Below are 55,787 nucleotides of genomic sequence, written 5' to 3' on the forward strand. Positions count from 1 at the left end.
AGCGGTTCTCGAACTTGCCGTTGAACGTGTCCGTCGCGCCGGCCACCGGATAGGTTTCCGGATTGGTCCCCGGCCTCAGGAAAACCGTCGTGCCGACCTTCGTCCGGCCATAGGCGAGCACCAGCTTGGGATCCCACCAGCCCTCGGGCGTCGTGTCCGTATAGGTGAAGACCGTGTTGGTGCGGTTGAGCTCGTAGTCGCGCACCAGCGGCTCCCAGGGCTTCGCCCCGGTCGTCGTGCCCATATTGGCGCGGAACGGGCGCGGCGCCTCGTCCTTGATCGCCTCGTGGCTGAGCTCGACGCGGTCGCCGCTTTCGAATTCATAGGCGATTTTGCCGATGCCGCTCTGGAAATGCGTGCGCGTGCCGAGCACCTCGTCGCCGTTGCCGGCGGAAAACTCCTGGCCGCGGCCGATGTTGAAATAGCCGAGATATTCGAAACCGTCCTGCTTGCCGAAGGTCGAAAGGCCCGTGGTGAAGATGTTGCCGTTGGTGTTGAAGCCGGAGTGGACGAAGCCGCCGTAACCGTTGCCCTGGAGGAAATCGCCGACATCCTTGGTCTCGTAGACGATGGAGCCCGCGAGCGCGCCCGGGCCGGCATCGGCCGGCGCAACGCCCTCGTCGACGCTGACGGCCTTCAGCAGCGTCGGGTCGATCAGCGTCGTCGCATTGTGGTGGAAGACCTTGTTGTTCTGGCGGCTGCCGTCGATGGAGATCGCAAGGTTGGTTTCCTCTATGCCGTTTACATAGACCTTCTGCGACATGGGCAGCGAGGAGCCGACCTTGACGCTCGGCTCCTCGCGGAAGACGTCCTGGATGGTGGCGGGGTTCTTGCGTTCGAGGTCCCTGGCGGAAATGTTCAGCTCGCTGACGTCGCCCTCGCCGACCTTTTCGCCCTCCACCGTGATCCGGTCGAGCGTCGTCGATCCGTCTTCCACGGAACCGGTGACGAGCGGGGAGAGATGCGCGGCGGTGACGATCGCCGTGCCGTCGGTGGTGACCGAATGGCGCGTGTCTGTGCCTTCGAGAAGCCGGGCAAGCGCCTCCTGCGGCGTGAACGCGCCCTTGACCGGCCGGGATGTCAGCCCGCGCGAGGTGGCGGCGGCAAGCGAGACCTGCAGGCCGGATTGCCGGCCGAAAGCGTTGAGCGCGCCCGCCAGCGGCTGGGCGGGAATATCGAATGCCATGGTGCCGACGCGGGCGGATTTCGCCTGGGCGGCCGCCGGCTGCAGGACCGCCAGCGGCAGGCTGAAGACGAGCGCGGCGGCGGTGGAGACCATCAGCCTGGCCATGAAGACGGTGCGCGTGCGCGCCCCGGCGCGCGACGTGGTCGATCGATCGATATGCAAACGCATTTTACCCCCGGTATATCCTCGGGATGCGCCGCCCCTGAAGCGCGCATTCCCGGTGCAGAGACGATCGCCTCGGGAATCTTTTTCACGCTTCCGGCAAATTTCCTGAATTTTTCGGAAAACTTTCCGAAAGGCTCAGTAGCGGGAGACGATCCGGGTATAGGGGGAGATGGAACGCACCTTGCCGCCATGGGGTTTTACCAGCGCCTTCAGCGCCCGGTCTGGATCGCGGAGGTCGTAGAGGCCGGTGACGCGCTGGCGGCCGAGCGTGCGGTCCGGCACGCTGATCCAGGCGGAATGGTAGCGTTGCAGGCGCGCGACGACGCTGTCGATGGTAACGTCGTCGACGAAGAGCAGGCCGCTCCGCCAGGCGCCGATCTCCTCCAGCGGAACCGTCGCGCGGGTGATCGCGCCGGTCGCGCCATCGACCGTCGCCATGTCGCCCGGCGCCATCTCGGCAACGGCATGCGTTTCGCCCTCGCCGGAAATGCCGACCACGCCGCGGGCAAGCTGCACCGTGGTCGCGGCGTCGTCGAGCGCCACGTCGAAGGCCGTACCGAGCACGACGACCCGGGCATTGCCGGCCTCCACGGTGAAGGGGCGCCTGCCGTCATGCGCCACGTCGAAGAAGGCCTGACCGGCAAGGAGGCGCACATGGCGACCCTCCGGCGTCAGCTCGACGTCGATGGCGCTGTCGGCGGACAGGTTCACGGCGCTGCCGTCGGCGAGCGTCACCATCCGGCTTTCGCCGGTGCCGGTGCGGAAATCGGCCTGCAGCCAGATCATCAGGGCAGGGGCGGCGAGCACGAAGAGGAGCGCGGCGGCAAGGGCGAGGGCGATGCCCGCCGCAAGGGGCTTGCGGCTGCGGCGGGGCAGGGTCGCGACCGGGCGGGCCGGCCACAGGTCGACATGGCGCGGCCGCACCTCGCCGAGGGCGTCCCATGCCTTCAGCGCGTCGCGCCAGGCGGCACGGTTGATCTCCGCGCGCGCGAGCCAGTCCTCCACGTCCCGGGCGGCCTGCGGACAATCGGGATCGGCCTTCAGCCGCAGCAGCCAGTCCATGGCCTCTTCGATCGCGCGCCGCTTTTCGCTGTCGTCCTGAATCAAGTTCTTACCCGTGCCCCGGCTCCCCATGCCGCGCATGGCGTTCTAGCCGAATATCAGATTGCTGCGTAGGGACGATTTGCGCGCGGATTTTTTTCACGGGGCGTCATTGCCGAGCCGAAGCGCGATCTCCACCAGCGCGGCGCGGACATGGCGGTGGGCGGTGGCGACGGAGATGCCGAGGTGGGCGGCGACTTCCTCCAGCGTATAGCCACCGAAACGGTGCATCTCGAGCGCCACGCGCACATCCAGCGGAAACCGGTCGAGCACCTCGGCGATCGCCCGCACCTCGTCGGAGACGAGCACGGTCTCCTCCGGTGTCTCGACGGCGCGGGGCATGGACCAGAACGGCGGCTCGCTGTCCTGTTCCCTCATCTCGATCCTGCGCCGCTTGATGAGGTCGAGGCAGAGATTGCGCACGATGCGGTAGAGATAGGCGAGCGTCTGGCCGGCGGAGGCGCCATAGGTGTTGGCCGGCGAAAAGCGCAGGAAGGCATCCTGCACGATATCCTCCGCCGCCTCGCGCGAGCCGAGGATCCGCGTCGCATAACGGACGAGGGCAGGGCGGTGGGCGGCGTAGAGCAGCGAGGTGGCATCTCCCTCCTTCACGGCGCGGCCTCTTCGATGCGGCTCCAGCGGGAGGCCGCGGGCGGAACGCCGCCCCGGCGCGTCACGCTGCACGCCAGAACCTCTCCCGTCCGCCTTCCGGCATCGCCGCGCGTCGCCGCCATTGCCAACCCTTCAGAATCGCCGCGCCCCGGGCGGCGGCCGTGTGTCCATGAGACATAGCTTAACTTGATTTATCAGGTCAAGTTTATCGCCGGCAAGCGGCCGCCCGTCACGCCCGCCGATGCTTCGGCGTCACGCCATAGGCCTTCTTGAAGGCCGTGGTGAAGCTGGAAGGGTTGCGATAGCCGGCAAGGTAGGCGGCCTGCGAGATCGGAATGCCGTCCCGCTCCAGCGCGGCGCGTGCCGTTTCCAGCCGCTCCTGGCGGATGAAGTCCGACACGGTCGTGCCGAAATGCTCCTTGAAATGGCGCTGGATGGAGGAGGTGCTGATGCCGACCTCCCGCGCGATGCGGTCGAGCGTCAGGTCCTCGCAGACATGGGCGAGGATATAGTCGCGCACCTTCTCGCCCTGCCGGCGACTGAGCGCCGTCGGCTGGTGCGGTTCTGTCGCATCGGCCTCGACGAGAACCGAGCAGGCCTGGCACATGATGTCGAAGGCGTGCGAATTGCGGTAGAGCGTCAGGAGTTCGCCCGCCATCGTGCCCGGCGGCTTGAGGATGTGCTCGGCGATCTGGATGAGGTGGCGGTTCGGGGCGAAGCTGAACTCGGCGAGATGCCGAGCGAAGAACGCGCGCAGCTTCGGCATGCTCGTCGGCTGCGAGCGTATCAGCCGGTCGACCCACGGCAGCGGCGCGGAGATCATCACCTTGCGCAGCGGCGTCGTGCTTTCATTGACGAACTGCAGCTTGCAGTCCCGCCCGACATTCAGCATGAAGACGGTCGGCTCCGGGTTTGCCGCATCGCCCGCATCGATGCGGAAATGTTCCCCGTCCATCACGAAATGCTGCCGGCCCTGCAGGAGGACCATGATCAGGAATTTCGGCCAGACGTCGTAGAGATTGTCGTCCGGCGTGCAGCTTGCCGGGCCATCCATGGCGCCGACGAACAGGTGCTGGGGAACTTCCGGTTTGATCCTGATGTTCAAGACGCCGCCCTCTTGCATCGCCTTTTCCGCGCGAACTGACCCCGGCTGCCGCTTCCGCAAAGTTTTCTGCGGTCTCCGCGAAAGTCTTTGCGGTCGACAGCCGATCCAAGCTACTGGCATAGTTGACTTCGTTAATCAAGTTTAATCGCCGGCCGTCGCGCCGGCCTTGTCGTATGTGGGTTCAGGAAATGTGGGGCACTCTTTCGCCGTCGATCGGACAACGTCGTATCATGCTGCTTGCCGCGGCCAGCGTCCTGGCGCTGAACGCGGCCGTCGCGCAGGAACAAGGGACCGGCCAGCCGACAGGCCAGGGCAACACGGTGCTGGAGGCGGTGGTCATCGAGGGCGGCGCCGGCGAGCGGGGCGACGGGCCGGTTGACGGCTACGTCGCGAAGAAGAGCCTTGCCGGCACCAAGACGAATACGCCCGTTTCCCGGACGCCGCAGACCGTCAGCGTCGTCTCCAGGGAACAGATCGAGGACCAGAGCGCCCAGTCCGTCGCCGAGGCGCTGCGCTATACGCCGGGCGTCCTCACCGAGTACCGCGGCGCCTCCAACCTGCGCGACGAGCTTTTCGTGCGCGGCTTCTACTACGTGCCGAAATATCTCGACGGCCTGTTCCTCGGCGGCGACCTCTCCTATGCGAAGATCGATCCCTATCTCCTGGAGCGCGTGGAGCTGATCTCGGGCCCCGCCTCGGTCCTTTATGGCCAGGCCAATCCCGGCGGCATCGTCAACATGGTCAGCAAGAAGCCGACCGATACGCCGCTGCGCGCGGTGGAGCTTTCGGTCGGCACGGACAAGTACCTCTCCGCCGGCTTCGACATCTCCGACACGTTCGACGACGTCTTCGGCTACCGCATCGCGGCGAAGGGCCTCCGGCGCGACCTGCAGGAGGACCATGCGAAGAACCGCTCCTTCGCCGTCGCGCCGTCCTTCACCTGGTCGCCGGACGAGGGCACCTCGCTGACCATCCTCGGCGGCTACCAGAACGAACCGGATGCAGGCTACCGCAACTTCCTCGATGCGGCCGGCACCGTCACGCCGATCCCGGGCTTCGGCTTCGTGCCGCGTGACTTCTTCGTGTCCGATCCGGATTTCGAGCGTTCGGAACGGAAGCAGGCCTGGATCGGCTACGAGTTCAGGCACGAATTCAACGACAATCTCACCTTCCGCCAGAATGCCCGCTACCACCATGTCGACTGGCTGCACCATACGCTGGTCTATGGCAGCGCCAGCCCCGATCCGGTGACCGGGAACAACACGATCGTCAGCCGCTCGGCGAGCGGCGGCACGGACACCTGGAACCAGTTCACCATCGACAACCAGATCGAGGCGACATTCTCGACGGGCGCGGCCGAGCACACGCTGCTCGGCGGCGTGGACTACCAGTACCGCACGCGTGATTACAAATGGGGCCGCGCCGCCGGGCCGAGCATCGACCTTGCCGACCCGCGCTACGGCGACTTCGACTTCTCGTCGCTGGTGCTGGCAACCACCGACCTTCAGGACCTGACGGCCCGTCAGGTGGGTGTCTACCTGCAGGACCAGGTGGAGATCGGCGCCTTGAACCTTCTCGCCGGTATCCGCTACGACCGGGCCAAGACCGAGATCGACGACCGGCTGGGCACCAACGACCAGTCCTATGACGACGGCGCCTTCACCTGGCGCGCCGGGGCGCTCTACGCCTTCGACAACGGCCTGTCGCCCTATGTCAGCTATGCGACCTCCTTCGAGCCGGCGCTCTACCTGCCGCCGGCCGGCAGCTCGGCCTTCTCGCCCACGACGGCCGGACAGTTCGAGGTCGGCGTCAAATATGCCCCGGAAGGCTCCGGCCTGCTGCTGACGGCCGCCTATTACGACCTGAGGCAGAAGGACGTGGTGGCCGGCGCCTGGGACCCGGACCTCGGCCAGGTGGTCTATTCGCAGGTCGGCAAGATCCACAACCGCGGCATCGAGCTTTCCGCCCGGGCGGAGGTGACGAACAACCTCTCGCTGATCGCCGGCTACAGCTATATCGACTCGATCGTCAAGGAATCCGTCAATACGAGCGAAGTCGGCAAGATGCCGGCCCGCATTCCGCAGCATCAGGCCTCGCTCTGGGCGACCTACACGGCCGATGAGGGCGCGCTGGAGGGGCTGACCGTCGGCGGGGGCCTGCGTTATATCGGCACAAGCTGGGGCGATGGCGGCAATTCGTTCAAGGTCGGCGCCGTCACGCTGTTCGACGCCATGGCCTCCTACGATTTCGGCGCGAAGAGCCCGGAGCTGAAGGGCCTGTCCCTGCAGCTCAACGTCAAGAATATCGGCGACGAGCGCTACGTCGCCTCCTGCGCCAGCGCCTATGCCTGCTTCTATGGCGAAGGCCGCAGCATCGTCGCGACGCTGAAGAAGGAATGGTGATGCGCAGGATGATCGGATCGGGCGTCATGGCCTTGATCCTCTCGATGACGCCGGCGCCTGCGGCGGAGACGACGCAAGCCGTGCCGCTCGCCGCCGGCACGGCGGTGGCGGGGAAGGCTGCGACGGCCGGGGCAAGGGAGGCCTTCGATCCCCGGACGGCCGTCGGCGACTACTTCAAGGGGGCGCTTCGCGTCGAGGCCGGCACCTTCGATCTCGATCTCGTGGACAGCGAGGGCCGGCACCTGCGCCGGCTCGCCGAAGGGGCGGGGGGCGTCGCGGAGTTCCAGTTCGTTGCCGAAGGCTCCGGCGAGCGGCTGGTCGTCACGGCCGCACGCGAGGGCGCCTATGTGCTCGGCATCGAGCGCAAGGTCGGCCTTGCCGAGCAGCGGCCGGCGCCGACCGCCTATCTGAGCCCCGCCATCGCCGGGATCGCCGCCGCAGTCGCGGCGGGCGGAACGACGGAGGCCTTCTGGGCGATGGTCGCGGACCGCGGCGCGCCGCTCGTCGAGGACGGGCCGGAGGGGCACAGGATCGTCACCTTCCTGGGGCGTGGCGCGAAGCGCAACATCCGCCTGTTCGGCGCACCGAGCGGCGACCACGAGGAATTGCAGCGTCTCGGCGATTCGGACATCTGGTTCAGGAGCTTCGAGGTGCCGGAAAGCACGCGGCTGTCCTATCAGCTGGCCTTCGACGTGCCCGACGTGCCCGGCACCGCGCGCGACCGGCGCGTCGCCATCCTTTCGACGGCCAGGGCCGATCCGCTCAACCGGCACCGCTGGCCGATGGAGGCGGTGGACGCTTACAATCAGGAGTCCGTGCTGGAACTGGCCGGTGCGCCGCCGCAGCCGTTTCTGGCGGAGAAAGGCAATCCCCAGGGCCGGTTGAGCCGGCTGTCGGTCGAAAGCCGCCTGCTCGGCAACCGCCGTGACGTCACGCTCTACTACCCGCCCGGTTTCGACCCGGCGCGCAAGGACACGGTCCTGCTCTTCGTCTTCGACGCCGACCAGTATCTCGACCGCGTGCCGATGCCACGCATCCTCGACAACATGATCGCCGCCGGCGCGGTGCCGCCGGTAGTCGCCGTCTTCGTCGCCAATCCCGACCGGGCGGCGCGGGCGCGCGAACTTCCGGCCAATCCGGCCTTCGCGGATTTCATGGCCACGGAGCTTTATCCGCTTGTCGCAAGGGAAACGGGGCTGGCGATCCCGGCCACGCGCACGGTGCTGGCCGGCTCCAGCTATGGCGGCCTCGCCTCGGCCACCGTCGCCATGCGGCATCCGGAGGTCTTCGGCAACGTGCTCTCCATGTCCGGCTCCTTCTGGTGGAGCCCGCCGGGCACGCCGGAGGACCGGCAGGAGCATGTGGCGGGGCTGATTGCCGCAGGCCCGGCGCTGCCGCTGCGCTTCTTCCTCTCGGCCGGCCTCTTCGAAACGGGCGCGCAGGGCACGGCCGGCATCCTCGAAACCAGCCGGCATTTGCGGGACGTGCTGCAGGCCAAGGGCATTCCCGTCACCTATCGCGACTATGCCGGCGGCCACGACTATCTCGTCTGGCAGGGCGTCATCTCGGACGGGCTGATCGCGCTGTTCGGTGGAGATCGGCCCTGACGGCCGGCTTCCCTTGTCGGGAAAACATGAGTAAGGACGTTATGTTTTCGGCGCTGCCGGCAGGCAAGCCGGCCGCCGGACAAGGATGAAAGGGAAGGCCATGCTCGAATCCGTCGCCTATCTGGAGACCGCCCACGGCCGGAAATACCTGGCGCAGCTGTGCAAGCATTTCGCGCACAAGATCGAGGTCACCGCTTCGGAGAACCACGGCGAATGTCACTTCGCCTGCGGCCTCGGCATTCTCGATGCCGATGACTATGGCCTGCGCATGACCGCCCGGGCCGAAAACGGCGAGGACCTTGCCCAGACCCAGTCGGTGATCGAGTCGCATCTCGCGCGCTTCGCCTTCCGTGAGGAGCTTCAGCCGCTCGACTGGCAGTGGCAGAACAAGGCCGGCTGAGCGTTCGCATCCATCCAGAATGACAGGTAGACCATGAAACAGTTCCGCCCGCTCGCGGCCTTCGCCGCCCTTGCCCTTTCCATCCTGCCCGCCGGCGCCATGGACGTGCCGACGGCGCGGGGAACGGTCGCGGTCGACGGCGTGCCGAAAACCATCGCCGTCTACGACATGGCCGCGCTCGACACGCTCGACCGCCTCGGCATCCGCCCGGCGGGCGTGCCGGACAAGCTCTACGTTCCCGCGCTGGAGCCGATCAAGGCCGGCGCGACGGCGGTCGGCACGCTGTTCGAGCCCGACCTCGAGGCGCTGAGCGCGCTCGGCCCCGATCTCGTCATCGTCGGCAGCCGGTCCGCCGCCAAGGCGGAGGTCACGGCCAAGGTCGCGCCGACCATCGACATGACGATCGATGGCGACGATCTCTTCGGGCAGGCCAAGCTGCGTCTCGAGACCTATGGCGAGCTGTTCGGCAAGGCGGCGGAGGCAAAGGCCATTGCCGGTGAGCTGGACGCGAAGCTCGCGGCCGCGAGGGCCGCCGTTGCCGGCAAGGGCAAGGCGCTGATCGTCATGACCAACGGGCCGAAGGTCTCCACCTATGGCCCCGGCTCGCGCTTCGGCTGGGTGCATGCGGCGCTCGACCTGCCGCCGGCGATCGCCGAGATCGAGACGGCGACGCATGGCGAGGCGGTGTCCTTCGAGTTCATCCGCGAGGCGAACCCCGACTGGCTTCTGGTGCTCGACCGCGCCGCTGCCGTCGGCTCCAACGAGCAGGCCGCCAGGGTGACGCTCGACAACGAGCTCGTGGCGGAAACGACGGCGTGGAAGAAGGGCCAGGTCGTCTACCTGCCGGCGCCGGATTTCTACATCGCCGCCGGCGGCGTGCAGTCGCTCGAACGCGTGCTGGCGACGATCACGGAGGCCTTCGCCGCCGCGAAATGAGCGCCCGCGCCCTGCAACCCTCCTTGCGGACCGGAACGATCGCGGGCCTCGGGCTCGCGGTCCTTTTCGTGCTGAGCCTTGCCGTCGGCGTCAGCCCGATGCCGCTCGGCCGGCTGCTGAGCGATCCCGAGGCGCTCCAGCTCCTCCTCGTCAGCCGCCTGCCGCGCACGCTCGCCGCGATCCTCAGCGGCGCGGGGCTGGCGATCGCCGGGCTCATCATGCAGACGCTGGCGCGCAACCGCTTCGTCGAGCCCGCGACCGCCGGCACGGCGCAGAGCGCCGAACTCGGCATCCTCCTCGTCACGCTGCTCTTTCCCGCCGCCGCCCTGCCGGTGAAGACGCTCGTCGCCGGCGGCGCGGCCCTGCTCGGCACGTCGATCTTCCTGGCGACCGCCCATCGCCTGCCGCCCGCCCAGCCCTTCCTCGTGCCGCTCTTCGGCATCGTCTATGGCGGGGTCATCGGCGCGGCGGCGACCTATGCGGCCTGGCAGGCGGATCTCCTGCAATTCCTCGCCGTCTGGACCAACGGCGACTTCTCCGGCGTGCTGCGCGGGCGCTACGAACTCCTGTGGGTCGCCGCCGTGATGGTCGCCATCGCCTGGTTCGTCGCCGACCGGCTGACCATCATGGCGCTGGGGCGCGAGGCGAGCATCGGGCTCGGCATCGACTACGCCCGCATGATGCAGATCGGCCTCGTCCTCGTCTCCGTCATCACGGCGCTGGCCGTCGCCGTCGTCGGCATGATCCCCTTCGTCGGCCTTGCCGTGCCCAACATCGTCTCGCGCCTGATGGGCGACAATGTGCGCGGCACGCTGGGCTGGGTCGCCGCCGGCGGGGCGGGGCTGGTGCTCGCCTGCGACATCGTCGGGCGCCTTATCCGCTATCCTTACGAGATCCCCGTCGGCACGGTGATGGGCGTGGTCGGCGGCGCGATCTTCCTCTGGCTGCTCTTCCGGCGTGGCGCCCATGCCTGACCGTCGTCTTCTCGGCCTTGCCGCCGCGGCCCTTGCCGCCGCCGTCGCGTTCCTGGCGATCGGCCTCAAGGGCAACATCGCCTTCGTGCTGGAACTGCGCCTCGTGAAGCTTGCGGCGCTGGTGCAGGTGGGCGTGGCGATCGCCATTTCCACCGTGATCTTCCAGACCGTCACCGGCAACCGCATCCTGACGCCGTCGATCATGGGGCTGGATGCGCTCTATCTCTTCGGCCAGATGCTGATGGTCTTCCTGCTCGGCGGGGTGGGCTACGTGGCGCTCGATCCGCAGCTGAAGTTCGGCCTGGAGGTGCTAGTGCTGATGGCGCTCGCCTCGGCGCTGCTGCTGCCCATGCTGAGGAGCCGCCTCGACATGGGCCTGATGCTGCTGGCCGGCGTGGTCTTCGGCGTCCTGTTCCGCAGCCTGCATTCGCTGCTTGCCCGCCTCATCGACCCCAACGAGTTCTCCGTCGTGCAATCGGCGAGCTTCGCCAATTTCAATGCCGTGCGCACCGACCTCCTGGTCTTCGCCGCCATCGTCACGGTCATCGCCGCCGTGATCGCCTGGCGGGCGCGCCACGTGCTCGATGTCATCTCGCTCGGGCCGGATACGGCAACGGGCCTCGGCGTCGGCTGGGCGGGCACGGTGACGGGCCTGCTGCTGCTCGTCTCAGCGCTGGTCGCCGTCTCCACGGCGCTCGTCGGGCCGGTCGCCTTCTTCGGGCTTCTCGTGGCGGCGCTCGCCGAGCGCATCGTCGATACCCGCCGCCACGCCGTGCTGCTGCCGGCGGCCGCCCTTGCCGGCATCGTCGTGCTCGTCGGCGGGCAGACGCTGTTCCAGCATGCGCTCGGCAACGCGACGGCGCTCGGCGTCGTCATCGAATTCGTCGGCGGGCTCGTATTCCTCTTGCTGCTGGTCCTCGGGAGCCGCACATGATCCGGATAGAAAACGTCTCCTTCAAGCACCGGACGACGCCGATCCTCACGGATGTCAGCCTGACGATCCCGAAGGGCGGCGTCGTGGCGCTGATCGGGCCGAACGGCGCGGGAAAGTCCTCGCTGCTCTCGCTCGTCGCCCGCCTGCAACCGCTCCAGGCAGGCACGATCGAGATCGACGGCCTGCCGGTGGATAGCACGCCCGGCCGGGAGCTTGCCCGCGTCATCGCCATCCTGCGGCAGGACACGACGGTGGCAAGCCGCCTCAAGGTGCGCGAACTCGTCGGCTTCGGCCGATTTCCCCACGGTCGCGGACGCCTCACCGCGGCCGACCACGCCATCATCGATGCGGCCATCGCCCGGTTCGACCTCGCTGACCTTGCCGACCGTTTCATCGAGACGCTCTCCGGCGGCCAGCGCCAGCGCGCGCTTGTCGCCATGGCCTTCGCGCAGGGCACGGATTACCTCTTGCTCGACGAGCCGCTGAACAATCTCGACATGTATTACGCCCGCGAACTGATGCGCTCGCTGCGCAGCATCGCCGACGGCAAGGGCAAGACGGTCGTCATCGTGCTGCACGACATCAACCAGGCAAGCGCCCACGCCGACCGCATCGTCGCGATGAAGAACGGCCGTATCGTCGCGGACGGCACGCCGGCGGAAATCCTGACGCCGGAAACGCTGGAGGCCGTTTTCGGCTTTAACATGCGGGTGGAGACGATCGAGGGCAAGCCCTTCGTGCTGCATCAGCTCTAGGGCCGATTGACGAACGGGGAGCGGATGCGCATCAGTCCACCCATCGCATGCCGAGGGGGAGCAGCATGGCCTATCCGGATACCTATTACCGCCGCACCATGACGGACCGGGCGGTGCGCCCCGCGCTCGCCGGCACCGTCGACTGCGACGCGGTGATCATCGGCGGCGGCCTTGCCGGCCTCTCGACGGCCCTTCAGCTCGCGCGGGCTGGCCGGAACGTGGCGGTGCTGGAAGCAGAGAGCATCGGCTTCGGCGCCTCCGGGCGCAATGGCGGCTTCGTCAGCGCCGGTTATGCGACGGGGGAGGGCAATATCGCCCGCATGGCCGGCCCGGCGTCGGCGCACGAGTTGCATCTCCTGTCGATGGAGGGCGTCGAATTCGTCCGCGACAACATCCGGACCCTTGGCCTGCAGGATGCAAAACTCCGACCGGGCCTGATGAGCGTGCTGCGCTACGATGACGGCGCGCGCCTCAAGGCCGACGTGGAGAACGCGCGCCGGCGCTATGGCGAAGACGCCAGCTACATGGACCGCGATGCGGTGCGCGCGGTGCTGAAATCGGACCGCTACCATCAGGCGGTGCGCCACGGGGATGCCTTCCACATGCACCCCTTGAATTATCTGCGCGGCATCGCCCGGGAAATCGAGCGCCTCGGCGGGCGCATCTTCGAGCAGTCCGCGGCAACGGGGACGGATCTGGAGGGCGCGGAGAAGCGGGTGAAGACGGCAGGCGGCACGGTGACGGCGCGGGACGTCGTCTTCGCCACCGGCGGGTACACCGGGGCGCTGAATGCGCGGCTCCGGCGCGCCTTCCTGCCGATCGCCACCTATGTGATGGTCAGCGAGGAGGCGCCTGACCTTCTCGCCGCGGCGATTGCCACCGGCGACGCCATCGGCGACAACCGCCGGGCGGGCGATTATTACCGCCTCGTCGATGATGGCCGGAGGCTGCTCTGGGGCGGGCGCATCACCACCCGCGCCGCCTCGGCCGAGGGGCTGGTGCGCGAACTGCGCGCCGAGATGGTCGGCACCTACCCGCAGCTTGCCGGCCTCGGGACGGAGCTCGCCTGGTCGGGCCTGATGTCCTATGCCCGCCACCTGATGCCCCAGATCGGACGCATGGCCCCCGGCGTCTGGCACTGCACCGCCTTCGGCGGCCACGGCCTCAACACGACGGCGATCGGCGGCAAGGTCGTCGCCGAGGGCATCCTGGGGGAAAGCGAGCGCTACAGGCTCTTTGCGCCCTTCGGCCTGGTCTGGGCCGGCGGCCTCGCGGGGCTGGCGGTGGCGCAATTGACCTACTGGAAGCTGCAGGCACAGGACCGGTGGCGCGAGCGCGCCGCCTGAGACGGCCGGCCGCCACTGAGCGGTGGGTTGCCCGAATTGCGGTGTTGACTATCGCCGTCGCGCCCCTTCCTTTTCGGGAAAGGACATCGCATCGAGGCAGGGGAAACCATGACCGACCAGACCCGAGTAGCGCTCATTGCCGGCGGGGCCGGCGGCATGGGGACGGCGATCGCCGCGCGGCTTTCCGCCGATGGCTATGCCGTCGTCCTTGCCGACCTTGAATCCGAGCGCCTGACGACGGCGGTGGAGGCGGTACAAGCCGGGGGCGGTGCGGCGCTTGCGGTGCCGCTCGACATGCGCAAGGTCGCCTCCTGCACTTCCGCCGTTGAGACGGCGCTCGCCTGGCATGGACGCCTCGACGCCGTTGTCAATGCCGCCGGCGTCTGGCGCGAGGGCGCGGTCGGGACGATGACGGAAGAGGACTGGGACATCGTCCTCGACGTCAACCTCAAGGGGGCGTTCTTCCTCATCCAAGCGGCGATCCCGCATCTTGGGAACGGCGCCTCCATTGTCAACATCGCCTCGGATGCCGGTCTCGTCGGCAACAACGGCGCTTCGATCTACTGCGCCTCGAAGGGCGGGCTGGTGCTGCTGACCAAGGCGCTGGCGCTGGAACTCGCGCCGCGCCGGATCCGCGTCAATGCCGTCTGCCCGGGTGACGTCGCGACGCCGATGATCGAGTTCCAGGCGGAACGCTATGGCGGCGGCGACCCGGACGGCTACAAGGCGAAGCTCCTGTCCAACTACCCCCAGCAGACGGCGGCGCGCTTCATCCAGCCGGAGGAGATCGCCCGCATGGTCGCCTATCTCTGCGAGCCGGACGCCGCGCCCATCACCGGGGCGGCGCTCTCCATCGATTTCGGCGTGACGGCCGGGTACTGAGGAGGGGCGGATGCAGCGCAAGAGGGCGATCATCACCGGGGCAGGGGCGGAGGACGGCATCGGCTTCGCCTGTGCGCGGAGCCTGGCGGAGGAGGGCTATGCCGTCCACCTCGTGGCGACCAGCGCGCGGATCTTGACCCGCGCCGAGGAATTGCGGCGCGACGGGTTTTCCGCGACCGGCCATGTCTGCGACCTCACCGTCAGGGCCGAGGTCGAAACGCTGCGGCGGGCGACGGGACCGGCCGCGGTGCTCGTCAACAATGCCGGCATGGGCAGCCTCTCGCAGCCGACGCTGCAGCGGGATTTCGCCATGCTGGAGGAGGCGGACTGGGACCGCGGCATCTCCGTCACCCTCAAGACGACGTTCCTTTCGACCCGCCTCTACCTGCCGGACATGCTGGCGGACGGTTACGGCCGCATCGTCAACGTGGCGTCGGTGACGGGACCCTATGTCGCCAATCCCGGCGAGACGGCCTATTCCGCCGCCAAGGCCGGCATGGTGGGCCTGACGCATGCGCTCGCCCTCGAGGCGGGCCCGCACGGCGTGACGATCAATGCCGTGGCGCCCGGCTGGATCGACACGGGGGCCTCAACGGAGGAGGAGCGCCGCGCCGCCATGGCGACGCCCTGCGGCCGCGCGGGCCGGCCGGACGAGGTGGCCGCCGCCGTCGCCTTCCTCGCCTCTCCGAAAGCGAGCTATATCAACGGCGCCGTGCTGGTGGTCGATGGCGGCAACATCCTCCAGGAGCGCAAGGCCTGAATCCCGCCCAAGACGGGGGCGAGGATTTCTGTTTCGTCCCGAAGCCATTCATACCATAGTGACCGCAACCCAACGGGCGCCGCGGGCGCCAAGACCGGAAGGCTTTCCATGACCTATCCCTGGCCCGACGCCGGCACGCCGCTCGAAGACGTCCCCACCCCCATGCCCGTCGTCGACGAGGACCGGCTGGCGGCGAACATCGCCCGCGCGCAAGCCTATTTCGACGGGCACGGCAAGGCTTTCCGCCCGCACATCAAGACCCACAAGATCATCGCGGTCGCCGAGGCGCAGCGGGCGGCCGGCGCCGTCGGGCTCAACTGCCAGAAGATCAGCGAGGCCGAGGTTTTCGCCGATGCCGGCTTTGAGGACATCCTGATCACCTACAACATTCTCGGCGCGGCGAAGCTCAGGCGCCTGCGCGCGCTGCACGATCGGGTGCCGCGCCTTGCGGTGGTCGCCGACAGCGCCGCGACCGTGGACGGCCTTGCCGGCGCCTTCGATGCCGCCCGTCCGCTGACCGTGCTCGTGGAATGCGATACGGGCGGGCGCCGGTGCGGCGTGCAGACGCCGGAGGCGGCGACGGACCTCGCGGTCCGGATCGCCGCGGCGCCCGCCCTCCGCTTCGGCGGCATCCTCACCTATCCGGCGACCGGCGGGGCGAGCGCGGTGGAGGCTTTCATCGCCGGAACCATGACCTTGCTTGCGGCCCGCGGCCTCGATTGCCCGGTGCGCTCCAGCGGCGGTTCGCCGGACCTTTGGAAGGCCCATCTCGTGCCCTCCGCCACGGAACACCGCGCGGGAACCTATATCTACAACGACCGCAGCATGGTGCGCGCCGGCCATTGCAAGCGGCAGGACCTTGCCATGCACATCCTTGCGACCGTCGTCTCGCGCCCGGCGGAGGACCGCGCGGTGCTGGATGCCGGTTCCAAGGCGCTCACCTCCGACCTGCTCGGCTTTGCCGACTACGGCGAGATCGAAGGCCACGAGGGCGCCCGCATCGTCTCCCTCTCGGAGGAGCATGCGGTCGTCGATCTCAAGGATTGCCGGGGCGCGTTTCCCGCCATCGGCAGCGTGGTGCACATCGTGCCGAACCACACCTGCGTCGTCAGCAACCTGTTCGACCGCATGGTCTTCCATCGCGGCGGCGTCGTCACCAGGGTTGAAGAGGTCGCCGCGCGCGGCACGGTCTGGTGAGCCCGGATTTCGGTTGACGGCACGCGGCAAAGCCGCTCGTGCTGACCGGCAAACGCATTCAAGGAGAATCGGCCATGGCTGAAAACGACGCCCCCTTCTTCATCGAGGATACCGACGAGACGGAGATCTCGTCCGACACCGCCGGCCTCGGCAACCTCCTCGTCACCACGCATATCCAGCTGCGCGCCGACGGATCGCTGGAGACCGGCGATATCACGACGCAGAGCGTGGCGACGCTGGAAAGCCTGAAGGCCTCGCTGGAAAAGGCCGGCAGCAGCCTTGCCGACGTGATCCATTTGACGATCTACCTCACCGACATCACCGAGCGCCCGGCCTTCAACGAGGTCTACTGCGCCTATTTCAAGAAGCCCTATCCGGTGCGCTGCGCCGTGGGCGTCGCCGCGCTCGCCGATCCCGGCATGCGTGTCGAGGTGACGGCGATGGCGGCGCGGCGCGGGCGCGCCTGAGGTCGTGCCGAACCCTGGGTCCTGGCGCGTTCGGCCCATCTTTTCCCCGGCGGCAAACGCTCCCGCAGGCGTCGGGTAGTCGAATTCATATTTTCTATAAAAATAGTGAAATAAGAAATGGCGTGCCTGCTGCCCCAGGCTTCCGCTTGTTATCCCTATCACCATCAGGGGTCTCAAGCGGAGCGGGAACGATGAACGCCCATGTCGAAAACACACGTTTCAACATTCGCGGCACCACGGCGATCGAGCAGCCGGCCGACGCCGACGCGTTGAAGGCGGCGCTGCGCACGCTCGGCGGCGGTGTCAGCATCATCACGGCCGGCGAGGGCGAGGCCCGCACCGGCGCGACCGTCACCTCGGCGACGGCACTTTCCGTCGAGCCGGCACGCATGCTGGTCTCCCTCAACCGCTCCTCCTCCACCTGGCCCCTCGTCGAGCGCTACGGCCATCTCGGCATCAACATCGTCGGCAGCACTCACGAGGTCCTTGCCAACCAGTTCGCCGGCCGCGGCGGCCTGCGCGGCGCCGATCGCTATCGCGGGGCGGACTGGACCACCGCCGTCAGCGGCGCGCCGCTGCTGGTCGATGCCGTGGCCGCGATCGACTGCGTCGTCGAGGAAGCCATCGAACGGCACAGCCACGTCATCGTCATCGGCAAGGTTCTGGCGATCCGCCTCGGCGCCGGCCATTCGCTGCTCTACCAGGACGGCCGCTACCATGCCCTGTCCTGAAACCCGCTGAGCGGCGCCGCCGCACCGACATCCCCATCCATGCACTGCCATACCCCGCCGCGGGCGGGATCGAGACCCCGTGGCCGACGCGGCCCTTTCCAGACGATACGAAAGGAAACACGATGACACGCAAGATCAGGCTTGGCGCCTTCCTTCCCGGCGGTGGCCAGCACGTCGCTTCCTGGCGCCACCCGGACCAGCCGGCGGACGGCGCCACCAGCTTCGAATTCCACAAGCAGCTTGCCCAGACCGCCGAGCGCGGCCTGTTCGACGCCTACTTCCTGGCGGATAACCTCGCCATCGGTTTCGGTGGTGCGCGGGAAGGGGGCAATGCCCGCGTTGCCGGCTTCGAGCCGGTGACGCTGTTTTCGGCGCTCGCGCCCTTCACGAAGAACCTCGGCTTCATCGCCACCGCCTCGACGACCTACGAGGAACCCTACAACACGGCGCGCAAGTTCGCCTCGCTCGACCTTATTTCCGGCGGCCGCGCCGGCTGGAACGTCGTCACCACGACGGGCGATCCGACCGCGCAGAACTTCAACCGCGAGACCCAGCTGCCCCACGCCGCGCGCTACCGCCGTGCCGCCGAGCATGTCGAGGTGGTCAAGAAGCTCTGGGACAGTTTCGAGGACGACGCCTTCCTGCGCGACAAGGAGCGCGGCGTCTTCTACGATCCGGAAAAGCTGCATGAGAGCGACCACCGCGGCGAGCATTTCCAGGTGCGCGGACCGCTCAACGTCTCCCGTTCGCCGCAGGGCCATCCCGTCATCGTGCAGGCCGGCCAGTCGGATGACGGCCGCGGGCTTGCCGCCGCCACCGCGGAAGTGATCTTCACCGCCCACCAGCACATCGGGACGGCACAGGAATTCTACCGCGACATCAAGGCGCGCGCCCGCGGCCTCGGCCGCAATCCGGACCATATCCTCGTCATGCCCGGCGTCTCGCCCTTCGTTGGCCGCACGCTGGAGGAGGCGCGGGAGAAATACGATCGCCTGACCGCGCTGATCGTCGAAGAGGACGGCGTCGGTCTCCTCAACGGGCTCACCGGAGGCACGCTGGACCTCAGGGGCTACGACCTCGACGGCCCGCTGCCGCCCGCCCCGCCGACCGAGGGCATGAAGAGCCGCCAGGCGCTGATCCGCCAGATCGCCGACGAGAACAATTTCACGATCCGCCAGCTCTACCAGTGGATCGCCTCCGCCCGCGGCCACTACACCATCGTCGGCACGCCCGAGACGATCGTCGACACCCTGCAGGAATGGTTCGAGAACGAAGCCGCCGACGGCTTCAACATCCTGCCGCCGTGGCTGCCCACCGCGCTCGACGATTTTGTCGACCTGGTCATCCCCGAGCTCCAGCGCCGCGGCCTGTTCCGCACCGAATACGAAGGCACGACGCTGCGCGAAAACCTCGGCCTGCCTTTCCCCGTCAACCGCTGGGCCGGCGCGCGCGCCGCCGTCCAGGCCGCCGAATAGGAGACGACCATGTCCTATGAGAACGTCAACTCCACCCTCGGCGCGGATTTTCGCCTGGCCAGCCGCCCACCGGCGACACCCAGGGTAACGGCGCGGCTGAATGCGCTTTTGCCGTCGTTCCTCGCCCGCTACGGCCTGGTGCTGGCCTTCCTGGCGCTCTGGCAGATTTCGAGCACGCAGGGCTGGGTCAATCCCGCCGTCTTCCCGCCGCTCCACATCATCGTCGCGGCCCTCTGGGACAGCCTTGCCAGCGGCGCGCTCATCGACGACATCGCCATCAGTCTCCAGCGCTCCGGCATCGCTTTTGCCGCCGCCGTTGCGATCGGCATCCCGCTCGGCCTCGTCATGGGACAGGCGAAGATCGTCGAGCAGGCGCTCGATCCGCTGCTGCAGTTCTTCCGCCAGACCTCGGCGCTCGCGCTCTATCCCGTCTTCATCCTGCTGCTCGGGCTCGGCGAAACCTCGAAGGTCTTCGTCATCTTCTGGGCGACGCTCTTCCCGATCCTGCTCGCCACGATCGGCGGCGTGAAGGAGGTCGACGGCAAGCTTGTCGAGATGGCGCGGACCTATGGCGCAGGGCGCCTGACGATCTTCCGCCGCGTCATCCTGCCGGCCTCGGTTCCCGCGATCTTCGTGGGCCTGCGCCTCTCGGCCACCACGGCGCTGCTACTGCTCATCGCCGCCGAGATGATCGGCGCCAACAAGGGCATCGGCTTTCAGGTGATGAACGCCCAGTACAATTTCCAGATCCCGCTGATGTTCGCCGCCATCCTGCTTCTCGCCCTGCTCGGCCTCATCGCCAATGCGGTGCTGGTCCTCCTCCAGAAGAAGCTTTGCCGCTGGTCGCAGCCGAACGCCTGAACTCCTCATCCTCTTTGTCAAAGGACACCGTCATGACCTTCCATTCGAAGAAGCTTCTCCTCTCCGCCGCCTTCGCGCTCGGCCTTGCCGGCACGGCTTCCGCGGAAGACGTCAACCTGCGTTACCTCGCCAGCCAGGGCGGCCTGACCGCCCATGAGCTTGCCGCCGAACTCGGCTATTTCGAGGGAACCGGCATCACCATCGAGAATGTCGGCTATGCCGCCGGCGGCCCGGCCTCGCTGATCGCGCTCGCCTCCGGCGACGTGGAGCTCGGCAGCGCGGCCACCTCCGCCGTGCTGAACTCGATCATCAGCGGCAACGACTTCGTCGCCGCCTATCCCTCGAATGGCATCAATGCCGAGGTCCAGTCGATCTTCTACGTGCTGGAGGACAGCCCGATCAGGGAGATCAAGGACATTGCCGGCAAGAGCATCGCCGTCAACACGCTCGGCGCCCATCTCGACTACACGATCCGCGAGGCGCTGCATTCGGCCGGCCTGCCGACGGATGCGGCCAACCAGGTCGTCGTGCCCGGCCCGCAGCTCGAGCAGGTGCTGCGCTCCGGCCAGGTCGACATCTCGGCCTTCGGCTACTGGCAGACGACCTTCGAGGGCGCGGCCAGCAAGAACGGCGGCCTGCGCGCGATCTTCGGCGACACGGACGTGCTCGGCGAGATCGCCGGCGGCTTCGTGGTGCTGCGCCGCGATTTCGTCAAGGCGCATCCCGAGGCGGCGAAGACCTTCGTGGAACAGTCCGCCCGTGCGCTCGACTATGCCCGCGAACATCCCGAGGAAACCCGCAAGATCCTCGCAAAGGCCTTGCAGGAACGCGGCGAGAACCCTGACATCGCACAGTATTTCCGCGGTTACGGCGTTCGTGCCGGCGGCCTTCCGGTCGAGCGGGACGTACAGTTCTGGATCGACGTGCTGGTGCGCGAGGGCAAGCTGAAGGAAGGCCAGCTCGCGGCCAAGGACGTGCTCTATTCGCCCGACGCGGCGACGAACTGAGGCCCGCCATGAGCCTTGCCCCCGCAGCGATCCGTGGAGAGGTGACGATCCGTCACCTCTCGAAATCCTACACCCTCGATGGCCGGCCGCTGCCGGTTCTCGACAACATCAACCTGAAGATCCGCTCGGGCGAGAGCCTCGCCATCGTCGGGGCCAGCGGCTCCGGCAAGACGACGCTGCTGCGCATCCTCGCCGGGCTGGAGGATGCCGACGGCGGCGAGGTGCTGATCGACGGCAAGGCCGTCTCGGGCGTCGGCGCGGAACGGGCGGTCATCTTCCAGGAGCCGCGCCTGCTGCCCTGGCTGACGGTGCTCGAAAACGTCGCCTTCGGCCTCGATACGCGCGGTGTTTCCCGCGAGGAGGCGAAAGCCCGCGCGCGGCGCTATGTCCAGCTCGTCGGCCTGCAATCCTTCGAGAACGCCTATCCGCGCCAGCTTTCCGGCGGCATGGCGCAGCGCGTCGGCATTGCCCGGGCGCTTGCCGTCCAGCCGGAGATCCTGCTGCTCGACGAACCGCTCGGCGCGCTCGATGCCATGACGAAGATCGGCATGCAGCAGGAGCTGACGCGCATCTGGCGCGACGAAGACGTGACGACCATCCTCGTGACGCACGACCTGGAGGAGGCGATCTACCTTGCCGACCGCATCCTCATCCTGCCGCGCGAGAAGAATGCCGCGCCGCGGCTGATCGAGATCGACCTGCCGCGCCCGCGTGACCGCAGCGCGCCGGAATTCGTGCGCCATCGCGAGGAACTGCTGACCCTCTTCGGCCTGCACTGACCGCGACCGCGTACGATTGCCTTTGACCCCGCCTGCTCCGGCCGATAGACGAACGTCATCCGGCCGGGCAGGCGGGCTTTTGCGTCAGGCCGCCGGATTGACAGGACCGTTTAAGACCGGAGGACGCCATGACCGATCTTTTCGACGCCGCACCGCGCACCGGCGCCATGCCGCTTGCTGCGGAGCTGCGGCCGGCGAGCCTGGACGACGTGATCGGCCAGGAGAAGATCATCGGCGAGGGCACCATGCTGCGCCGGCGCATCGCGGCCGGAAGGCTCGGCAGCATCGTGCTCTACGGCCCGCCCGGCCTCGGCAAGACGTCGATCGCGCGCGCCATCGGCAACATGCTCGGCAAGAACTTCCGTCCGCTGCACGCCGCGCACAACAACGTGGCCGACATCCGCAAGATCGCCGACGAGGCGCGCATGCGGCCGACCCTGCTCTTCGCGGACGAGGTGCATCGCTTCAGCGCGACGCAGCAGGACCATCTCCTTGCGCTCTGCGAGGAGGGCGTCGCCGACTTCATCGGCGCGACGACCGGCAATCCCTACCATACGCTGACGCCCGCGCTGATCTCCCGCTCCACCATATTGAAGCTGGAGCCGCTGATGCTGGAGGAGATGGAGGAAGTGGTGCGGCGGGGGCTTCGCCACCTTGCGGCGCGGGGCATCGCGGTGGAGCTGGAACCCGACCAACTGCGCCGCATCGCCGGCCGCTCCGGCGGCGATGCGCGTCGCGCGCTGACGGTTCTTGAAAGTCTTGCCGTCGGGCACGCGCCGGGAAAACCCGTCGTCATCACCGAGGCGATGGTCGATGAGGCCTATGCCGCCGCGCCCGTCAACCACGACCGGTCGGGCGATGCGCATTACGACGTGGTCTCGGCCTTCGTGAAATCGATGCGCGGCTCCGATCCCGATGCGACGCTCTACTGGCTTGCCCGGCTGATCCATGGCGGCGAGGACCCGCGCTACATCGCGCGCCGCATCATGATCCACGCGTCCGAGGATGTCGGCCTTGCCGACAACACGGCACTGCAGACGGCGGTGGCCGCGCTGCATGCGGTGGAGAAGATCGGTTACCCCGAGGCGCAGATCATCCTCGCCCATGCCGCCCTGCACGTCGCCCGGGCGCCGAAGTCGAACTCCGCCTGCCGCGGCATTTCGCTTGCGCTCGCCCATGTGGCGAAAGAGGCGCCCTCGGCGGTGCCGATGCATCTGCGCGATGCGCATTACAAGGGCGCGGCGGCGCTCGGCCATGTCGGTTATGCCTTCCCGCATGACGACGGACGGGGCTGGAGCGAGCAGGTCTACGCGCCGGACGTTCCGCGCGGCGCCTTCTACCAGAGCGACGCCCGCGAGGCGGGGACCTTCGAGCGGCGGGCCGACGAGCACTGGGACCAGATCACCGGCCGGCCGACGCCGCGCCGCTTCGGCGAGAAACGCTGAAGGCTAAGGTCCGGTGAGGCCGGCCCGGACGCGGTTGACCAACGTCCAGGCGAGCAGCACGCAGGCCATCGGCTGGATGTGCCACGTCCAGGCTGGCAACGTGCCGAAACCGGCGACGAGCGCGCCGAGCGCACCGAAGAGGAGGGCCCGGTCGCTCTTGCCCATCGGCCCCTCGTAGCTGCGGCCGTTGCCATGGGCGACGCCGAGCACGCCGGCGAACTCCGTCAGCGCCGAAAGGAAGACGATGGCCGTGAACCAGGGCAGGGAAAACGGCGCCACCAGCGCGAAGGGCAGGTAGAGCGCGGCATCGGAGACGACATCGGCGATCTCGTTGAGATAGCCGCCGAGCGGGCTCTTCTGGCCGTGTTCGCGGGCGAGCATGCCGTCGATGGCGTTGAGCCCCATGCGCAGCAGCATCCAGACGGGAACGAGCGCGAAAAGGGCGGGCGTCGGATTGACGAGGAGCAGCGCGCCGATCCCCACCGAGACGAGTGCGGCGATCAGCGTCACCTGGTTGGCCGTGACACCCATGGCCGCAAGCCGTCCCACCAGGGGACGAAGCAGGTTCTGGAAGGATGATTTCAGTTTATAGATCGACATGTCAGCTCGAATCCGCTCGATTGCGTGCAACAAAAGAGGATGCAAACGGCATGAAATCAACTGCAAACATGCGTCCTCATCCGTATAGGTGCTGAGGTTTCCGCAGGAGAGATGACAGCATGATCGAATCCGCCTTTGCGAGCCATGACGGCGTGGAGCTTTTCTACCGTGCCTGGCCCGCCCGTTCCGGCGCGGCGAAAGGCGCGGTCGTTCTGCTGCACCGCGGCCATGAGCACAGCGGCCGGGTGGCGCACATCGTTGATGAACTCGGGCTCGACGACTTCGCCTTCTACGCCTGGGATGCACGCGGCCATGGCCGGTCGCCCGGCGAGCGCGGCCATTCGCCGTCCTTCGCCCATTCGGTGCGCGATCTCGACTGCTTCGTCCGCCATGTCTGCGAGAGCGGCGGCTTTGCGATGGAAGACATCGCCGTCGTCGCCCAGAGTGTCGGCGCCGTGCTGGCCTCCACCTGGGTGCATGACTATGCGCCTAATATCCGTGCGCTGGTGCTGGCCTCGCCGGCCTTCGACGTGAAGCTCTACGTACCCTTCGCCAAGGAAGGCATCGCGCTCTGGCAGAAGCTCAAGGGCACGTTCTTCGTCAATTCCTACGTCAAGGCCCGCTTCCTGACGCATGATCCGCAGCGCATCGCCTCCTTCGAGGCCGATCCGCTGATCACCCGCCCCATCGCCTCCAACATCCTCCTGGAACTCTACGAGGCGGCGGACCGGGTGGTCGCCGATGCGCGCGCCATCACGGTGCCGACGCAGCTTCTCGTCTCCGGCAGCGATTTCGTCGTGCGCCATGCGCCGCAGCACCGTTTCTTCGAAAATCTCGGCAGCACGATCAAGGAGCGCCATGTGCTGCCCGGCTTCTACCACGACACGCTCGGCGAGCGGGACCGGGCGAAGGCGCTCGAAAAGGTGCGGACCTTCCTCCTCCAGCGTTTCGCCGAACCGCCCGTTGTGGCCGACCTGCGGCGTGCGCATCTTTCCGGCTACACCCGCGACGAGGCCGACCGGCTGGCGACGCCGCTCTCGCTGTTTTCCCCGCGCGGGCTCTACTGGGCGCTGACGCGCGCCTCGATCCGCCTCGGCGGCCTCTTCTCCAGGGGCATCGAGACGGGTTTGCGCACCGGCTTCGATTCCGGCTCCACGCTCGACTATGTCTATGAGGACGAGGCCCGGGGCCTCGGCCCCGGCGGGCGACTGATCGACCGGCAGTTCCTCGATGCGATCGGCTGGCGCGGCATCCGCCAGCGCAAGGTCCATCTGGAGGCGCTGATCGGCAAGGCGCTGGCGCGCCTGAAGGCCGAGGGGCGGCCTCTGCGCGTGCTCGACATCGCCGCGGGCCACGGGCGCTACGTGCTCGATGCGGTCGCGGTGTCCGAGGTGAAGCCGGAGAGCATCCGCCTGCAGGACTATTCGCCGATCAACGTGGAGAAGGGCACGGCGCTGATCACTGATCGCGGCCTCTCGGACGTGGCGGAGTTCCACCGGGCGGACGCCTTCGATACGGAAGGGCTTGCCGCGATCGCCCCGCGGCCGACGCTTGCGATCGTTTCCGGCCTCTACGAGCTCTTCCCGGACAATGCCCTGATCGAAGCCTCGCTGGCCGGCCTCGCGCGGGCGACGGAGCCGGGGGCGCTGCTCCTCTATACCGGCCAGCCCTGGCATCCGCAGCTTGAGATGATCGCCCGGGCGCTGACCTCGCATCGCGGCGGCGAGGCCTGGATCATGCGCCGGCGCACCCAGCAGGAGATGGACCAGCTCGTGGCGGCCGCCGGCTTCCGCAAGGTCGAGCAGCGTATCGACAAATGGGGCATCTTCACCGTCTCGCTGGCCGAGCGCATCTGAGGCGGCCATGGGGGAGGGCGTCGCATCTGTCCTTGCCGTCGATCGCCGCGCGGTTTTTCGCGCGGCAGCGCTCTGGCTCGCCGTCCTGGCGCCGTTCTTCTACCTGACCTACGGCTTTTCCAACTGGCTGGCTGCGCAGCGGGCGGACGTGCCGAATCTCGCGTTCGGCTGGGAGCGGCACATCCCCTTCCTCGCCTGGACGATCCTGCCCTACTGGTCGATCAACGCCTTCTATGCGCTCTCGCTCTTCGTCAACGAGACGCCGGCGGAGGTCGGCCGGCTGGCGCGGCGCTACCTCACGGCACAGGTTGTCGCCGTCCTCTGCTTCATCGCCTTTCCGCTGCAGGCGATCTTCGTGCGGCCGGAGACGCAGGGGCTGCCGGGCTTCCTGTTCGACGTGCTCGGCGGTTTCGACAAGCCGTTCAACCAGGCGCCCTCGCTGCATGTCGCCCTGCTGGTGATCATCTGGGATCACTGGCGCATGCGGCTGCGGGGAAAGACGCTGGCGGTCTGGCATGCCTGGAGCTTTCTGATCGGCGTCTCCGTCCTCACCACCTGGCAGCACCACAGCATCGATATCCCGACCGGCGCGCTGCTCGGCCTCTTCGCCCTCTGGCTGTTTCCGGCCGGCCGGCCGTCGCCGCTGGCAGGGTTTCGCCTGACGGTCGATCCGAAGGCGCGGCGGCTCGCCGTCTATTATGGCGCCGGTGCGCTGGTCTTCCTGTTCCTTGCGGTGTGGACGACGTTCGGCTCCGGGGCGGGGTTGCTGCTGCTCTGGCCGGCGCTTGCCCTCGCCATCGTCGCGCTCGCCTATGCCAGTGCCGGGCCGGATGTGTTCCAGAAGGAGGGCGATGGCCGCATCAGTCTCGCAAGCCGCTGGCTGCTGATACCCTACAGGCTCGGGGTGCGGGTGAATGCCTGGTGGTGGACGCGGCGCCTGCCGGACGCCGTCGAGATCGCCGACGGCGTCTTCCTCGGCCGGGTGCCGACGCGGCGCGCCCTTTCAACCTATGCCGCCGTGATCGACATGACGGCGGAGCTGCCGGGCCTTGCCGTTCCCGGCCTTTCCTGGCGCGCCTTCCCGGCGCTCGATCTGCTGTCCCTCTCCGCCGCTCGCATCCGCGAGGCGGCGCTCGCCGCCGAGGAAGCGGGGCGGCATGGGCCGGTCCTCGTCTGCTGCGCGCTCGGCTTCCAGCGCAGCGCGCTCGTCGCCGCCTGCGTCCTGATGCGGACGGGGCTTGCCACCAGCGCCGCCGCGGCCGTCGCCCAGATCAAGGCGAAGGGGCGGCCGGTGCATCTTGCGTTGGAAACCTATGCCGCGATCGAGGAGGCGGCGCGATGACGGACTGGCGGGCGATCGTCGCAGATTCCATCCGGCGCCTCCGGCGCAACGGCCTTGCCGGCGGGGCGGCGGCGCTGCTGATCCTCGCCGCGGCGCCGCCGACGGCCGGCGCCCATGGTTTCACCGGGCCGCTCGCCTGGGGGCTGCTGCTCGCCTCCTGCCTCGTGCCGCTGGCGTTTTCGGTGCATCTCCTGTTCGATGCCGCGCTGTTCCGGCTCGCCGCCTCCCACGACGGGGAAGTGGCGGGGCTTGCGGCCATCGACGACGTTCTGGCGCGCATGGGGCTCCGCGCCCGGGAAAGCGTGTCGGCAACGCTGCCGGAGCGCCTCCGGGGATGCCGGCGGCTCCTCTGGCTGCAGCGGATCGCATTGGCGGTCGCCGCCGCGCTCTACCTCATCCTGCTCCTCGACGGGATGGAGGGAGGCGGGGCATGAGCGCGAACGGCGCATCCCTGTTGCAGACGGTATCCGGCGCGGTGCTCGCCGGCCTTTCGCGCGCTGTCACCGGCGTGCGGCCGATCTGGGCCGGCTCGGCGCCCTACGGCCGGCAACGCATCTATTTCGCCAACCATGCGAGCCATGGCGATTTCATCCTGGTCTCCACCTGCCTGCCCTTTGCCGAACGCCGCCGCACGGCCGCCGTCGCCGGGGCGGACTACTGGAATGCCGGCCCGATCCGCCGCTTCATTTCCGGCAGGATGCTGCGCACGGTGCTTGTCGAGCGCAACTGGGTGGAGCGCACCGCCGATCCGATGCAGGTGATGCTTGCCGCGCTCGATGCGGGCCAGTCCCTGATCTTCTTTCCCGAGGGCACGCGCAACATGACGGAGGAACCGCTTTTGCGCTTCCGCTCCGGCCTCTACAATCTCGCGGCGCTTCGCCCGGATGTCGAACTGGTGCCCTGCTGGATCGAGAACATGTCGCGCGTCCTGCCGAAGGGTGCGCTCCTGCCGGTCCCGCTGCTCTGCCGCGTCGTCTTCGGCGCCCCGCTGGTGCTTCAGGCGGGGGAGGAGCGGAAGGCCTTCCTCGAGCGCGCCCGCGCAGCGCTTCTTGCCCTTGCGCCCCGAAAGGATGGAACCCGCTGATGAGCGACGACACGCGTCTTTTCCTCGGCCTCGTCTCGGTGCTCGTCATCGCGAGCCTCTTTGCCGGCGTGCTTTCCTGGCGCAGCGAGAAACCGCTGCCGGCGACGCTCGAAAACCTCAATGCCCGCATCAAGGCCTGGTGGATCATGGTGGCGGGCATCAGTGTCGCCTTCCTGTTCGGCACGGGCGGCGTGATCCTGCTTTTCGCCTTCGTCTCCTTCGCGGCGCTGCGCGAATACGTCACCCTCACCAACACGCGCCATGCCGACCGCTGGACGCTGCTCGGCATGTTCCTGATCATCGTGCCGGCGCAGTACTACCTGATCTGGATCGACTGGTACGGGCTCTATTCGATCTTCATCCCCGTCTACTGCTTCCTCGCCATGCCGGCGCTGACGGCCATGCGCGGCGACACGTCCCGCTTCCTCGAACGGGTCAGCGAGCAGCAATGGGGCATCATGCTGTCGGTCTATTGCATCAGCCATGTGCCGGCGCTGGTCACGCTGCCCATTCCCGGCAACGAGGGGCGGGGCCTGCTGCTCATCGCCTTCCTCATCGCCACCGTGCAGGGCAGCGACGTGCTGCAGTACATTTTCGGAAAGCTCTTCGGCAGGCACAAGGTCGCGCCGAGCATCTCGCCGTCGAAGACCTGGGAAGGGCTGGTCGGCGGCATTGCCAGCGCCTCGCTGCTCGGTGCCGGGCTCTACTGGCTGACGCCGTTCTCGCCGCTCGAAGCCGGCGGGCTCGCGGCGCTCGCCTGCATCATGGGCTTCTTCGGCGGCCTCGTCGCCTCCGCCATCAAGCGCGACCGCGGGGTGAAGGACTGGGGCCACATGATCGAGGGCCATGGCGGCATGCTCGACCGCGCCGACAGCCTCGTCTTCGCCGCCCCCGTCTTCTTTCACATCGTGCGTTACGCCTGGACGTAACCAGCGGCGTCTGCCCATCGGCGGGAGCCTGCCGAGACGGGCCGAGGCGCCGAGGCCGCGGGAAAACGTCGCGCTCAGCCGGTACGCGCAGCCTTCACCGGTATTCATGCGCCGGCGGCCACCGACATGTCCGGCGGCATCGGTGGCAGCACGGCGCGCCAGCCCTGGCCGGCAGTGGAAATGGCGGCGCTCGGCGGCAAGTTGCGCTCGCCCGGCGTTTCGGGCATTGATGCCGCGCTGCCATCGCCGATCGGCGCGGAACGCGCCGGTTTCATCCTCTCGGCTTTCGGCAAAACCAATCTGTGATCAACACCATGGGAGATTTTTCATGATCCAGCGTATCAAGCCCGGCAAGCGCTTCTGCCAAGCCGTCGTCGTCAACGGCGTCGTCACCACGGCCGGCGTCACTGGCAGCGGTGCCGACACGACCGCCCAGACCCGCGACATCCTGGCCACGATCGACGGCCTTCTGGCCGAGGCCGGTACTTCCAAGGCCAAGCTGATCAGCGCCAACATCTGGCTGCGCGACATCGCCCATTTCGCCCAGATGAACGACGTCTGGGACCAGTGGGTCGACCCGGACAACCTGCCGGTCCGCGCAACGGTCGAGGCCCGCCTCGCCGCGCCGGAATTGCTGGTCGAAATCCAGGTCACCGCGCTCGTCTGAACCGCGCGGCGACCCGTCCGCGGGTGAAGACGCGGGGCCGCGCGCATGCGGCCCTTGCAACTTCGATGATGCTCTTCAAGCCGGGGTCTGGCAACGGGCTGGCCCGAAGGCGCGGCTGGGCATCATCGCCCCGGCGGTGGACAACCCACGCTACGCCTTACCGGCGCCAGGCCCGCCATCGACCTCAACCGCCCGCTGCTCTCCAGCAGGCGGCCCGGTCTACGGGTGCGAACCCCAAGCATGCCACGAAAGCCCGCCACGTTCGCACGACCCCTTTGGCGTTGAAATTTCACGCTCTTCCGCTCCATGCTCCACGCACGCCCGGACAATCCCGCCCCGGTATCAGCCTTCCCGCACATCCAGGACTTCCAGCTCAGACAAATCCGTGGTTTACAAAAGGCCCGGTCACCTCCGTGCGGAGGTGTGGATTGAAACCATGCAGGCCTACAAGCTGGATGAGATCGAAGAGAGGTCACCTCCGTGCGGAGGTGTGGATTGAAACACCGTGAAGGACGCTTCCCAGGGCACCGCCTACTGGTCACCTCCGTGCGGAGGTGTGGATTGAAACGACGAAGGCCACGCGATAGCGAACGCCGCCGGGGGCACCTCCTTGCGGAGGTGTGGATTGAAACTGGGTGACGTCGAGATAGGCCTCGTCGAGCGACGGATCGCCTCATTGTGGGGGCGGGGATTGAAACGTCTCGAGGAAGCGGGATTTGGCGTAGAGGTTCCTGCCGTCTCTGTATTGGAGCGGTCCGAAAACGACGGAGCCGGAAATGTGCGCCGATGAAGGCGCCGGAGCGGGCGGATGCGCGCTCCGGCGTGTCGGCCGTCAGGCCGGCTTCAGCACGTCGGCAAGCGCGTCCACCAGCATGTCGGCGTTCTCGCGGGAGAAGACGAGGGGCGGGCGGATTTTCAGGATGTTGGCGTTGGGGCCGGAGGCGCTGATCAGGACGCGGCGGGCGCGCAGGCCGTTGACGATGCGGGTCGTCAGGGTGGCGTCGGGCTGTTTCGTCGCGGGGTCGGCGACGATCTCGACGCCGATGAAGAGGCCGGAGCCGCGGATGTCGCCGAGGGCCGGGTGGAGGCGGGCAAGGCCTTTCAGGCCGTCCATCAGGTACTGGCCGACCTCCAGGGCGTTCTGCTGCAGGCCTTCCGTCCGGATCGTGTCGAGCACGGCCTTGCCGGCGGCGGCGGCGACCGGATTGCCGCCGAAGGTGTTGAAGTAGCGGGCGCGGGGGCCGAACTCGGCGACCACATCCGGGCGTAGCACGATGCCGGCCATCGGGTAGCCGTTGCCCATCGGCTTGCCGATCGTCACCATGTCGGGGGAGACGCCGTGGCGCTCGAAGCCCCACATGGCCTCGCCGGTCCGGCCGAAGCCGGGCTGCACCTCGTCGGCGACGAAGAGGCCGCCCGCGGCATGGATCGCATCCACCGCCGGCTTCAGGAAGCCTTTCGGACCGGCGAAGATGCCGTCGCTGGAAAAGATCGTGTCGGTGATCAGCATGGCCGGCTTGATGCCGTGGCGCTTCAGGTCGGCGATGGCGGCGCTGACGTCGCGGCCGAATTTCTCCATCATCTCTTCCGGCGAATGGCGGTAGCTGTCCGGCGCCGGCACGGTGCGCACATGGGCCCCGAGCGTCACGGCCTCGCCGAGCGAGGGGGAGAATTCGGCGACCGCGCTCGTCAGGCCGTGATAGGCAAGCTCCGTCGCGATGATGCCGGTGCCGCCGGTGACGAAGCGGGCGATGCGCACGGCAAGGTCGTTGGCCTCGCTGCCGGTGCAGGTGAACATGGCCTGGCTGAGGTCGCCGGGGAAGGTGGCGGTCAGCGCCTCGGCATAGTCGACGATGCCTTCGTGCAGGTAGCGCGTATGGGTGTTGAGCACGGCGGTCTGGCGGGTGATCGCCTCCACGACGCGCGGATGGCAATGGCCGACCGAGGCGACATTGTTGTAGGCGTCGAGGTATCTTTCGCCCGCAGCGTCATAGAGGAACACGCCTTCGCCGCGCACGAGGTGCAGCGGCTTTTCGTAGAACAGACGATAGGCGGGGCCGAGCACTTTTTCCCGGCGGGCGATCAGCGCCCGTTCGGCCTCGCTGAGCCGTTCGAAATCCTCGCGCGAAAATGCATTCACCATCGACATGATCAGGCCTCGGAAAGGTTGGGCACGAGCCTCTTCAGCCCGGCAGGGGTGAGATCGCTTATGTTCTGCAGGCCGCGCCAGGCGGTGGCGTGGTTGCGCATGATGTAGTCCCGGTTTTCCGGGAAGCGGGCGGAGCGCCATTCGGCGATGATGACCGACATGGCCAGCCGGCAGCGCGTCAGGAGCGGCAGCAGCTCGATTTCGCCGGGCTCCAGCGCGCGCGCCGACAGGAAGCCGGCGAGGAAGGCGCCGGTGCGCGCTACCCAGTTGTCCGTCGCGAGATGATAGGAGAGGGCGACGGCGAGGTCGTTGATCAGCGGCGCATGCACCATGTCGCCGAAATCGATGATGCCGACCACCCGCGTCGGCTCCGCCGGATCGAGCAGGATGTTGTGCGGGTTGAAGTCGTTGTGGATGATCTGCCGCCGCGTGAGGCCGGTGATGGCGGGAAGGGCGCGCTCGAATTCGGCGAGCACGGTTTCCACCTGCGCCCGCCGCTCGGGCGTGACATGGTCGACGACCGCGCAAAGGTCGAGCGTGTGGGAAATGTCCCACATCAGCTTTCCGGCCGGCGGGCGGCCGTCGTAGTTCGCAAGGCCCAGGCCGAGTTCGGCGAGCGCGCGGCCGACATTGTGGCTCTGCGCCTCGGAGACGGGCGTGCGGTACTGCAATTCGCCGTCGAGGAAGGTGAGGAGGCGCATGATGCGCGGGCCGTCGGCGGTGGCAAGCGCATGGCTCGGCCCGCCCGCCTTCGTCGGAACGAGCCGCGGCACGGGCACGGCCGGGGCGGCGGCTGCAAGGTGCAGCAGCGCGCCGTCCTGGAATTCCAGCGCCGCGGGGTCCTCCGCCGGGTTGGCGATCTTCAGGACGAAATCGGTGCCGTCCGACCTTGTGAAGAGGAACGTCTCGTCCCGTTCGCTGGAAAGCCGTTTCACTGCGCCGGAGAGGCCATAAACCGCGGCGACGGCGGCCACGGCATCGGGGAGCGCCGTTATGCTCCAGGTCGCCGACATCGAATCCGTCTTCTTGGTTGCCGGCGCTAGCTGCGTCATGCTTGCTCCCTGGAGCATTTCCGCCTTTCTTCGAATCGCGAAAACGCTCTGTTTGTTTACGCAATTCCAGCCGCAAAACCGCTTCGCACTTTTGCTGGAATTGCTCCAGGCGCGGTTTCCCGCTGGTTTTGCCGCCCCTTCCGCGTCGCGTGGCCGATGGCGGCACCGGTGACATTGCCTCCATACGGCGTTTGGCGGATGATGCACGCGGCAGGTGATACTTGAAACACGTCAAAAAAGATGCATCAAGTATCTTGTTACTCGATTTTGCGGATCAGTGCCATGGCTGAATTCACGACACTGGAACACGAAAACCTCAACAGCGTCGTCTATGGCGCGCTGTGCGACGCGCTGATGCAGGGCCGGTTCCAGCCCGGCGACCGGCTGAAGATCCGGGACCTCGCCGAGCAGTTCGGCACCAGCGTCACGCCGATCCGCGACGCCATCCTGCGGCTGGCCAATGACGAGGCGATCACCTTCCGCTCGCCGCGCGACATCCGCATTCCGGGCCTCAGCGAAAGCCGCTACCGGGAAATCCGGGCGATCCGCATCCGGCTGGAGGGGCTGGCGGCGGAAACCGCCGCGCAGGTGGCGACCAGCGCGGATATCCAGGCGCTGGAGCAGATCCTGCGGGAAAACGAGCAGGCAATCGCGGCCGGGGACCGGTTGAAGGGCACACAGCTCAACCAGGCCTTTCACTTCCTGCTGCCGCAGATCGCCGGGCTTCCGGTGCTGACGACCATCCTGCGGCGGCTCTGGCTGCAGATGGGGCCGCACATTTCGGACGCCTATATCGCCGGCGGCCGGGCGATGATCGATCATCACTATCCGGTCGTGGAAGCGCTGAAGCGCCACGATCCGGCAGCGGCCTCGATGGCGATCGTCGACGATATCCTGCTCGGCGGCAAGCCGATCCTGGAGCGCATCGAAGGGGTCGGGGCGCGGGAGGCGCGCCGGGCATAGCCTTTCACGCGGGAGGGCTTGCAATTCGGAAATGGCCTATTACGATGTATCAAGCATCAATGGAGATCGCTTATGACCGAAGAACGCCGCTACATGCTGCTGACGGGAGCGAGCCGCGGCATCGGCCATGCGACGGTCAAGCTTTTCCAGTCGAAGGGCTGGCGTATCCTGACCGTCTCCCGCCAGCCCTTTTCCGAGGAATGCGCCTGGCCGTCCGCCCGTGAAAGCCATATCCAGGCGGACCTTGCCGACCTTTCGCAGATCGACCGGCTGGCCGCCACGGTGCGCGAGCGGCTGCCGAACGGCCGGCTGCATGCGCTCGTCAACAATGCCGGCATTTCGCCGAAGGGGCCGGGCAGGAGCCGCCTCGGCGTGCTCGATACGGATGCCGACGTCTGGACGCAGGTGCTCAATGTCAACCTCGTCTCGACGGCGCTGATCGCCCGCGCGCTGATGCCGGAGCTGGAAGCGGCGAAGGGCTCGATCGTCAACGTCACGTCGATCGCGGGTTCCCGCGTGCATCCCTTCGCGGGCGTCGCCTATGCGGCCTCCAAGGCGGCGCTGGCCTCGCTTACGCGCGAGATGGCGCATGAATTCGGCCGCCGCGGCGTGCGGGCCAATGCGATTGCACCGGGGGAGATCGAGACCTCGATCCTCTCGCCGGGAACCGACGAGCTGGTGGCGGCGGAAGTGCCGATGCGGCGGCTCGGCGAGCCGCGGGAAGTCGCGGAAACCATCTATTTCCTCTGCACCGAGCCGTCCTCCTACATCAACGGCGCGGAAATCCACATCAACGGAGGGCAGCACGTCTGACGACCGTCAAGCGGGGAAAATATCCCGTTGACCGGGAAGACCCGGAATGCATCAATCGGCCGTAACGCCCAGGGGAAAGGGCGCGACGACCGGAGAGGCTGCAAGCACCGCCGACAGGCCAAAGGCCGAGGCGGGCCGGCAGTCCGACAAAGGATCGTCATCGGGGCCGGGCCATCCGGTTCCTTCACAAACGAAGAAAAGGGGAGTGCAATGAAGACTGTCTTTCAATCCGGAATGCTCACGGCCGCGGCCATCGTGCTGTCGGCAGGCCTTGCCGCGCCGTCGCTCGCGCGCGACCTCACCATCGTCTCCTGGGGCGGCAACTACCAGGACGCGCAGCGCGACATCTACTTCAAGCCCTTCGCCGAAAAGTCCGGCAAGCCGGTGCTCGACGAAGCCTGGGACGGCGGCATCGGCGTCATCCAGTCGAAGGTCAAGGCCGGCGCGCCGAACTGGGATGCCGTGCAGGTGGAGGCGGAGGAACTGGCGCTCGGCTGTGCCGACGGCCTCTACGAGAAGATCGACTGGGACAAGATGGGCGGCAAGGACAGGTTCCTCGACAGCGCGGTCAATGACTGTGGCGTCGGCGCGATCGTCTGGTCCACGGCGATCGCCTATGACGGCGACAAGCTGGCGGAAGGCCCGACCTCCTGGGCGGACTTCTGGAACGTCGAAAAGTTCCCGGGCAAGCGCTCGCTGCGCAAGGGGCCGAAATACACGCTCGAATTCGCGCTGCTCGCCGATGGTGTCTCCAAGGACGAGCTCTATGACGTGCTCGGCACGGAAGAGGGTGTCGAACGCGCCTTCAAGAAGCTCGACGAATTGAAGGCGAACATCGTCTGGTGGGAATCGGGCGCCCAGCCGCTGCAGTTCCTCGCCTCCGGCGAAGTGGCGATGACGTCGGCCTATAACGGCCGCATCACCGGCATCAACCGCACGGAAGGCAAGAACTTCAAGGTCGTCTTCCCGGGCAGCATCTACGCCGTCGACAGCTGGGTCGTGCTGAAGGATGCGGAGAACAAGGACGCCGCGCAGGACTTCATCGCCTTTGCCAGCGAGCCCGACAACCAGGCGAAGCTGCCGGAATTCGTGGCCTACGGCCTGCCGGTCAAGGAAGCGGCGGCCAAGGTTCCGGCCGAGTTCGCCAAGGACCTGCCGACCGATCCGGCCAACATGACGGATTCGATCGCCCTCGATGTCGATTTCTGGATCGACAATGCGGAAACGCTGACCCAGCGCTTCAACGCCTGGCTGGCGCAGTAAGGCTGCTGCTTGCGGGGCGGAAATGCCCCTCATCCCGCTGCCGCGACCTTCTCCCCGCAGGCGGGGAGAAGGCAATTGCGGCAAGGCTCGGGCCTAAACAGGCGCGCAGGCATATGTTGAGGAAAACGGCGCAACATCCCCCTCTCCCCGCTTGCGGGGAGAGGGTGGCGGCAGGCGGATGAGGGGTGCTTGCCCGCCAGCGACCGTTCCGATGGAGAATGACCTTGGCCGAATTCATCCGTTTCGACCGCATCACCAAATTCTACGGCCCGCTCTGCGTGGTCGAAAATCTCGATCTCGGCATCGACAAGGGCGAGTTCGTCAGCCTGCTCGGCCCGTCCGGTTCCGGCAAGACGACGCTCCTGATGATGCTCGCCGGTTTCGAGCAGCCGACATCGGGCAACATCCTGCTCGACGGCACCGCGATCAACGACGTGCCGACCCACAAGCGGGACATGGGCGTCGTCTTCCAGAGCTACGCGCTCTTCCCGCACATGTCGGTCGGCGAGAACGTCGCCTTTCCGCTGCAGATGCGCGGCATGGGCAGGGCGGAGATCGAGGGGCGCGTCAAGCGGGCGCTGGACATGGTGCAGCTTTCGGCCTTCGCCGACCGGCGCCCCTCGCAGCTTTCCGGCGGCCAGCAGCAGCGCGTGGCGCTGTCGCGCGCACTGGTCTTCGAGCCGCGCGTCGTGCTGATGGACGAGCCGCTCGGTGCGCTCGACAAGCAATTGCGCGAGCAGATGCAGCTCGATATCCGCGACCTGCACCGCCGCCTCGGCCTGACGATCGTCTTCGTCACGCACGACCAGTCGGAGGCGCTGACCATGTCGGACCGCGTCGCCGTCTTCAACAAGGGCAGGATCGAGCAGATCGGCACGCCCCGGCAGGTCTATGACGAGCCGGCGACGCGCTTCGTCGCCGAATTCATCGGCGAGACCAACCTGGTCGAGGGCGTCGTCGAGGCGGTCGAGGGGGAGGAGGCGACCGTGCGCCTGCCGTCCGGGGCGCAGATCGTCTCGGCGGTTTCCGGCAGCGTCTCCTCCGGCCAGCCCGTCTTCCTTTCCATCCGGCCGGAGCGGGTCGATCTCAGCGAGACGCGGGGCGATGCGCGCAACTGCCTGGAAACGGAGGTCACCGACAGCGTCTATCAGGGCGATCACCTGCGCGTGCAATTGCAGAACGCCGCCCATCCGCTGATCGCCAAGCTCGGCCGCCGGTCGCGTGAATTCCCGCCGGGCACGCGGGTCTATGCGGGCTTTTCGGCCGGTGACTGCCGGGTTATCGCGCCATGAGCGCGGGCTCCTCCCGAACCGGCCGGTCGCTCCTCCTGCTGGCGCCGCTGCTTCTTTTCCTCGTCGGCTTCTTCGTCTGGCCGCTGATCAGCATGATGTCGCAGGCCGTGTCGGATCCGGCCGTGCTGCGCCTCCTGCCGCGCAGCGCCGAGGTGCTGGCCGACTGGGATCGCGCCTCGCCGCCGACCATGCCCATGCAGGCGGCGCTGATGGAAGACCTCAAGGCCGTCGACGACGACCAGGCGCTCGGCGACATGGTGCGCCGCCTCAACAGCGCCCGCTCCGGCTTCCGCACGCTGATGGCGAAGACGACGAGCGCGCTGGACGACACGGCCAATCCGCCCGCCGACCTCGTCTCCATCGACCAGCGCTGGGAACGACCGGAATTCTGGCTGGCGATCGCCGACGCGCTCTCGCCCTATACCGACCGCAACCTGCTCGCCGCCGTCGATCTCGGCCGCAATGCCGCGGGCAGCATCGAGCACCTGCCGGCCGACCAGTCCGTCAACCGGGTGATCCTCGTGCGGACCTTCTGGATCGCCGCGCTCGTCACCTTCGCCTGCGCCTGCATCGGCTTTCCCTATGCGATCATCGCCGCCTCGCTGACCGGCTGGAAGCGCGACCTGATGCTCGGCGCCGTGCTGCTGCCGCTGTGGACCTCGCTCTTGGTGCGCACCGCCGCCTGGTTCATCCTCCTGCAGGAACAGGGGCTGATCAACGATCTCCTGCGCTGGCTGCGCATCATCGACGCGCCGCTGCCGCTGATCTTCAACCGCACCGGCGTCATCATCGCCATGACCCATGTGCTGCTGCCCTTCATGGTGCTGCCGATCTATTCCGTGCTGATCACCATTCCCAAGAACCTGATGCCGGCCGCCGCCTCGCTCGGCGCGCCGCCCTGGCGGGCGTTCCTGCGCGTGCTTCTGCCGCTCAGCCTGCGCGGCGTCGCCTCCGGCAGCCTGCTCGTCTTCATCTCGGCGATCGGCTACTACATCACGCCGGCGCTGATCGGCGGGCCGGGCGACCAGATGATCTCGTCCATCATCGCCTTCTACGCCACGGGCTCGGCTAACTGGGGCATGGCCGGCGCACTCGGCGTCGTGCTGCTCGTCGCGACGCTGTTGCTCTACAGCGTCTATGCGCGGCTCTCCGCCGATGAACCGGGGAGGCGATAGGCCATGCCGATGAAGCTCGCCAAGACCGCCTTCGCCGCGCTGACGATCCTCTTCCTCGTCGCGCCGCTCATCGCCATCCTGCCGCTCGCCTTCACCTCGAGCGTCATCCTCACCTATCCGGTCCCCTCCTGGTCGCTGCGCTGGTTCGAGGAGCTGTTCACCGCCGATGCCTGGCGGCGGGCGATCGTCAACAGCCTGATCATCGGCACCGGCACGACGCTGCTCGCCACGGTGCTCGGCACGGCCGCCTCGCTGGGTCTGCGCAACCGGCTCCTCTTCTTCCGCGGCTCCATGCGCACGCTCTTCCTGCTGCCGATGGTGGTGCCGGCGGTCGTGCTCGGCGTCGGCATGCAGGTGCTGCTCGCCGGCTTCGGCCTGACGAACAGCTATGCCGGGGTGATCATCGCCCATACGGTCGTCGCCGTGCCCTTCGTGGTGGTCAGCGTCACCGGCGCGCTCGCCGGCATCGACGAGCGGGTGGAGCTTGCGGCCCAAAGCCTCGGCGCATCGCCCGCCACGGTCTTCCGGCGCGTGACGCTGCCGCTCGCCATGCCGGGCGTGCTCTCGGGCGCGGTGCTCGCCTTCGCCACGTCGCTCGACGAGGTGGTGCTGACGCTTTTCGTCGCCGGTCCCAACCAGCGCACGCTGGCCCGGCAGATGTTCTCCAGCATCCGCGAGAACATCAGCCCCGCCATCGCCGCCGCCGCCTTCCTCTTCATCGCCGCGACCGTCGTGATCGGCCTCGTCGTGGTGCTGTCGCGCTCCATGCTGGCGAAGCGGCGCTAGAGCATTTCCAGCCGAAGCGAAGTCGCTTCGGCGTCGGATAATGCGGTAAAAACAAGAATCCAGGGCATTTCCGGTGAAACGGAGTTCATCGGAAATGCGCTAGGCCGTTCGTTTCAACGCATCGGCAAGGACCTGGTAGACGCGCGGTTCCAGCATGTGCGCCACGTTGAAGCGCATGAATCCGGCGGCGCTCTGCGACACGCTGAAGACGTTGCCGGGGGCGAGCACGAGGCCTTCGGCAAGGGCGGCCTGCGCGACCTCGCCGGAATCGAGCCCCTCCGGCAGCCGGCACCAGAGGTTGAAGCCGCCGCGCGGCTGGAGCCAGGGCGTGATGCCGAGTCGCGAAAGCCGCTCCGCCACCTCGCGCCGGGCGCGCACCAGCTTGCGGCGCAGCTCTTCCATGTGCTTGCGGTAGCCGCCGCCGGCGAGCATATGGGCGATGATCTCGCTGGAGATCGGGCTCGGCCCGCCGAAATTGGTGGCGATCTGCAGGTCGACCAGCCCTTCGACCCAATCCGTCCGCGCGGCGATATAGCCGCAGCGCGCGGAGGCGGAGAGCGTCTTGGAGAAGCTGCCGATGCGGATGACGCGGTCGAGCCCGTCGAGCGCGGCAAGCCGGGTGGAGGGCTCCGGCTCGAAATCGGCAAAGATGTCGTCCTCGACGATGATCGTCTCGCTGCCGGCGGCCGCGTTGAGCAGGCGGTGCGCCACCTGCGGCGACAGGGTCGCGCCCGTCGGGTTGTGGATGGCCGAGTTGGTCACGTAGAGCCGCGGCCGCTCCGCCGCGAGCACGGCCTCGAAGGCTGCGATGTCGGGGCCCGACGGCGTATAGGGCACGCCGACGACCGTCACCTGATGCGCCTTCAGCAGCGCCTGGAAATTGAAGTAGCAGGGATCGTCTACCAGCACCGTGTCGCCGGGGCGCAGCAGGAAGCGGCCGATCAGGTCGAGCGCCTGCGTGCCCGTGCTCGTCAGCATCAGGTGCTCCGGCCCGGCCGAAATGCCTTCCTCCGCGAGCCGCCCGAGCAGCAGCCGCCGCAGGAACGAGGAGCCGCGCGTGCTGCCGTAATAGGACAGGAGGTCGCCGTCGCTCTTCGCCAGGCTGCGCATCGCGCGGCGCAGCGCCGCATCCGGCATCCAGTCCGCCGGCAGCCAGCCGCAGCCGGGTTTCAGCACCGCGGCATCGGCGTCGAGCGACTGGCGCGACACCCAGAACGGATCGACCGCCCGCGCCTTCGGCGTCTCCGCCGCGGCAAGCTTCAGCGGGGGAAGGGCGGTTTGCGAGACATAGAAGCCGGAGCCGCGTTGCGCCTGGATCAGCCCCTCCGCCGCAAGCCGGTCATAGGCCTCCACGACGGTGGAGGGCGAAACGCCCATCTTGGCGGCGAAGCGGCGGATCGAGGGCAGCCGGTCGCCCGGCGCGAGCGCGCGGCTGGCGATGCGGTCGTTGATCGCCGCCATGACCTCGGAAATCCGGCTCGTGCTTTCGGTCATGTTCTCTTTCCGCATCCAGGATTCTTCTTTGCCGGCAGGCGGATGAGGCGCTCGTCCTCCCCCTCATCCGCCTGCCGGCACCTTCTCCCCGCAAGCGGGGCGAAAGGATATGCCGCGCCGGTTTCCCGACCGATCATCGTCGCGTGGGGCACGTCCCCTCTCCCCGCTTGCGGGGAGAGGGTTAGGGTGAGGGGCGGCCGCCTTGCCATAGGGATTGCCCCCTCTGTATTGCCGATTGAACCAGTACAGTTCTTTTAAATTGTATCGCTCCTTCCCTGTCTTCGCCAGCCCTGCCGCCGTAGAAGAAGGATGAATGCGAGGACCAATGAAAACATCCATGGAAGGCTGGGGCAGCGGGCTTGCCGGCGTCATCATCTTCAGCGGCTCGCTGCCGGCGACCCGCGTGGCGGTGGCGGATTTCTCGCCGCTGTTCCTGACATCGGCCCGCGCGGTCATCGCCGCGCTGCTGGGTGCGGCGCTGCTCCTTGCCCTGCGCCAGCCGAGGCCGTCGCGCGATACGCTCCTTTCGCTGGCAATCGTCGCGCTCGGCGTCGTCGTCGGCTTCCCCCTGCTGACGGCGCTGGCGCTGCAATACATCACCTCGGCCCATTCCATCGTCTTCGTCGGGCTTTTGCCGCTGGCGACCGCCATCTTCGGCGTGCTGCGCGGTGGGGAGCGGCCGAAGCCGCTGTTCTGGCTGTTCTCCGGCATCGGCAGCGCGACGGTGGTGGGCTTCGCGCTGAATTCGGGCGGCGAAGTCTCGCTCGTCGGCGATCTCCTGATGGTCGCCGCCATCGTCGCCTGTGGCCTTGGTTATGCGGAAGGCGCCAAGCTCTCGCGCACGCTCGGCGGCTGGCAGGTCATTTCCTGGGCGCTGATCCTCTCCCTGCCGCTGATGGCGATCATCGCGCTCGTCTCGCTGCCCGAGACCTTCGCCGGCATCGATGGCGGCGCCTGGGCCGGGCTCGCCTATGTCTCGGTCTTCAGCATGCTGATCGGCTTCGTCTTCTGGTATCGGGGCCTGGCGCTCGGCGGCATCGCGGCGGTGGGCCAGCTGCAGCTGCTCCAGCCCTTCTTCGGCCTGCTGCTCGCCGCCGTCCTGCTGCATGAGCGCGTGAGCCCGCTGATGCTGGCCACGACGCTCGCCATCGTGCTTTGCGTGGCCGGCGCCCGCAAATTTGCCCGCTAAAGCAATTCCAGCAAAAGTGTGAAGCGGTTTTGCGTAAGGCAATTCCGGCCGGCCTGTGCAGGACCGGCAGCCGGCGGCGTTCGGGGAATGGAGACGGCGCGCGAAATCTGCTATGGCTCTTGCCAGCGGTTCGTGCCTTCGACGATAGTGTCCGGCGGAACGGCCTGGGAGAGCTGGATGGCGGCAGATGTTCGCACGTCGAAAGAGATGAACGGTGCCCTGGCGCCGAAGGCGCTGCGGGTCGGCTTCATCCTGTCGAAAAGTTTCACGCTGTCGGCCTTCGCGCTGTTCGTCGATACGCTGCGGCTGGCCAGCGACAGCGAGGACCGCTCGCGCCGCGTCCACTGCGATTGGGACGTGCTGAGCAGCACGCGCAACTTCATCACCTCGTCGAGCGGCATCCAGGTCGCCCCGACCGCGCCCTTTGCCGATCCCGCCTGTTTCGACTACATCGCCGTCGTCGGCGGCCTCCTGTCGGTGGAGGAGCCCATCGACAGCTATGCCCAGGCCTATCTGCGCAAGGCCGCCCAGACCGGCGTCGGGCTGATCGGCCTCTGTACGGGCAGCTTCATCCTGGCCGAGGCGGGCCTTCTGAAGGGACACACGGCCTGCGTCAGCTGGCTGCACCACCGCGATTTCCGCGGCCGTTTTCCCGATATCGAAGCGACGTCGGAACAGATCTTCCGTTTCGACGGCAAGGTTGCCACCTGTGCCGGCGGCAGCAGCGTCGCCGATCTCGCCGCGACGCTCGTGCGCCACCATGTCGGCGAGGCGGCCGAGCGCAACGCGCTGGAAATCCTGCAGATCCGCCACCGGCGCGATGCGACCGACGTGCAGCCGCGCAATCCGCTCGGCCTCGAGGCCCGCGACCGCCGCGTGCACCTCGCCATCATGATGATGGAACAGCACACCGAGGACCTCCTGTCGATCGACAGCATCGCCACCATGACGGGTGTCTCCCGCCGCCAGCTCGAGCGACTGTTCGAGGGCGACATGGGCGCCTCGCCGAGCGCGATCTACATGAAGATCCGCATGGCCGCGGCGCTCACCATGGTGATGCGCACCAACAAGCCGCTGATCGAGATCGCGCTGGAGACCGGTTTCGAGAGCCTGTCGCACTTCACCCGCCGCTTCCGTGCCGCTTTCGGCGATACGCCCTCGCAGATCCGCCGCGACGGTCGCCGCCAGGCCGGTTGAAGGGCAAATCGCCCGGCCGTCGGGAACCAAGCCGCGCGAAAACCGTTCGGTCTCCATTGCTGACAAGGAGACCGCAATGGCAAGCAACGACGTCCAATCCCAGATTTCCGCCCTGCGCGCAGAGATCGCCCAGCTCCAGAAGGACCTTGGCGAACGCGGCAGCGAGGCCTACGAGACCATCCGCGATCGCGCCGGCAATGCCGTGGAGGCTGCCCGACCGGCCGTCCGCTCGGCAACGAAATATGTACGCAACGAAGGCGCCGCCGTCGCGCAGGCCGCGCGCGAACACCCGGCCGCGCTCTCGACGGTCGTCCTGACCGCAGGCCTTGCCGGCGTCGTCATCGGTTACCTGCTCGGCTCGCTCGAAAGCGAACCGCCCCGCCGCCAGCGCTGGTTCTGAACAGACGAAGCCCGGCATCGCCGGGCTTTTTCATGCTGTGAGGAAACGGATGCAAGACGCGGGTTTCCTTGGTTTCTCCGTATCCCCGGGCCTGGCCCGGGGATACGCATGTCACCGGTGGCGAAGGCCGAACAGATAGCCGATGAAGGCGGCGCCGGCCAGCGCGGCGAGCGGGTTGGCCTGGATCGTCTGGCGCACCTCGTCACGCAGCGATTCCGCCTTGGCGACCGCCAGCTGGCCGGTGCCTTCGGCAATCAGCCCCGCGGATTCCTTCAGCCGGCTGATTTCCGTCTTCAGCGCCTCGATCTGTTCGTTCACCGTTGCTTCGGCCGCAGCAGCACGGGCGTCTTCCGAAATGTTGTCGCGCCCCTCAACGACGCCGAGCGTGCGTTTGCCGGTGCTCTTTTCGTCAGCCATGGACATGTCTCCTGGATTTGATGGAATGGCGAAAGGAGAACTTTTGCCGCGCCACTTGGTTCCCGACGATGATTCAAACTGTGATCTTTCCGGCATGACCGGGCGATTGACTCTTGCGGATTTTGAGAACAAATAGAGAACATATTGTCTTTCAGCCGGGAGCCCGCCAAGCCGATGTCCGCCTCCGTCCATGCCGTTGTCGCCGATCTGCGCGACCGCATCCGGCAGTTCGACGGCCGCGCCCAGCGCGACCGGGCGGTGCTGCCCTTCGGCGTGCCGGAGATCGACGAGCGGCTGCCGGGCGGCGGGCTGGCGCTGGCCAGCCTGCACGAGATCTGCGGCGGCGGCAACGATGCCGTCGAGGCCAGCGCCGCAATGCTCTTTGCCGCCGGCATCGCCGCGCGCACGAAGGGGCAGGTGCTCTGGTGCCTCACGCGGCCCGATCTTTTCGCGCCGGCGCTGGCGCAGGCGGGGCTTGCGCCCGGCCGCGTCCTCTATGTGGAGGCGGGCGACGAGAAGAGCCTGCTGCTCTGTTTCGAGGAGGGGTTGCGCCATGGCGGGCTCGGCGCCGTCGTCGCCGAGGTGGCGCGCCTGTCGATGACCGCCTCGCGCCGCCTGCAGCTCGCCGCGGAGGCCGGCGGCACGCTCGGCCTTGCCCTGCGCCGCTTCCGCCACCGGAAGGAGGCGGCTGCCCTTGCGCAGCCCTCCGCCGCGGTGACGCGCTGGCGGGTCCATGTGCGGCCTTCCGCACCCCTTCCCGTGCCCGGCATCGGCCGGGCGCAATGGCTGCTGGAGCTGGCCCGCTGCCGGGCCGGCGAGGCGGCGGACTTTGACGTGGAGGCCACCGATGCCGAGGGTCGTATCGCTTTTTCTTCCCGGCTGGCCGATCGATCGCCTGCGGCGGGCGCTCGGCGCATCGGCGCCGCCGCCGGATAGCCGGCTCGTGCTTGTCGGCCGCGACGGCGCGCGCCGCATCCTGACGGCGGTGAGCCGGCCGGCCGAGCAGGCGGGCCTGCGCGTCGGCATGCCGCTCACCAAGGCCCATGCGCTGCTGCCGGGCGTTACCACCATGCCGGCCGACCCCGCGGCCGATGCCGCTGCCCTGGGCCGCCTCGCGCTCTGGGCTCTGCAGCACTATGCGCCCATCGTCGCCCCGGACCCGCCCGATGGCCTCGTCATCGACACGACCGGCGCCGATCACCTGCACGGCGGTGAGGCGCGCATGCTGACCGGCCTCGTCAACCGTCTTTCCGCCTCCGGCATCTTTGCCCGTGCCGCCATCGCCGACAGCTGGGGTGCGGCCCATGCCGCCGCCCGCTTCCTTGCCGATCCCGTATGCGTCCTCCCGCCGGGCAAGGCCGGCGAGACCGTGTCGCCCCTGCCGGTCGCGGGATTGCGGATACCGCCGGAAACCGTGGCGGGCCTTCATGTGCTCGGCTTCTCCACGATCGGGGATGTGCTGGCCGTGCCGCGCGCGCCGCTCGTCCTGCGCTTCGGCCCGCTTCTCGGCCGCCGGCTCGACCAGCTCCAGGGCACGATTTCCGAACCCGTCGATCCGCTGCGCGACCCGGAGCTCGTCACGGTCCGCAAGGTTTTCGGCGAGCCGATCGGCGCCCCCGAGACCATCGCGCGCTACACGGCCGGTCTCGTGCGCGATCTCTGCGCGGCGCTGGAAAAACGCGGCCTCGGCGCCCGCCGGCTCGATCTCCTCTTCCATCGTGTCGACAATTCCCTGCAGGCGATCCGCATCGGCACGGCGCGGCCCGCGCGCGACGAAAGACAGCTCATCCGGCTCCTGGCGGACCGCATCGAGACGATCGATCCCGGCTTCGGCATCGAGATCATGGACCTGACCGCGACGCTGGCCGAACCGCTTGTCCTGCAACAGGCCGTCTCCTCCCTGATTGAGGCGGAGGAAGCGGACCTTGCCGGCCTCGTCGACGTGATCGTCAACCGCATCGGTGCCGCGCGCCTCTACCGCATCGCCCCGGTCGAAAGCGACGTGCCGGAGCGCTCCTTCCGCCGCATTCCGCCGCTTTCGCCCGAGACGGGCACGACCTGGCCAAGCCACTGGCCGCGTCCCGCCCGTCTCCTGGCCCGGCCGGAGCCGGTGGAGGTCATGGCCCTCCTGCCGGACCATCCGCCCGCCTCCTTCACCTGGCGCGGCGTGCGGCGGCTGGTCAAGCGGGCCGATGGGCCGGAGCGCATCTTCGGCGAATGGTGGAAGCGCGATGCCGAGCTGGCGGCCGTGCGGGATTATTTCCAGGTCGAGGACACAGGGGGGGAACGCTTCTGGCTCTTCCGTTCCGGCAACGAAGAGCAGGCGGCAAGCGGCATCGGCCGCTGGTTCCTGCACGGGATTTTCGCATGAATCCGCGCTACGCCGAGCTTCAGGTGACGTCCCACTTCTCGTTCCTGCGCGGGGCGAGCAGCTGTGCGGATCTGTTTGCGCAGGCAAGCGCCCTTGGCATCGAGGCGCTTGCCGTCGTCGATCGCAACAGCCTTGCCGGCGTCGTCCAGGCCTTCAAGGCGTCGCGGGAGCTTCCGGAGGATGCCCCGTCGGTGCGGCTGGTGATCGGCTGCCGGCTCGACCTCGTCGATGGCATGTCGCTGCTCGTCTATCCGACCGACCGCGCCGCCTATGGCCGTCTCTGCCGCCTGCTCACCATCGGCAAGGAGAGGGCCGGCAAGGGCAAGTGCCATCTCGACTGGTTCGATGTCGTCGACTGGAGCGAGGGTCTCCTCGCCGTGCTGGTGCCGGACGAGGCGGACGAGACCGCCGCCTTCCAGCTGCGCCGCCTGCACACGCATTTCAAGGAGCGCTGTCGTCACCTGCATCCGCCACAACGTCGCCATCGACAATGCCGGCTTCCTGCGCGAACGCCACGCCGACCGCTACCTCAAGCCCCCGGAGGAAATGCACCGTCTCTTCGCGCGTTATCCGGAGGCGTTGCGGCGGACGCTGGAGATCGTCGAGCGCTGCCGGTTCTCGCTGGACGAGCTGATGTATCAGTATCCGGACGAGAAGGAGTATGCGCACCTCACGCCACAGGAGGCGCTGGAGAAATATACGTGGGAGGGAGCGGCCAGGCGCTATCCCGGCGGCGTGCCCGAGGAGGTGCGCAGTAAGCTCGTTTACGAATTGCGGCTCATCGAGAAAATGAAATACGCGCCGTATTTCCTTACCGTGAATTCCATCGTCCGCCATGCCCGCAACCTGCCTGTCCCGATTCTCTGCCAGGGCAGGGGGTCGGCCGCAAACAGTGCCGTCTGCTTTGTCCTTGAGATCACGGCGATCGACCCGATGGAGAATGGCAGCCTCCTCTTCGAGCGCTTCGTCTCGGAGCAGCGCGGCGAGCCGCCCGATATCGACGTGGATTTCGAGCATGAGCGCCGGGAGGAGGTGATCCAGTGGATCTACGAGACCTACGGCAAGGATCGCTCGGCGCTCTGCGCCACCGTCATCCGTTATCGCTCGCGCGCGGCCATGCGGGATGTCGGACGCGCGCTCGGCATGCCGGAGGATGTGTTGAAGGCGCTGTCCTCGCAGGTCTGGGGCTGGTCCAACGACGTCCCGCAAAGCCATGCGAACGCGGCCGGGCTCAATGTGGACGATCGCCGCCTCCGGCTGCTGTTCGAGCTTGCCCGCCAGTTGATCAATACGCCACGCCACCTCTCGCAACACCCCGGCGGTTTCGTGCTGACGCGCGACCGGCTGGACGATCTCGTGCCGATCGAGCCGGCGGCCATGGACGACCGCCAGGTGATCGAATGGGACAAGGACGACATCGAGTACCTGAACTTCATGAAGGTCGACGTGCTGGCGCTCGGCATGCTCACCTGCATGCGCCGTGCCTTCGATTTCCTGCGGGAGCACAAGGGAGAGAGCCGTACGCTTGCCAGCATCCCCGCGGACGATCCGCCGACCTACGAGATGATCTCCAGGGCCGACACGATCGGCACCTTCCAGATCGAGAGCCGGGCGCAGATGTCCATGCTGCCGCGCCTCAAGCCGAAGGAGTTTTATGATATCGTCATCCAGGTGGCGATCGTCCGGCCGGGGCCGATCCAGGGCGACATGGTGCATCCCTATCTGCGGCGGCGGCAGGGATTGGAGAGCGTGGAATATCCCAAGCCTGCTTTCGAGAAGGTTCTGAAAAGAACCCTTGGCGTACCGCTGTTCCAGGAGCAGGCGATGCAGGTGGCGATCGACTGTGCGGGTTTTGAGCCGGGACGGGCCGACCAGTTGCGCCGGGCAATGGCGACGTTCAAGCAGACCGGAGGGGTCGACAAATTCCGTGAGGAACTGATCGAGGGCATGGTCAGGAACGACTATGCCCGCGACTTCGCCGAACGTATCTGCCGCCAGCTCGAAGGGTTCGGCTCCTACGGTTTCCCGGAAAGCCACGCCTACAGTTTCGCGATCATCGCCTATGCCTCCGCCTGGATGAAATGCCATCACCCGGACGTCTTCTGCGCCGCCCTGCTCAATTCCCAGCCGATGGGGTTCTACGCCCCGGCACAGATCGTGCGCGATGCGCGCGAGCACGGGGTGGAGGTGCGTCCGGTCTGCATCAATGCCAGCCGCTGGGATTGCACGCTGGAGCCGACGGACGAGGAGGGGCGGCTTGCCGTGCGGCTCGGGCTGCGGATGGTCAAGGGCCTCGACAACAAGGAGATGGGCGGTTTTCTTGCAGCAAGGGGCGAGGCGCCGTTTGCCTCGGTCGATGACCTCTGGCGCCGCACGGAACTCGCATCCGACACGCTGGTGCGGCTTGCCGAGGCGGATGCCTTCCGGCCATCGCTCGGGCTTTCCCGGCGCGAGGCCTTGTGGACGATCCGCGGCTTGCGGGACGAGCCGCTGCCGCTGTTTTCCGCGGCGGCCGAGCGGGAGGCCGCGGCCCTGCCGGAATTGACGGAACCGGTGGTAGCATTGCGGCCCATGGCGACGGGCGGCGAGGTGGTGGAGGACTATGGCCGCGTCGGCCTGACGCTGCGGGCCCATCCGGTGAGCTTCCTGCGGGAGGGCCTCGCCCGCCGCCGCCTGCTTTCCTGCGCCGAAGCGACGCGGCTTCGCGATCGCCAGAAGGTCGAGACGGCCGGCATCGTGCTCGTCCGCCAGCAGCCGGGCTCGGCCAAGGGTGTCATCTTCGTGACGATCGAGGATGAGACGGGCATCGCCAACCTCGTCGTCTGGCGCAAGGTCTTCCTCGCCTATCGCCCCATCGTGATGGGCGCGCCAATGATCGGCGTCAAAGGTTACATCCAGCGGGAGGGCGAGGTGGTGCATATCGTCGTGCAGCACCTTACCGATCTTTCGGCCGACTTCGCCACCATCGGCCGGCGTGGCGATGCCGCGCAGCCGCAAGCCCGCGAGGCGGTGCAGACCATCCGCGTCAAATCCCGCGACTTCCATTGAGGTCCCCGAAGGCCGACCTTTGGGACGTCGATACGTTCCGGACGCGCTTGTCGCAGCTGCCGCCGAGGGCGACCGGCAGATGCGGTGGTCATCTCCCTCGAAGACGCGTTGAGGATGGCGACGGCAAACCCGAGCCGCCTGATGGGACTGGAGGAAAACGTCGGCTTCCTCCGGCCCGGCATGCCGGCCGATATCGGCCTGCTCGACGGTTTCGGGGACGATCCGGCTCAGTAATCCACGATCCGGTCGTCGGCCGGGTCGGCCCAGCGCGTGTTCGGCACGGTCGAGAACCAGCCGGGGCGGGCGGGGTCGCGGTCATAGGCGTAGCCGCCCAGCGACTTGTAGAGATCGGAATATTGGCCGAGCTTGTCGCGGTCGAGCGTGATGCCGAGGCCGGGGGCGGTGGGCACGGCGATCTTGCCGTCGACATAGCGCATCGGGCCGCCGACGATCACGTCGTCGACGAGCTGGTGGTAGTGCGCATCGCCGGTGAAGACGAGGTTCGGCAGCACCGCGCCGAGATGCAGCATGGTGGCGAGCTGGATGCCGAGCTCGCCGGAGGAGTGCACGGCGATGCCGAGCTGGAAGGTCTCGCAGACGGCGGCCGCCTTGATGCAGGGCCGGATGCCGCCCCAGAAGGTCGTGTCGAGCAGGATGACGTCGCAGGCCGGCGCCAGGACATTGGTGGCAAGCTGCTCGAAATTGACGACGATCGTGTTGGTGGCGAGCGGCATATGCGTGTTCTCGCGCACGCGGCGCATGCCGTTGAGGCCCCAGGTCGGGTCCTCGTAATAGTCGTTGTTGAGGTCCTCGATGCCCTTGGCGAAACGGATCGCCTCCTCCACCGTGAAGGCGGCATTGGGGTCGTAGCGCACGCTGTCGGTGCCGACGGCCTTGGCCAGCGCCCGGTAGACCTCCAGCTCGTAATCCGGTGGAAAGACACCGCTCTTCAGCTTGTGGGCGGTGAAGCCGTGCGTCTTCTTGAGGCTGAGCGCCTGGTCGATGAGCTGGTCGGCGGTGCGGATCTCGCCCGCGCCCGTCTCCTTGTTCGGCAGGCGGAAGAACAGGTAGCTGGCAAAGCCCACCGCATCGCGCATCCTGCCGCCGAGAAGATCGTAGACCGGCACGTCGAGGAACTTGCCCATGATGTCGAGGCAGGCGAACTCGATGGCCGCATGCATCTGCGTGCGGTTGTTGTAGAGGCTGGCGGTCGGATTGCAGATCTTGAAGCGGAGCTGCTCCAGCTCGAACGGATCGTGGCCGACGAGATAGGGCTTCAGCGCCCGGAAGGCGGCCTCGGCGCTTTCGCCGCCGCCGCCCATCTCGCCGAGCCCGACGAGGCCGACATCGGTCTCGACCTCCACGATGGTGCGCACGAAGCGTCCCCAATGGGCGCCGTTGGAATGGCGCAGCGGCGCCTCGAGCGGCACCGTCACGGTGGTGGCGCGGATGTCGGTGATGACGGGCCGTTTCATGGCGGGTCTCCGGTTCTCGTTCATTCGGGCAGGACGATGCCGAGCTTGGCCATCGTGCCGCCATCGATCTTGATGTCCGCGCCCGTGATGAAGCGGGCCTTGTCGCTGGCGAGGAAGGCGACGAGATCGGCGATCTCGGAGGGTTTTCCCACCCGGCCGACCGGATGGCCCTTGCCCCACAGCGCGATCGTCTCATCCTGGCTGTGCTCGCCCTTCCACAGGTCCGCCGCCCAGCGCAGCATCGGCGTGTCGACGGAGGCGGGGCAGACGGCGTTGACCGTGATGTTCTCCGCCGCATGGTCGAGCGCCATCGCGCGCACCAGGGCGTTGATCGCGCCCTTGCTGGCCGTATAGGCCGCGACGCCCGCCTGCGAGGCATAGGCCTGCACGGAGGAGATCGCGACGATCGCCCCGCCGCCGCGCTTGCGCATTTCGGGGATGGCGAAGCGGGAGGCGAGGTAGATGCCCTTCAGGTTGATGTCGAAGACGTCGTCCCAGACATCTTCCGGCGTGTCGACGACCGTGCCGTAGCGCTGGATGCCGGCGCAGCAGGCGAGCACGTCGAGGCCGCCATGGCGCGCCACGGCCGTGGCGACGGCGCGCTCCATGTCGTCCGCCCGGCGCACGTCGCCGACGAAGCCGGAGGCGTTCGGCCCGATCGCCGCGACGGCCTCGTCCACCGATGTGGCATCGTTCGCGACGACGAGGACCCTGCCGCCGGCACCCGCGAACCGTTCCGCGCAGGCCCGGCCCATGCCGAGGCTGCCGCCGGTCACGATGATGCTCCTGCCGGAAAATTCATCCGCGCTCATGGTCGTTCTCCTTCCCGCTCGGCTTAACTAACATTCTACCATACCAGATTGTCAACCGGGATTTCTCGATGGGTATCAGCCGGCGAATCTCGGTTCGGGAATGCCGGCGCCGGCCCCGTCGATCGCAACGAGGCTGCCCTCCGCCGGATTTGCGGCAAGGTGCTCGGCGCTCATCGTGAAGCGGGCGGAGGTGACGTAGAGGGTGGAGAGGTCCGGGCCGCCGAAGGTGCAGCTTGTCGGCCAGGTGACGGGCAGTTCCGCCAGCGCCAGCAGCGCGCCGTCGGCGGTGAAGCGGGCGACCGAGGCGCCGCCGACCACCCGGCAGTTCCACAGCGTGTCCTCGGCATCCATGCAGGAGCCGTCCGGCAGGCCGCGCTCGAAGCCGCTGACGATGGTGCGCCGGTCGCTGATCGTCTTCGCTGTTGGATCGTAGGCGAAGGCGTAGATTTCGTTTTCCGGCGTATCGGCGAAGAGGAAGCGTCCGTCGCGCGTCCAGCCCATCGTGTTGGTGATGCCGTATTCGCGCGGCGTGAGCTGCGTGACGGTGCCGGTGGGGTCGATCCGGTAGATGGCGCCGGACTTGCGGTCCATCGCCCGGGGCGAGCCGTCCGGGTTGAGATTGTTCTGCATGGTGGAGACCCAGAAGGAGCCGTCGGGCGCGACGCGGCCTTCGTTCAGCCGGTTGTCGGCAAGGTCCGGCTCTGGCACAGCAAAGGTCTCGAAGGCTTCGCCCGGCCGCCAGAAGGCGACCTCGCGGCGCAGCCCGACGATGAAGCCGCCGGAGGCGCGAAGGCCGATCGACGTCGGGAAGTCCGGCGCCGGCCAGTCGGCATGCTCGCCGCTGCGCGGCTCATGGCGGTGGATGCGCTTGCCGCCGATATCCACCCAGTAGAGCGCCTCTTCCTCGCCGGACCAGATGATGCTTTCGCCGACGATGTCGCCCGCGGCGTATTCGATCCTTGCCTTCACGCGCAGCCCTCCCGCATCCGCCAAATTCACGTTGACAATAGCTGAGAGTGAATCTAATTCAAGGTCACTAAGTACCTATATGATAGGTAGGAGGCGACGGGATGGAATCGAAGTCGGAACCGGATGCGGCCGGCGGGCAGAAGGGCGGCGAAGGCCTGCTCGGCGGCGTCATGGATGCCGTCCGGATCCACATCCGCGAAAACGGCCTGCAGGTCGGCGACTGGCTGCCGAGCGAGGGCGCCTTCGCGGAAAAGCTCGGCGTTTCCCGCGGCATCGTGCGCGAGGCCTATCGCTCGCTGTCCGCGCTGACGCTGATCGATATCGGCAACGGCCGTCGTCCGCGGGTGGCCGCGCCGAGGGCGGACGTGCTGGCGCTGGTCACCGACCATGCCGTGCACACCGACCAGGTGACGATCCAGCAGATTTTCGATGTCCGCCGCACGGTGGAGCGCCGGACGGTCGTGCTCGCCGCGATGCGCCGCACGGACCGCGAGGCCGCCGCGATCGTCGCGCTGGCCGAGGCGATGCAGCGGGATTTCGACGCGCCGCAAAAGGTGATGGAGCACGACATCGCCTTCCACGAGGCGATCGGCGCGGCGTCGCGCAATCCGATGTTCTCGCTGATCGTCGGCTCGTTCCATGTGGTGACGCGCCAGACCTGGCCGATCGGCTGGGCAAGCCGCGCCAGCAACGAGACGCGGCAGGAAAGCATCGACGGCCACATGACCATCGCCCGGGCCATCGCCAATGGCGACCCGACGACGGGCGAGCAGGCGATGGTCGAGCATTTCGATCTGACGGTGAAGGCGCTGCTGGCGGCGGGAGTGTATTGAGCATGAAGATCACCGCGTTCGAAACCGTCCGCGCCCGCGACTTTCCCAACATCCTCTGGGTGCGCATCCACACCGACGAGGGCCTTGTCGGGCTCGGCGAGACCTTCTTCATGGCCGCGACGGTGGAGGCCTACATCCACGAGGTCGTGGCGCCGAAGCTGCTCGGCCGCGATCCCCTGGAGATCGACCGCATCTCGAAGGACCTGACGGGCTATCTCGGCTTCCGCTCGACGGGGGCGGAGATGCGCGGCAATTCAGCCGTGGATATCGGCCTGTGGGACCTCTTCGGCAAGGCGACGAACCTGCCGATCGCCCAGTTGCTCGGCGGTTTCTCGCGGCGCGAGATCCGCACCTACAACACCTGCGCCGGCAATACCTACATGCGCGAGGCGAAGGGCCAGCAGACCGGCAATTACGGCATCGGCGGCCCGCGGCGCGACCATGACGACCTCAACGGCTTCCTGGAGCGGGCGGACGAGCTTGCCGAAGACCTCCTGTCGGAGGGCATCACGGCCATGAAGATCTGGCCGTTCGACATCGCGGCGGAAAAGAGCGGCGGCCAGTACATTTCCGGGCCGGACCTGCGCAAGGCGCTCGAACCCTTCGAGAAGATCCGCAAGCGCGTCGGCGACCGCATGGACATCATGGTCGAGTTCCACTCCATGTGGCAGCTCACCCCGGCCATCCAGATCGCCCGGGCGCTCGAGCCCTACGCCACTTTCTGGCACGAGGACCCGATCAAGATGGATTCGCTCTCCAGCCTCAAGCGCTATGCGGCGGCGAGCCGCGCGCCGCTCTGCGCCTCGGAGACGCTCGCCACCCGCTGGGCCTTCCGCGACCTGATGGAGACGGATGCCGCCGGTGTCGTCATGCTCGACCTTTCCTGGTGCGGCGGCCTTTCCGAGGCCAAGAAGATCGCCACCATGGCGGAGGCCTGGCATCTGCCGGTCGCTCCGCATGACTGCACCGGTCCTGTCGTGCTCGCCGCCTCGACGCACCTGTCGCTGAACGCGCCGAACGCGCTCGTGCAGGAAAGCGTGCGCGCCTATTACAAGACCTGGTACGCCGAGCTGACGACGCAGCTGCCGACCGTGACGAACGGCATGATCACCGTTCCCCCCGGGCCGGGCCACGGCGTCGATCTCGCGCCGGATCTCGACCGGAAATTCGACGTCTCGCGCCGGACTTCGGCACTGGAGTGATCGTGTAACGCTGACCACTTGACTTGTATGGTAGTAGGCTAGTAGCCTGTAACGGGATGGAGGAGGCCGGAATGCAGAACATCAAACCGCAGCGCGTTCTTTCGGCCGCCGAAGCCGTCGGGCCGCAGGTCTACCGCATCCTGCGCGAGCAGATCATCCAGGCCGAGCTGACGCCGGGCGAGCGCATCTCCGAGGCCGAGATCGCCAAAAGCCTGTCGATCAGCCGCCAGCCGGTGCGCGAAGCCTTCATCAAGCTGTCGGAGGAGGGCCTTGTTCAGGTCCTGCCGCAGCGCGGCACCTATGTGACGCGGATCTCCACCGCCTCCGTGATGGACGTGCGCTTCGTGCGCGAGGCGATCGAAGCCGATATCGTGCGCCAGGTCGCCGGCGAGCACACGGCCGGGACCGTGCGGGAGCTGCGCGACCAGATCGCAAGGCAGAAGCAGGTGCCGCAGGACGACCGCGCCGCCTTTCTGCGGCTCGACGAACTCTTCCACCACACGCTCGCGGCGGCCGCGGGCCGCGCCTATGCCTGGAGCGTCATAGAAAGCGTCAAGGCGCAGATGGACCGCGTCCGCTTCCTCAGCGTCGACGACATCCAGATCGGCCGGCTGATCGACCAGCACGAACGCATCGTCGATGCGATCGCCGCCGGCGACGTCGGCAAGGCCGAGACGGCATTGCGCACGCATCTGCGCGAGATCCTCAAATCGCTGCCCGAGATCGCCCGGGCGCGGACGGAATTCTTCGACGGCGTGGCGTGACGCCGGGACGACAACGATTGATGTTCAACGGGAGGTACGCATCATGATGATCCGGAAATTTCTTGCAGGAACAGCCCTCGGGCTGGGGCTGATGGCCTCGGGTGCCAGCGCGGAAGGCCTCAACATCGCCTTCATCAGCCACTCGTCCGCCTCGAACACCTTCTGGCAATCGGTCAAGAAGGGTTATGACGACGCCTGCGGGAAGGTCGGGGCCTCGTGCCAGCTGATCCTCACGCAGACCGAAGGCTCGGTCGAGCAGGCCGTCGCCAATCTTCAGGCGGCCATCGCCTCCAGGCCGGATGCGATCTTCGTCGCGATCGTCGACAACAACGCCTATGACAACGTGATCAAGGAAGCCGTCGATTCCGGCATCCTCGTGCTCGCCGTCAATGTGGACGACAGCGAAGGCGCCAAGGGCAATGCCCGCAAGGCCTTCATCGGCCAGGGCTTCACCGCGGCCGGCTACTCGCTCGCCAAGGCGCAGTCGGAGAATTTCCCCAAGGAAGGCCCGCTCAACC

The 55,787-nt window shown here is 67.6% G+C and carries 53 protein-coding genes and 1 pseudogene (2 of these 54 cut by a window edge); 42 read left to right on the forward strand and 12 right to left on the reverse strand.

Features of this window, described 5'->3' with window-relative positions:
* The 4 genes from WMC41_RS24460 to WMC41_RS24475 all read right to left on the reverse strand — a co-directional run.
* On the reverse strand, positions 1-1,354 hold the 5' portion of the coding sequence (locus WMC41_RS24460) for a TonB-dependent receptor (protein WP_432348496.1). It extends 956 nt beyond the left edge of the window; 1,354 of the gene's 2,310 nt are visible here — the first part of the coding sequence; it begins with the start codon at positions 1,352-1,354; the stop codon falls past the left edge of the window.
* Positions 1,355-1,486: 132 nt separating this feature from the next.
* Positions 1,487-2,458: a FecR family protein gene (locus tag WMC41_RS24465; protein WP_432348498.1), complete on the reverse strand. Its 972-nt coding sequence runs from the start codon at positions 2,456-2,458 to the stop codon at positions 1,487-1,489.
* 93 nt (positions 2,459-2,551) lie between these two features.
* Positions 2,552-3,064, reverse strand: coding sequence for an RNA polymerase sigma factor (locus WMC41_RS24470; RefSeq protein WP_432348500.1), 513 nt, complete (start codon positions 3,062-3,064; stop codon positions 2,552-2,554).
* Between the two features lie 229 nt (positions 3,065-3,293).
* On the reverse strand, positions 3,294-4,169 hold the full coding sequence (locus WMC41_RS24475) for a helix-turn-helix transcriptional regulator (RefSeq protein WP_288079379.1): 876 nt from the start codon (positions 4,167-4,169) through the stop codon (positions 3,294-3,296).
* A gap of 230 nt (positions 4,170-4,399) precedes the next feature.
* Here WMC41_RS24475 and WMC41_RS24480 point away from each other — a divergent pair, with 230 nt between their 5' ends.
* From WMC41_RS24480 to WMC41_RS24565, 18 genes are all read left to right on the forward strand, one after another.
* Positions 4,400-6,571 (forward strand): TonB-dependent siderophore receptor, encoded by a 2,172-nt coding sequence (locus WMC41_RS24480; RefSeq protein WP_432348503.1) that lies wholly within the window; start codon positions 4,400-4,402, stop codon positions 6,569-6,571.
* Entirely contained in the window at positions 6,571-8,178 is a 1,608-nt protein-coding gene (locus WMC41_RS24485) for an alpha/beta hydrolase-fold protein (RefSeq protein ID WP_432348505.1), read from the forward strand. Before WMC41_RS24480 ends, WMC41_RS24485 begins: the two co-directional genes overlap by 1 nt.
* A gap of 100 nt (positions 8,179-8,278) precedes the next feature.
* Positions 8,279-8,578 (forward strand): DUF2218 domain-containing protein, encoded by a 300-nt coding sequence (locus WMC41_RS24490; protein ID WP_272807902.1) that lies wholly within the window; start codon positions 8,279-8,281, stop codon positions 8,576-8,578.
* Between the two features lie 33 nt (positions 8,579-8,611).
* Positions 8,612-9,514 (forward strand): siderophore ABC transporter substrate-binding protein, encoded by a 903-nt coding sequence (locus WMC41_RS24495; protein ID WP_432348507.1) that lies wholly within the window; start codon positions 8,612-8,614, stop codon positions 9,512-9,514.
* On the forward strand, positions 9,511-10,488 hold the full coding sequence (locus WMC41_RS24500) for an ABC transporter permease (protein WP_432348509.1): 978 nt from the start codon (positions 9,511-9,513) through the stop codon (positions 10,486-10,488). Before WMC41_RS24495 ends, WMC41_RS24500 begins: the two co-directional genes overlap by 4 nt.
* Positions 10,481-11,422, forward strand: a complete 942-nt coding sequence (locus WMC41_RS24505) for an iron chelate uptake ABC transporter family permease subunit (protein ID WP_432348510.1) — start codon at positions 10,481-10,483, stop codon at positions 11,420-11,422. Before WMC41_RS24500 ends, WMC41_RS24505 begins: the two co-directional genes overlap by 8 nt.
* On the forward strand, positions 11,419-12,177 hold the full coding sequence (locus WMC41_RS24510) for an iron ABC transporter ATP-binding protein (protein ID WP_432348512.1): 759 nt from the start codon (positions 11,419-11,421) through the stop codon (positions 12,175-12,177). Before WMC41_RS24505 ends, WMC41_RS24510 begins: the two co-directional genes overlap by 4 nt.
* 65 nt (positions 12,178-12,242) lie before the next feature.
* A complete protein-coding gene (locus WMC41_RS24515; protein ID WP_432348513.1) occupies positions 12,243-13,523 on the forward strand; it encodes an NAD(P)/FAD-dependent oxidoreductase in 1,281 nt (426 codons plus the stop codon).
* Between the two features lie 108 nt (positions 13,524-13,631).
* The gene (locus WMC41_RS24520) at positions 13,632-14,405 is read left to right on the forward strand and encodes an SDR family NAD(P)-dependent oxidoreductase (RefSeq protein ID WP_432348515.1); all 774 of its coding nucleotides are present in this window, start codon (positions 13,632-13,634) and stop codon (positions 14,403-14,405) included.
* A gap of 10 nt (positions 14,406-14,415) precedes the next feature.
* A complete protein-coding gene (locus WMC41_RS24525) occupies positions 14,416-15,165 on the forward strand; it encodes an SDR family NAD(P)-dependent oxidoreductase (RefSeq protein ID WP_432348517.1) in 750 nt (249 codons plus the stop codon).
* 108 nt (positions 15,166-15,273) lie between these two features.
* Positions 15,274-16,362: a D-TA family PLP-dependent enzyme gene (locus WMC41_RS24530; protein ID WP_432348519.1), complete on the forward strand. Its 1,089-nt coding sequence runs from the start codon at positions 15,274-15,276 to the stop codon at positions 16,360-16,362.
* A gap of 74 nt (positions 16,363-16,436) precedes the next feature.
* Positions 16,437-16,829, forward strand: a complete 393-nt coding sequence (locus WMC41_RS24535; RefSeq protein WP_432348521.1) for a RidA family protein — start codon at positions 16,437-16,439, stop codon at positions 16,827-16,829.
* Positions 16,830-17,020: 191 nt separating this feature from the next.
* Entirely contained in the window at positions 17,021-17,560 is a 540-nt protein-coding gene (locus WMC41_RS24540; RefSeq protein WP_432348522.1) for a flavin reductase family protein, read from the forward strand.
* A gap of 122 nt (positions 17,561-17,682) precedes the next feature.
* Entirely contained in the window at positions 17,683-19,035 is a 1,353-nt protein-coding gene (locus tag WMC41_RS24545; protein WP_244766570.1) for an LLM class flavin-dependent oxidoreductase, read from the forward strand.
* A 9-nt stretch (positions 19,036-19,044) separates the two neighbouring features.
* Positions 19,045-19,896: an ABC transporter permease gene (locus WMC41_RS24550; RefSeq protein ID WP_272807913.1), complete on the forward strand. Its 852-nt coding sequence runs from the start codon at positions 19,045-19,047 to the stop codon at positions 19,894-19,896.
* 32 nt (positions 19,897-19,928) lie between these two features.
* On the forward strand, positions 19,929-20,903 hold the full coding sequence (locus WMC41_RS24555; protein ID WP_432348525.1) for an ABC transporter substrate-binding protein: 975 nt from the start codon (positions 19,929-19,931) through the stop codon (positions 20,901-20,903).
* An 8-nt stretch (positions 20,904-20,911) separates the two neighbouring features.
* A complete protein-coding gene (locus WMC41_RS24560; RefSeq protein WP_244766573.1) occupies positions 20,912-21,682 on the forward strand; it encodes an ABC transporter ATP-binding protein in 771 nt (256 codons plus the stop codon).
* Between the two features lie 128 nt (positions 21,683-21,810).
* Positions 21,811-23,127, forward strand: a complete 1,317-nt coding sequence (locus WMC41_RS24565; protein WP_432348527.1) for a replication-associated recombination protein A — start codon at positions 21,811-21,813, stop codon at positions 23,125-23,127.
* A 3-nt stretch (positions 23,128-23,130) separates the two neighbouring features.
* On the opposite strand, the gene WMC41_RS24570 is transcribed toward WMC41_RS24565, so the two are convergent.
* Positions 23,131-23,727, reverse strand: coding sequence for a CDP-alcohol phosphatidyltransferase family protein (locus WMC41_RS24570; protein WP_432348528.1), 597 nt, complete (start codon positions 23,725-23,727; stop codon positions 23,131-23,133).
* A gap of 119 nt (positions 23,728-23,846) precedes the next feature.
* Between WMC41_RS24570 and WMC41_RS24575 the strand changes: the two genes are divergently transcribed.
* The 7 genes from WMC41_RS24575 to WMC41_RS24605 all read left to right on the forward strand — a co-directional run bounded on the left by WMC41_RS24575 (position 23,847) and on the right by WMC41_RS24605 (position 29,605).
* Positions 23,847-25,583 carry a bifunctional alpha/beta hydrolase/class I SAM-dependent methyltransferase gene (locus tag WMC41_RS24575; RefSeq protein WP_432348530.1) on the forward strand — a complete coding sequence of 579 codons (1,737 nt, stop codon included), beginning with the start codon at positions 23,847-23,849 and terminating at the stop codon, positions 25,581-25,583.
* Positions 25,584-25,590: 7 nt separating this feature from the next.
* Positions 25,591-26,925, forward strand: coding sequence for a phosphatase PAP2/dual specificity phosphatase family protein (locus WMC41_RS24580; RefSeq protein WP_432348532.1), 1,335 nt, complete (start codon positions 25,591-25,593; stop codon positions 26,923-26,925).
* Positions 26,922-27,359, forward strand: a complete 438-nt coding sequence (locus tag WMC41_RS24585; RefSeq protein WP_432348534.1) for a hypothetical protein — start codon at positions 26,922-26,924, stop codon at positions 27,357-27,359. Before WMC41_RS24580 ends, WMC41_RS24585 begins: the two co-directional genes overlap by 4 nt.
* Positions 27,356-28,009, forward strand: coding sequence for a lysophospholipid acyltransferase family protein (locus WMC41_RS24590; protein ID WP_244766579.1), 654 nt, complete (start codon positions 27,356-27,358; stop codon positions 28,007-28,009). Before WMC41_RS24585 ends, WMC41_RS24590 begins: the two co-directional genes overlap by 4 nt.
* Positions 28,009-28,938: a phosphatidate cytidylyltransferase gene (locus WMC41_RS24595; protein ID WP_432348536.1), complete on the forward strand. Its 930-nt coding sequence runs from the start codon at positions 28,009-28,011 to the stop codon at positions 28,936-28,938. Before WMC41_RS24590 ends, WMC41_RS24595 begins: the two co-directional genes overlap by 1 nt.
* Before the next feature lie 126 nt (positions 28,939-29,064).
* The gene (locus WMC41_RS24600) at positions 29,065-29,244 is read left to right on the forward strand and encodes a hypothetical protein (RefSeq protein ID WP_432348538.1); all 180 of its coding nucleotides are present in this window, start codon (positions 29,065-29,067) and stop codon (positions 29,242-29,244) included.
* A 22-nt stretch (positions 29,245-29,266) separates the two neighbouring features.
* Positions 29,267-29,605, forward strand: coding sequence for a RidA family protein (locus WMC41_RS24605; RefSeq protein ID WP_272807922.1), 339 nt, complete (start codon positions 29,267-29,269; stop codon positions 29,603-29,605).
* A gap of 832 nt (positions 29,606-30,437) precedes the next feature.
* Here the strand turns inward: WMC41_RS24605 and WMC41_RS24610 are convergent.
* Entirely contained in the window at positions 30,438-31,754 is a 1,317-nt protein-coding gene (locus tag WMC41_RS24610; protein ID WP_432348539.1) for an aspartate aminotransferase family protein, read from the reverse strand.
* Between the two features lie 2 nt (positions 31,755-31,756).
* Positions 31,757-32,806: a phosphotransferase gene (locus WMC41_RS24615; RefSeq protein ID WP_432348541.1), complete on the reverse strand. Its 1,050-nt coding sequence runs from the start codon at positions 32,804-32,806 to the stop codon at positions 31,757-31,759.
* Between the two features lie 282 nt (positions 32,807-33,088).
* Here WMC41_RS24615 and WMC41_RS24620 point away from each other — a divergent pair, with 282 nt between their 5' ends.
* The 6 genes from WMC41_RS24620 (at position 33,089) to WMC41_RS24645 (ending at position 39,098) form a co-directional block, all read left to right on the forward strand.
* On the forward strand, positions 33,089-33,769 hold the full coding sequence (locus WMC41_RS24620; RefSeq protein WP_272807925.1) for a GntR family transcriptional regulator: 681 nt from the start codon (positions 33,089-33,091) through the stop codon (positions 33,767-33,769).
* Between the two features lie 72 nt (positions 33,770-33,841).
* On the forward strand, positions 33,842-34,582 hold the full coding sequence (locus WMC41_RS24625; protein WP_244766586.1) for an SDR family NAD(P)-dependent oxidoreductase: 741 nt from the start codon (positions 33,842-33,844) through the stop codon (positions 34,580-34,582).
* Positions 34,583-34,816: 234 nt separating this feature from the next.
* On the forward strand, positions 34,817-35,845 hold the full coding sequence (locus WMC41_RS24630; RefSeq protein ID WP_244766658.1) for an ABC transporter substrate-binding protein: 1,029 nt from the start codon (positions 34,817-34,819) through the stop codon (positions 35,843-35,845).
* 218 nt (positions 35,846-36,063) lie between these two features.
* Positions 36,064-37,137, forward strand: a complete 1,074-nt coding sequence (locus tag WMC41_RS24635) for an ABC transporter ATP-binding protein (protein ID WP_432348544.1) — start codon at positions 36,064-36,066, stop codon at positions 37,135-37,137.
* Positions 37,134-38,312 (forward strand): ABC transporter permease, encoded by a 1,179-nt coding sequence (locus WMC41_RS24640; RefSeq protein WP_272807927.1) that lies wholly within the window; start codon positions 37,134-37,136, stop codon positions 38,310-38,312. The genes WMC41_RS24635 and WMC41_RS24640 overlap by 4 nt, the downstream gene beginning before the upstream one ends.
* A 3-nt stretch (positions 38,313-38,315) precedes the next feature.
* Positions 38,316-39,098 carry an ABC transporter permease gene (locus tag WMC41_RS24645; protein ID WP_244766589.1) on the forward strand — a complete coding sequence of 261 codons (783 nt, stop codon included), beginning with the start codon at positions 38,316-38,318 and terminating at the stop codon, positions 39,096-39,098.
* A gap of 99 nt (positions 39,099-39,197) precedes the next feature.
* Here the strand turns inward: WMC41_RS24645 and WMC41_RS24650 are convergent, their stop codons facing one another.
* Complete coding sequence (locus WMC41_RS24650; RefSeq protein ID WP_432348545.1) at positions 39,198-40,592, reverse strand: PLP-dependent aminotransferase family protein; 1,395 nt, start codon at positions 40,590-40,592, stop codon at positions 39,198-39,200.
* A gap of 325 nt (positions 40,593-40,917) precedes the next feature.
* On the opposite strand from WMC41_RS24650, the gene WMC41_RS24655 reads away from it, so the two are divergent.
* The 3 genes from WMC41_RS24655 (at position 40,918) to WMC41_RS24665 (ending at position 43,378) form a co-directional block, all read left to right on the forward strand.
* Positions 40,918-41,781 carry a DMT family transporter gene (locus WMC41_RS24655; protein WP_432348547.1) on the forward strand — a complete coding sequence of 288 codons (864 nt, stop codon included), beginning with the start codon at positions 40,918-40,920 and terminating at the stop codon, positions 41,779-41,781.
* A gap of 177 nt (positions 41,782-41,958) precedes the next feature.
* On the forward strand, positions 41,959-42,978 hold the full coding sequence (locus tag WMC41_RS24660) for a GlxA family transcriptional regulator (RefSeq protein WP_432348549.1): 1,020 nt from the start codon (positions 41,959-41,961) through the stop codon (positions 42,976-42,978).
* 76 nt (positions 42,979-43,054) lie between these two features.
* Positions 43,055-43,378, forward strand: coding sequence for a hypothetical protein (locus WMC41_RS24665; protein ID WP_244766592.1), 324 nt, complete (start codon positions 43,055-43,057; stop codon positions 43,376-43,378).
* A gap of 111 nt (positions 43,379-43,489) precedes the next feature.
* On the opposite strand, the gene WMC41_RS24670 is transcribed toward WMC41_RS24665, so the two are convergent.
* Positions 43,490-43,795, reverse strand: a complete 306-nt coding sequence (locus WMC41_RS24670; RefSeq protein WP_244766593.1) for a hypothetical protein — start codon at positions 43,793-43,795, stop codon at positions 43,490-43,492.
* Between the two features lie 174 nt (positions 43,796-43,969).
* Between WMC41_RS24670 and WMC41_RS24675 the strand changes: the two genes are divergently transcribed.
* The 4 genes and pseudogenes from WMC41_RS24675 to WMC41_RS24690 all read left to right on the forward strand — a co-directional run bounded on the left by WMC41_RS24675 (position 43,970) and on the right by WMC41_RS24690 (position 49,448).
* A complete protein-coding gene (locus tag WMC41_RS24675; RefSeq protein WP_432348552.1) occupies positions 43,970-44,731 on the forward strand; it encodes an ImuA family protein in 762 nt (253 codons plus the stop codon).
* Positions 44,643-46,166, forward strand: coding sequence for a DUF6504 family protein (locus tag WMC41_RS24680; protein WP_432348554.1), 1,524 nt, complete (start codon positions 44,643-44,645; stop codon positions 46,164-46,166). The genes WMC41_RS24675 and WMC41_RS24680 overlap by 89 nt, the downstream gene beginning before the upstream one ends.
* A pseudogene (locus WMC41_RS24685) lies at positions 46,163-49,214 on the forward strand (error-prone DNA polymerase). Before WMC41_RS24680 ends, WMC41_RS24685 begins: the two are co-directional and overlap by 4 nt.
* 114 nt (positions 49,215-49,328) lie before the next feature.
* Complete coding sequence (locus WMC41_RS24690; protein WP_432348555.1) at positions 49,329-49,448, forward strand: hypothetical protein; 120 nt, start codon at positions 49,329-49,331, stop codon at positions 49,446-49,448.
* On the opposite strand, the gene WMC41_RS24695 is transcribed toward WMC41_RS24690, so the two are convergent.
* The 3 genes from WMC41_RS24695 to WMC41_RS24705 all read right to left on the reverse strand — a co-directional run bounded on the left by WMC41_RS24695 (position 49,442) and on the right by WMC41_RS24705 (position 52,470).
* The gene (locus WMC41_RS24695) at positions 49,442-50,689 is read right to left on the reverse strand and encodes an enolase C-terminal domain-like protein (RefSeq protein ID WP_272807934.1); all 1,248 of its coding nucleotides are present in this window, start codon (positions 50,687-50,689) and stop codon (positions 49,442-49,444) included. The two genes, WMC41_RS24690 and WMC41_RS24695, sit on opposite strands and share 7 nt — an antisense overlap.
* A 20-nt stretch (positions 50,690-50,709) precedes the next feature.
* Positions 50,710-51,501 (reverse strand): SDR family NAD(P)-dependent oxidoreductase, encoded by a 792-nt coding sequence (locus WMC41_RS24700; RefSeq protein ID WP_244766598.1) that lies wholly within the window; start codon positions 51,499-51,501, stop codon positions 50,710-50,712.
* A 75-nt stretch (positions 51,502-51,576) separates the two neighbouring features.
* Entirely contained in the window at positions 51,577-52,470 is an 894-nt protein-coding gene (locus WMC41_RS24705; protein WP_432348558.1) for an SMP-30/gluconolactonase/LRE family protein, read from the reverse strand.
* 101 nt (positions 52,471-52,571) lie between these two features.
* Between WMC41_RS24705 and WMC41_RS24710 the strand changes: the two genes are divergently transcribed.
* From WMC41_RS24710 to WMC41_RS24725, 4 genes are all read left to right on the forward strand, one after another.
* Positions 52,572-53,303 (forward strand): FadR/GntR family transcriptional regulator, encoded by a 732-nt coding sequence (locus WMC41_RS24710; protein WP_064333114.1) that lies wholly within the window; start codon positions 52,572-52,574, stop codon positions 53,301-53,303.
* Between the two features lie 2 nt (positions 53,304-53,305).
* The gene (locus WMC41_RS24715) at positions 53,306-54,505 is read left to right on the forward strand and encodes a mandelate racemase/muconate lactonizing enzyme family protein (protein WP_432348560.1); all 1,200 of its coding nucleotides are present in this window, start codon (positions 53,306-53,308) and stop codon (positions 54,503-54,505) included.
* Between the two features lie 71 nt (positions 54,506-54,576).
* The gene (locus tag WMC41_RS24720; RefSeq protein ID WP_244766601.1) at positions 54,577-55,269 is read left to right on the forward strand and encodes a GntR family transcriptional regulator; all 693 of its coding nucleotides are present in this window, start codon (positions 54,577-54,579) and stop codon (positions 55,267-55,269) included.
* A gap of 46 nt (positions 55,270-55,315) precedes the next feature.
* Positions 55,316-55,787 carry the start of a sugar ABC transporter substrate-binding protein gene (locus WMC41_RS24725; protein WP_432349336.1) on the forward strand. The gene runs 503 nt beyond the window's last position, so only the first 472 of its 975 coding nucleotides appear in the window; it begins with the start codon at positions 55,316-55,318; its stop codon lies off the right edge, out of view.

The sequence above is a fragment of the Shinella yambaruensis genome (genome assembly GCF_050859155.1).
GTDB lineage: Bacteria > Pseudomonadota > Alphaproteobacteria > Rhizobiales > Rhizobiaceae > Shinella > Shinella yambaruensis.

What these genes read in the sequence shown, in the direction of transcription:
- WMC41_RS24480 (WP_432348503.1), top strand. Translation starts at nt 4,400, where the DNA reads ATGCTGCTTGCCGCGGCCAGCGTCCTGGCGCTGAACGCGGCCGTCGCG.
- WMC41_RS24485 (WP_432348505.1), top strand. Translation starts at nt 6,571, where the DNA reads ATGCGCAGGATGATCGGATCGGGCGTCATGGCCTTGATCCTCTCGATG.
- WMC41_RS24490 (WP_272807902.1), top strand. Translation starts at nt 8,279, where the DNA reads ATGCTCGAATCCGTCGCCTATCTGGAGACCGCCCACGGCCGGAAATAC.
- WMC41_RS24495 (WP_432348507.1), top strand. Translation starts at nt 8,612, where the DNA reads ATGAAACAGTTCCGCCCGCTCGCGGCCTTCGCCGCCCTTGCCCTTTCC.
- WMC41_RS24500 (WP_432348509.1), top strand. Translation starts at nt 9,511, where the DNA reads ATGAGCGCCCGCGCCCTGCAACCCTCCTTGCGGACCGGAACGATCGCG.
- WMC41_RS24505 (WP_432348510.1), top strand. Translation starts at nt 10,481, where the DNA reads ATGCCTGACCGTCGTCTTCTCGGCCTTGCCGCCGCGGCCCTTGCCGCC.
- WMC41_RS24510 (WP_432348512.1), top strand. Translation starts at nt 11,419, where the DNA reads ATGATCCGGATAGAAAACGTCTCCTTCAAGCACCGGACGACGCCGATC.
- WMC41_RS24515 (WP_432348513.1), top strand. Translation starts at nt 12,243, where the DNA reads ATGGCCTATCCGGATACCTATTACCGCCGCACCATGACGGACCGGGCG.
- WMC41_RS24520 (WP_432348515.1), top strand. Translation starts at nt 13,632, where the DNA reads ATGACCGACCAGACCCGAGTAGCGCTCATTGCCGGCGGGGCCGGCGGC.
- WMC41_RS24525 (WP_432348517.1), top strand. Translation starts at nt 14,416, where the DNA reads ATGCAGCGCAAGAGGGCGATCATCACCGGGGCAGGGGCGGAGGACGGC.
- WMC41_RS24530 (WP_432348519.1), top strand. Translation starts at nt 15,274, where the DNA reads ATGACCTATCCCTGGCCCGACGCCGGCACGCCGCTCGAAGACGTCCCC.
- WMC41_RS24535 (WP_432348521.1), top strand. Translation starts at nt 16,437, where the DNA reads ATGGCTGAAAACGACGCCCCCTTCTTCATCGAGGATACCGACGAGACG.
- WMC41_RS24540 (WP_432348522.1), top strand. Translation starts at nt 17,021, where the DNA reads ATGAACGCCCATGTCGAAAACACACGTTTCAACATTCGCGGCACCACG.
- WMC41_RS24545 (WP_244766570.1), top strand. Translation starts at nt 17,683, where the DNA reads ATGACACGCAAGATCAGGCTTGGCGCCTTCCTTCCCGGCGGTGGCCAG.
- WMC41_RS24550 (WP_272807913.1), top strand. Translation starts at nt 19,045, where the DNA reads ATGTCCTATGAGAACGTCAACTCCACCCTCGGCGCGGATTTTCGCCTG.
- WMC41_RS24555 (WP_432348525.1), top strand. Translation starts at nt 19,929, where the DNA reads ATGACCTTCCATTCGAAGAAGCTTCTCCTCTCCGCCGCCTTCGCGCTC.
- WMC41_RS24560 (WP_244766573.1), top strand. Translation starts at nt 20,912, where the DNA reads ATGAGCCTTGCCCCCGCAGCGATCCGTGGAGAGGTGACGATCCGTCAC.
- WMC41_RS24565 (WP_432348527.1), top strand. Translation starts at nt 21,811, where the DNA reads ATGACCGATCTTTTCGACGCCGCACCGCGCACCGGCGCCATGCCGCTT.
- WMC41_RS24570 (WP_432348528.1), bottom strand. Translation starts at nt 23,727, where the DNA reads ATGTCGATCTATAAACTGAAATCATCCTTCCAGAACCTGCTTCGTCCC.
- WMC41_RS24575 (WP_432348530.1), top strand. Translation starts at nt 23,847, where the DNA reads ATGATCGAATCCGCCTTTGCGAGCCATGACGGCGTGGAGCTTTTCTAC.
- WMC41_RS24580 (WP_432348532.1), top strand. Translation starts at nt 25,591, where the DNA reads ATGGGGGAGGGCGTCGCATCTGTCCTTGCCGTCGATCGCCGCGCGGTT.
- WMC41_RS24585 (WP_432348534.1), top strand. Translation starts at nt 26,922, where the DNA reads ATGACGGACTGGCGGGCGATCGTCGCAGATTCCATCCGGCGCCTCCGG.
- WMC41_RS24590 (WP_244766579.1), top strand. Translation starts at nt 27,356, where the DNA reads ATGAGCGCGAACGGCGCATCCCTGTTGCAGACGGTATCCGGCGCGGTG.
- WMC41_RS24595 (WP_432348536.1), top strand. Translation starts at nt 28,009, where the DNA reads ATGAGCGACGACACGCGTCTTTTCCTCGGCCTCGTCTCGGTGCTCGTC.
- WMC41_RS24600 (WP_432348538.1), top strand. Translation starts at nt 29,065, where the DNA reads ATGTCCGGCGGCATCGGTGGCAGCACGGCGCGCCAGCCCTGGCCGGCA.
- WMC41_RS24605 (WP_272807922.1), top strand. Translation starts at nt 29,267, where the DNA reads ATGATCCAGCGTATCAAGCCCGGCAAGCGCTTCTGCCAAGCCGTCGTC.
- WMC41_RS24610 (WP_432348539.1), bottom strand. Translation starts at nt 31,754, where the DNA reads ATGTCGATGGTGAATGCATTTTCGCGCGAGGATTTCGAACGGCTCAGC.
- WMC41_RS24615 (WP_432348541.1), bottom strand. Translation starts at nt 32,806, where the DNA reads ATGACGCAGCTAGCGCCGGCAACCAAGAAGACGGATTCGATGTCGGCG.
- WMC41_RS24620 (WP_272807925.1), top strand. Translation starts at nt 33,089, where the DNA reads ATGGCTGAATTCACGACACTGGAACACGAAAACCTCAACAGCGTCGTC.
- WMC41_RS24625 (WP_244766586.1), top strand. Translation starts at nt 33,842, where the DNA reads ATGACCGAAGAACGCCGCTACATGCTGCTGACGGGAGCGAGCCGCGGC.
- WMC41_RS24630 (WP_244766658.1), top strand. Translation starts at nt 34,817, where the DNA reads ATGCTCACGGCCGCGGCCATCGTGCTGTCGGCAGGCCTTGCCGCGCCG.
- WMC41_RS24635 (WP_432348544.1), top strand. Translation starts at nt 36,064, where the DNA reads ATGACCTTGGCCGAATTCATCCGTTTCGACCGCATCACCAAATTCTAC.
- WMC41_RS24640 (WP_272807927.1), top strand. Translation starts at nt 37,134, where the DNA reads ATGAGCGCGGGCTCCTCCCGAACCGGCCGGTCGCTCCTCCTGCTGGCG.
- WMC41_RS24645 (WP_244766589.1), top strand. Translation starts at nt 38,316, where the DNA reads ATGCCGATGAAGCTCGCCAAGACCGCCTTCGCCGCGCTGACGATCCTC.
- WMC41_RS24650 (WP_432348545.1), bottom strand. Translation starts at nt 40,592, where the DNA reads ATGACCGAAAGCACGAGCCGGATTTCCGAGGTCATGGCGGCGATCAAC.
- WMC41_RS24655 (WP_432348547.1), top strand. Translation starts at nt 40,918, where the DNA reads ATGAAAACATCCATGGAAGGCTGGGGCAGCGGGCTTGCCGGCGTCATC.
- WMC41_RS24660 (WP_432348549.1), top strand. Translation starts at nt 41,959, where the DNA reads ATGGCGGCAGATGTTCGCACGTCGAAAGAGATGAACGGTGCCCTGGCG.
- WMC41_RS24665 (WP_244766592.1), top strand. Translation starts at nt 43,055, where the DNA reads ATGGCAAGCAACGACGTCCAATCCCAGATTTCCGCCCTGCGCGCAGAG.
- WMC41_RS24670 (WP_244766593.1), bottom strand. Translation starts at nt 43,795, where the DNA reads ATGGCTGACGAAAAGAGCACCGGCAAACGCACGCTCGGCGTCGTTGAG.
- WMC41_RS24675 (WP_432348552.1), top strand. Translation starts at nt 43,970, where the DNA reads ATGTCCGCCTCCGTCCATGCCGTTGTCGCCGATCTGCGCGACCGCATC.
- WMC41_RS24680 (WP_432348554.1), top strand. Translation starts at nt 44,643, where the DNA reads ATGCCGAGGGTCGTATCGCTTTTTCTTCCCGGCTGGCCGATCGATCGC.
- WMC41_RS24690 (WP_432348555.1), top strand. Translation starts at nt 49,329, where the DNA reads ATGGCGACGGCAAACCCGAGCCGCCTGATGGGACTGGAGGAAAACGTC.
- WMC41_RS24695 (WP_272807934.1), bottom strand. Translation starts at nt 50,689, where the DNA reads ATGAAACGGCCCGTCATCACCGACATCCGCGCCACCACCGTGACGGTG.
- WMC41_RS24700 (WP_244766598.1), bottom strand. Translation starts at nt 51,501, where the DNA reads ATGAGCGCGGATGAATTTTCCGGCAGGAGCATCATCGTGACCGGCGGC.
- WMC41_RS24710 (WP_064333114.1), top strand. Translation starts at nt 52,572, where the DNA reads ATGGAATCGAAGTCGGAACCGGATGCGGCCGGCGGGCAGAAGGGCGGC.
- WMC41_RS24715 (WP_432348560.1), top strand. Translation starts at nt 53,306, where the DNA reads ATGAAGATCACCGCGTTCGAAACCGTCCGCGCCCGCGACTTTCCCAAC.
- WMC41_RS24720 (WP_244766601.1), top strand. Translation starts at nt 54,577, where the DNA reads ATGCAGAACATCAAACCGCAGCGCGTTCTTTCGGCCGCCGAAGCCGTC.